Below are 57671 nucleotides of genomic sequence, written 5' to 3' on the forward strand. Positions count from 1 at the left end.
AGAGAGGTTACCGTGTAACCAGGACAGCCCGGTCTCGTTTTTTTTTAACGAGACACGCCCAAATAAAAAACCCACTCAATTGAGCGGGTTTAATGTTTGTATATTGTACTTCGACAAGCTCAGCATGACATACATTATCTGTTTTCAATCCATTCTCTGGCATTGACAAAAGCTTCAATCCATGGTGTAACTTCATCTTTTTTATCGCTGGGATAATGCGCCCAGTTCCAAGGGAAAGTAGAACGTTCAATGTGTGGCATCATTACTAAATGTCTTCCGGTTTTGTCACACATCATTGCGGTGTTGTAATCAGAACCGTTTGGATTGGCAGGATAGCCTTCGTAAGCGTATTTGGCTACGATATTATACTGACTTTCTTCATAAGGTAAATTAAACTTTCCTTCACCATGAGAAACCCAAACACCTAGTGTAGTTCCTGCTAAAGTTTTAAGCATTACTGAATGGTTTTCTTGTACTTTAACCGAAGTAAAGATACTCTCGTGTTTGTGCGAATCATTGTGTTTCATTTTACCGTGCACTTCGTGTTCCGGATTGATGACTTCCAATTCCATGAACAATTGACAACCGTTGCAGATTCCTACTGATAAAGTGTCTTCGCGTTTTAGGAAATTCTTTAAAGCAGTGTTGGCTTTTTCATTGTATAAAAAGGCTCCGGCCCAACCTTTAGCTGACCCCAAAACATCGGAATTAGAGAAACCACCCACGGCTCCAATGAACTGTATGTCTTCTAAGTTTTCTCTTCCCGAAATCAAATCGGTCATGTGAACATCTTTGACATCAAATCCGGCCAAGTACATAGCATTCGCCATTTCACGCTCGGAATTACTTCCTTTTTCGCGTATGATGGCTGCTTTTGGGCGTGGTTTGCTATGGTCTATTACCGGTTTTAAACCTGTAAAATGACTTGGAAATTGGTATTGTAATGCTTGATGGCTATAGTTGTTAAAGCGTTCTCTAGCCTTATTGTTTTTAGATTGTTTTTGATCTAACAAATAAGAAGTTTCAAACCAAACGTCTCTTAAAGTCGGAATGTCAAATGTCAAATGTCCAAAGTCTAATGTAGCTGATGATACAGCTTTTCCAATTTTGAAGAACTCGATTCCGGCTAAAGCTTTTTCGAATATGGCATCGTCTTTCGCTTGAAGTACTAAACCAATATTTTCAGCGAATAGGATTTTAACCAAATCATTTTCTTCGAATGAAGAGAAATCGATTTTGGCCCCTAAATGATTATCGGCAAAACACATTTCCAACAAAGTAGTAATCAAACCACCACTTCCGATGTCATGTCCGGCAAGGATATGTCGGTCTTTGATTAAATCTTGAATAGTATTGAAGGCTTTTTTGAAGAAAGCGGCATCTTTAATGGTTGGTGTTTCCGAACCAATTTTATTTTGGGTTTGGGCCAATGAACTTCCACCCAATTTAAACCCATCTTGCGACAAATTGATATAATAAATAGAACCACCGTTTCTTTGTAAAACAGGCTCAACGACTTTAGTAATATTAGAACAATTTCCGGCTGCCGAAATAATTACCGTTCCCGGTGCAATCACTTCGTCATTCGGGTATTTCTGTTTCATTGAAAGCGAATCTTTTCCGGTGGGAATGTTGATGCCTAATTCGATAGCAAAATCAGAACAAGCTTGAACCGCTTCGTACAAACGGGCATCTTCACCTTCATTTTTACAAGCCCACATCCAGTTGGCTGACAAGGAAACGCTTTTCAAATTCTCTTTTAACGGTGCAAAAACAATATTGGATAATGCTTCGGCAATGGCATTTCTGCTTCCGGCTTTCGGGTCGATTAAGGCTGAAATAGGAGCGTGACCTATGGATGTTGCGATGCCTTCTTTTCCGTTGAAATCCAAAGCCATAACCCCTACATTATTTAATGGCAATTGTAATGGTCCGGCACATTGCTGTTTGGCTACTTTTCCGCCTACACAACGGTCGACTTTATTGGTTAGCCAGTCTTTACAAGCCACAGCTTCTAATTTCAAAACATCTCTTAAATAATCTTGGATATAATCGCTGCTATACTCTAAATCGGAGTAATTAATGTGGATGGTTTTGTCCGCCATAATGGTTTTTGGTGAGCTACCGAACATGTCTTCCAAAGCAAAATCCATTGGTTTGGCACCGGTGGTTTTGCTTTCAAAGGTAAAACGTTGGTTGTTGGTTACATCACCGACCTGATACATCGGAGAACGTTCTCTTTCTGCTATGCGTTGTAAAGTCTCTATATCTTTTTGACCAATCACCAATCCCATTCTTTCTTGAGATTCGTTGCCAATAATTTCTTTAGCAGAAAGCGTTGGGTCACCAACAGGCAATTTGTCTAAATCAATCAAACCACCGGTTTCTTCTACCAATTCGGAAAGACAATTTAGATGTCCGCCCGCGCCGTGATCGTGAATAGAAACAATCGGATTGTTATCGCTTTCTACCAAACCGCGAATGGCATTGGCAGCACGTTTTTGCATTTCAGGGTTGGAACGTTGGATGGCATTTAATTCGATTCCCGAACCAAAAGCGCCGGTATCTGCAGAAGAAACTGCAGCGCCACCCATACCAATTCTATAATTTTCTCCGCCAAGGATAACAATTTTATCTCCGGCACTCGGTTTCTTTTTGATGGATTGGTCTAATTTTCCGTAGCCAATGCCACCGGCTTGCATGATTACTTTGTCGTAACCTAGCTTTCTGTTTGTATTTGGTTCATCCTCAAATTCCGATGCTTCTTGGTGTTCAAAAGTTAAGATTGAACCCGTGATTAACGGTTGCCCAAATTTATTTCCAAAATCAGAAGCACCGTTTGACGCTTTGATTAAAATATCCATAGGAGTTTGGTACAACCATTGTCTCTCGGTCATGCCATTTTCCCAAGTTCTGTTCTCCTTTAAACGAGAATATGCGGTCATATAAACCGCTGTTCCGGCTAACGGTAACGAACCTTGTCCACCGGCTAATCTATCGCGAATTTCTCCCCCCGAACCGGTTGCAGCGCCATTAAATGGTTCAACTGTGGTTGGGAAATTGTGGGTTTCTGCTTTTAATGAAATCACTGAATCAAATTCTTTGGTTTCGTAAAAATCAGGTTTGTCGGCACTTTTTGGCGCGAATTGGGTAACTCTTGGTCCTTTGACAAAAGCCACGTTATCTTTGTATGCAGAAATTATATCGTTTGGATTTTCGGCGGATGTTTTTTTGATGAGTTTGAATAAAGATGTTTCTTTTTCCTCGCCATCAATCACAAAAGTGCCGTTGAAGATTTTATGACGACAATGTTCTGAGTTGGCTTGAGAAAAACCGAATACTTCTGAATCGGTTAATTTGCGACCAATTTTTTGGGCAACACCATTTAAATAATCGACTTCTTCTGAACTTAACGCTAAACCTTCTTGTTGGTTATAAGCGGCAATATCATCAATTTCCAGAATAGGTTCCGGTTTGATATTGATGGTGAAAATATCTTGGGTTAACTCGCTGTACTTTTGAGAAAGCATTGGATCGAAATCATTGAAATCAACCGACACTTTTTCGAATTCCTCGATTCGGATGATGCCTTCGATGCCCATGTTTTGGGTGATTTCAACAGCATTGGTACTCCAAGGTGTTACCATAGCAGCACGTGGACCAACAAAAAAATCCGTCAGGACGGATTTTTCTATTTGATGTGCGTTGTCAAAAAGCCAGTTTAATTTTGAGATGGTTTCTGCCGAAAGTTCGTTTTGCGTTTGCACGGCAAAAACGGTAGTACTTTCGTTTCCGAAAAAATGAATCATTGTGTTTTTGTGTTGTTGTTGTAGGTGCAAATTTAGGCTAAAAAATGCGAATATGAAAAAAGGTTTTTCAACAAATTAATCTTCAAAAGTAGTCCAATTATAAGCACCGGCATCGTAAGGAGCATTTCTTGGATTTCCTAAAATATCATTAGCAACACCAACATTATCGCCAAAGTCTCTCGCTGCAGAGTCTTCGTCGATGTTTAATTGGTTGTTTTGAATGTTTAAGAATTTAGGGTCTTCGTTTCTTTTGATTAGGGGATTGTCATAAATCCAACTGTAAAGTGCGTCTGTAGTGGAGCCGAATTTTATCAAACATTTGGTAAACGAATAGTTGAAATCTTCAGTAGTATCCGGGTCTAATTTTAATTCATAGGTATTGCTTCCGTAAATGATACAGTTTTTAAAATCGGCTTGGGTTAAATCAAAAGCTACATTACTGCCATTTTCATCTTCATAATAATTATTCAACAAAACGGCTACTTGTCGCGAACTCGACCAATTATTGTTAAACGTACAGTGTTTGAAATCATAACTTCCGCCAAGGGTACAAGCTAAAGCAGCCACACCGCCATAATTCACCACGATATTTTCTCCTTGAATTTTAGCGGTTTTGGCATAGATACCGGCTAATGACGAGTTATAAATTTGTGTATTTTTAATGGTCATAAAGTTGCCGTCGTTACTGTCAATATTGAGTCCGACAATCGCGTTTTTAATAATGACATTTTCAATTTCATTTCCGGTGCTTCCGGCAGTCAACCATATGGTTTCCCATTGTCCGGGAACGTCTGAAAAATCAGGTTCTAATCGGTCACCTTCAAAAATAATATTGTTTTCTATAGTTCCAACCGCTTTAAACGAACCACCATTACCAACAATTAAACCTGACTCGGCATGGAAATGTATTTTCGCTCCGGGCTGAACTGTAAGTGTCTTACCATTAGGCACTGCCGCAAAACCATAGACGACGTATGGTTTATCATTATTCCAGTTGTACTCATTGCCATTCACAGGGTCATTTTCGTCAAGAAAAAAACCATAAACCGGTTCCTCAATTCCATCTATGTTGAGTGTTTCGGTTGTGCCGTCACTAAAGCGTTTTGGATATAAAAAGTAAGCATCTTGAATGAGAGTAACCAATTCTACTTTTTGGAAATTATCACCGCTGTCAAACTGAATTTGGTCGGTATATAAAAAATCAGTCGGATTGGCCGAAGCTACATCAGTTGTAACTTCAATAAAAATATACATACTGTCTTTGGCCAACAATTCCACATCGTGAAAGACACGATTGTTTTCGCCAACCATTCCGTCAACGGTCATGCGGTATTTTGAATCCTGTCCTTTACCCAATTGGATGGTTGGAATTTTGATGTCTTTATCGCTTTTATTGTAGACTTTCAAAGTATATGTACTCGATCCGATATTGGTGAAAACCGTATCTAAATAAACCGTGTCTTTGGAGAAAGTCAAATCGCCGGTACTGGCTTCAAATTGAAAGTCTTCCCGACAAGAACTTACGGAAATGGCTAAACCAACAATAAAAAGGATAATGATATTACGCATGTAGAATGAATTTTGGTAAATGTAAGTATTAAAGTTTAATTTGAAAATAAGACCATTTGAAAATTTAAAAATCGTCTTCACAAATAACGATAAAAAGACATTTTTAGTATTTTCATTTTAGCAGCTTTTTCCTTGTGGGAAATAAGTAGTAATTTTACAAAAAAAAGCTATGTCCTTTGATAAAGAAAAAATACTCCAATTATGCAATGAATGGTGTAACAACACTTTGATGCAAACTTTAGAGATAGAATATATTGACGCCGGTGAAGGTTTTTTAACGGCCAAAATGCCGGTCAATTCCAGAGTGCACCAACCGATGGGCTTGTTGCACGGCGGTGCTACTGTGGCTTTAGCTGAAAGTGTCGGAAGTGCGGCTTCGTTAATGTTTATTAATACGGAAAAGCAAGAAGTACGCGGGATTGAAATTTCTGCCAATCATTTGAAAAGCAAACGTGAAGGAACGGTATATTGCACTGCCAGAATCATTCACCAAGGCCGAAGCATTCACCTTTGGGAAATAAAAATCACCGATGAGAACGACAAACTCATTTCGCTTTGTAAGTTGACCAACATGATTTTACCTCGTAGATAATGACCGATTTATTCATCAAAGTCAGAACACATCAAGAGCAGCAATTGCCTTTTGTGTTGTATGCGAAACCCAATTCGGATAAAATGATAGGCTTGTTCCAAAAGAACGACCATTTGTATTTTCTGGAAGATTTTGCCATGAAAGGGTTTGTTTTTGCGCCTTTTGACGGCGATTTGATGCCTTATATTCCTCAAAAGCAATCCGATGTTTATGTGGAAACGATTGTAGAGACGGATTATTTTATAGCCAAAGAGGTTTTGCCTGAGATTGATGAAACTGCTAAAATTATCTTTGAAAATTTGGTTAAAAGAGGCGTTGAAGCTATTAATAAAGGCACTTTTAAAAAAGTAGTGTTATCCAGAAAGGAAGAGGTGCTTTTGAGACAATTTGACATAGAAACAGTTTTCAAAAAGTTAATTTCTTTTTACCCGACGGCTTTTAAGTATTGTTTCTTTCATCCGAAAATAGGCATGTGGATGGGCGCAACGCCGGAACAATTTCTAAAAATTAATCAAAGAGCCTTACAAACAGTTGCTTTGGCAGGAACTCAAATTGCAACTACTGCAGAAAATGTGAGTTGGTCGGAAAAAGAAATTGAAGAACAGCGTTTGGTTACCGAGTTTATTACTACGGGTTTGCAAAGTAAGGTCAGTGAAATGACGGTTTCCAGTCCGTATTCAATAAAAGCAGGCAATCTTTGGCACATAAAAACCGATATTACGGCAATTGTAAAATCTAAAAAGGCCAAAGGTGAAATCATTAAGACTTTGCATCCTACCTCGGCTGTTTGTGGTTTGCCAAAGGAATCGGCGAAAGCATTTATTTTAAAAAATGAAAACTATGACAGAGAATATTACTCTGGATTTTTAGGCGAATTGAATATCGACTTTGCTACGTTCCGAACTGAGCAAACCGATTTGTTTGTGAATTTGCGTTGTATGAAGATTGTAGGCGATATGGCACAACTTTTTATCGGATGTGGTATTACAAAAGACAGTGTTCCGGCAGATGAATTTACCGAAACAGGGAATAAATCGATTACGATGAAAAAGGTTTTGTAAATAGATAATTGATAATTTTGACAATTAATAAAAGGAATACTATGAAACTAGATATTTTAGCTTTCGGAGCGCATCCTGATGATGTGGAATTAGGTTGTAGCGGCACCATTGCCAAAGAAGTTTCTCTTGGGAAAAAAGTAGGCATTGTTGATTTGACTCGAGGTGAGCTTGGCACACGTGGTTCGGTGGAAATCAGAAATAGCGAATCCCAATTGGCAGCTGAAATTCTTGGAATTACCATTCGTGAAAACTTGGATATGCGCGATGGTTTTTTTGTCAATGACGAAGCCCATCAGATGGAAATCATCAAACGATTGAGAAAATACCGTCCGGAGATAGTGATTTGTAACGCTATTGAAGACCGACACATTGACCACGGTAAAGGCAGTAAATTGGTTTCGGATGCTTGCTTTTTGTCAGGTTTGAGAAAGATTGAAACCTCGCATGAAGGTATTTCACAAGAAGCGTGGCGACCAAAAGTAGTTTATCATTACATCCAATGGAAAAATATAGAACCTGATTTTGTGGTTGATATTTCGGATTTTATTGCTAAAAAAGAAGCTTCTATTTTGGCCTACAGCTCTCAGTTTTATTCGGAAAACTCCAACGAACCGGTAACGCCTATTGCGACCAAAAACTTTTTGGAAAGTATTCATTATCGTACACAAGATTTCGGTAGATTGGTAGGAGTAGACTATGCGGAAGGTTTCACTGTTGAAAGGTATGTGGCAGTCAATAGCTTATCCGATTTGAAATAAAAAAGTAAAAAGATTTTTTGTAAAAGTTAACTTTTGCAGTATATTTGCACTCGCATAAACAAATGGTGATTGTAGCTCAGTTGGTTAGAGCGTCGGATTGTGGTTCCGAAGGTCGCGGGTTCGAGACCCGTCTTTCACCCAGAAAGCAAAAGCCTCCAGTAATGGAGGCTTTTTTTGTTTCTATCATTTCCTAAATGGGTGATTGGTTTATTTTGTAGTAGGTTTTTTTCTCAACTCGGCACTGTCCGCGAAGCGTTTCATTTCAATTTTCAGTGGTTCACCATATAATTGTATTTCGCAATTTCCTGATGCATCTACTGTCGCAATATTACTAACGTTTATACTGCTTTTAGAATAACCAGCGGTTTCCAGAGAAGCGTTTTTGGCGGTTAGTTTTCTGCCAATAAAATCGGTGTTGTTTTCTAAGCGTAATTTTAGTTCGATGACATCGCCTTCTACTTCTGCAGATGATTTTTGGTATAAATCGAACCTCATTTCACTGGAAGAAATTAGTGCTTTTACATAAGCACTTTTACTCAAATCAATGGCTGTTTTTACCGATTTTAAATTCAATTCTACTTTTGATTTATCGTTGGCCATTAAAGTAAAACTCTTGGTGTTGGCATTTAGAAATAATTTGGAATAATCATAAGTTTTAAAGGTTACATTGTCTAAAACTACATCAGATAAAGCTGTTACATTGGTTTCATCTTTGGTGATAACCATATTGAATTTATCGGTATAAGTTACGCGAACGCTTAATTTTTTATAGCTTGAAATGTCTTTGGTAGTTGAAATTCGGAGGGTATTGCCAGTCAATTTATAGTCAACAAATTCAATTAAATTATCATCAGCTTCTATTTCGAGCGCGCATTCATTTCCTTTTACTAAAAAGACTTCCAGATTGTCTTCGACTTCCAAACTCTCAAAACTGCCAATTTCTTTTTGCTCTAATTTGACAATTTTAGATCCTTTTACTTTTTCTTTTTTTTGGGCAAAAGAAACGCTGGCGAGCAAAAGAAAACTAAATAGTATTACTTGTTTCATAAAGGTTGGTAGTTTGGTTTTTACTTTGTCCTGTTCGTCTTGTGTTTATAATTAGACTCGATTGTCAAAAGTAGAAAAAAAAACATCCCAATTTTCATTGAGATGTTTTATTAACTTAATCTTTAGAGACGCTTCCGCCGGAACTTTCTTCTTTTCGGACTTCTTTAGGACTATTTAAATAGGTTATGGAACTTCCGCTTGAAGCTTTTGCATCTAATAATAATGCTGCACTTACAGTTGTAGAACTCCCACTTGAAGATTGTGCTTTGACTTCATTGGCCAATAAGCCATTGGCATCAAGATGACTTCCGCTGGAAGAAGCTGTGAAAACTTTTAATGCTTTTCCGGTTATTTTTTGCTCACTTCCGCTTGAAGTTTCCAGTGTTACTTTATCGGCTTCTACTTCAACTTCTAAGGAGCTTCCGCTGCTTGATTTTAGGGTAATATCTTCACTATTTAAGATGTTTCCCGATTTTAAAGTTGAGCCGCTTGTACTTTCCAGACTGACAATTTTAGGCATGCGAACGATTATTTTTTTTGATTTTACGTTATTGTAGTTGTTGTATTCTGAGGTAATTTCCAAAGTACCGTTTTCTACATTGGTTTTAATTCCGTTGACTAAATTATCATCAGCTTCAACAATTACCTCTGATTGGTCTGAATAAATTACTTCACAATCCAAACCACTGCTTACAGTCACTTTATCAAAGTTGGCCAGATTTCGTTTTTCAGTTATTACCTTTCCGCTTCCGCTAATGGTTTTACCAAAATTAATGTTGTGATCACAAGATGTGATTGATAAGGCTACCAATGTAGCGGCTATCACTTTTGAAAAGAAAATTACAAGCTTTGTCATGATTACTCGGTTTTAATGATTACTCCATCGCTTCCTATTGTCAGCTTACTTTTTTTATCTGATTTTCCTGATTTGGTTTCGGTAACCACTTTGCCGTTAATTTTTACTGTAACGGTTTCAGTAGAGTCATTTTCGTCAATGATGTTGATTTCTTCACTTTGAACGTTGTTTTCAACATCATTATAGTCGTTTTCGTCAGCTGGACAATCCAAACATTTCACCTGAGTTTCTTCTACCTTATAAGTGTACTTGCCTGAACTGTAGTGTAAATTAAAGAAATCATTATCGGATTCGTCAAAATGTTGTACGGTTTCATCGGCTACAAATACAGTTCCTTTTGGAAGGTATAAATACAATTCAACACGTTGGTCTCTGTATTTACTTGCCATTTCGGTTAGTAAGTAGTTGTCTAAAAGCAATTGGTTACCTACGACTTTAAAACCGTATTTGATTTTTTCCGCTCTTTCATTGGCTTCTTTGAAAGATTTTCCGTCGGCTAATTTTTCAATTTGAAGATAAGGTTGCGTTTTATCAGTGCTTTTGATTTCAAAGCTGATTTGGTTGGAATAAATAACTTCATTTTTAGCAGAATCCTGTGTGAAAGTAAAATCTTCATGCTCGTATACATTTTTAGAGAAGAAATCATTACTCACAAATTTGATTTGCAAAGTATCAGTTGGTTGGATGTTTACCACTTCTTTTTGAACTGTTTTGCCTTCAAAAGCAGATTCAGTTGATTGTTTCACACCAATAATAACTAAAGCAACTACTGCGAAAATCCAAATAGCCAATAAACTGTATTTAGCGGCTGCGCCCAGAGATTTCATATTGGCCACCAATAATTTCAATCCTAACAATAAGAAGAAGAACAATGGAATTCCTATAGCTAAGAAAGCCAATAAGCCAAATGCCCATAACGGAACATCAGTATAGTTCACTGCGTCAACATAACGTTGCCAAGGAGCATCAATAAAAGAAGTTGAACCGAAAGTGAAAAGACCAATGAACAAACCTGCCAAACTCATTGCTGAGAATACTAAGATAATAGCCCCTAATACTTTGGCGAATGCTCCAAAAACTTTCATGATGACATCACCTAAACCGTTGGCTACTCTTTCAGCACCCGACTTTACTTGGTTTCCCATTTCGTCATAGTTGGCGTTTTTGAATTTGTTTGAAACACTATCAAACTCTTCTCTAACTTTTTTTTCAATATTAGAGATGGTAACCGGTTCTCCGGTCATTTCTAATTTTTCAGATGTGGTAACTGCTTTTGGTGTTGCAATCCAAAGGATGATATAAGCAATGACACCAAAACTAGTGAAAGCCAATAACAAGAAAATGATTTTAATCCAAACGGCATCAACCCCAAAGTAGTGGCCTAAACCGGTACAAACACCACCTATCAAACCTCTGTCTTTGTCTCTGTACAGTTTTTTTCTGTTAGGAATGTTATAGTATGGCTCAGATTTGGTTTCTGTAGAATCATCGTCAATTCTATAGTCTTCGGGTTGTCCCATAACTACGATTACTTCGTCAACATCTTTATTATTGATTACGTGTTTGTCGGTTTTTTGTTTTTCGGTTAAAAGCTCGGCCACACGCATTTCAATGTCTTTCATGATTTCGTCTTTACCGGAAGAATTAGAAAGCGAACGTTTTATAGCATCAAAATATCTTGATAATTTTTGGTATGCATCTTCATCGATATGAAAGAATAAACCGCCTATATTAATATTTACTGTTTTGTTCATGATTGTTATTTTTGATTGGTTATGATGTTAACGGCGTCTGATAATTCGGTCCAAGTGCCGTTCAATTCAGTTAAAAATGTTTTTCCTAATTCGGTCAAACCATAGTATTTTCTTGGTGGTCCCGATGTTGATTCTTCCCAACGATAGTTGAGTAATCCGTCGTTTTTAAGTCTTGTCAATAGCGGATAAACGGTTCCCTCTACTACAAGCAATTTGGCGTTTTTTAAAGTGTCTAATATTTCAGAGGTATACGCGTCTTTCTCTTTTAGGACAGACAAGATACAAAATTCTAAAACACCTTTACGCATCTGGGCTTTTGTGTTTTCAATGTTCATAATACATGATTTAATTTTTTGTGATTAACATTTGTTTTTTGATTTTTTCCGCTGCTTGATGAAGGCTTTGGATGATGATTGAAACTCTTTGATTGATTTAATGATTGATTTTGATTGATGATTTAATTCTGATTGATGATAATTCTTTAGTTGATTATTTAAAGAACGGTATGCTTAAAGGATATTTGTAGGCTTCACCATTTGAAGCTTTTACGGCTGCATAAATGATTAAAACAAATTCAATTACTTTTAAGAAAAAGAATAATAGCACAGCAATAATTCCTAGGATAGTAATTCCGGTTATATTTCCGGCACTTAAATTTTCAATAACATAGTGTCTATCGAAATTAATATCGTTTAAAGGCACATTTTTAAAAATCGAATAAATAAATATCGGAATAGCGATCAAGAACAATACAATAGTATATAAGAACATACTCAATTGAAAATTCAACACATTTTTACCGTTGGCATCTACAAATTCTGATTCATTTTTCTTGGCACTCCAAATGATTATGGGAAAGATATAATTCCCAAAAGGAATTATATATTGTGTTAAAGCACTTAAGTGCAAGAACGTAGCAATATTTTTTTCGTTGTTAGTTGTCATTTTATTTGATTTTAGTTGATGATTAAATTTGATTTTTTTATAATACTATAGATAGGCTATTAATTTCTTATACAAAGATAAGGCTAAAAAAAGGTATTATGCAATACAAAGTACTAAGATTTAACAAAATATTAACATTTAAATAATTAACTGTTACTCTGATATTTTTTGTATTTTTATAGCAAAATCAAGCACTTATGGAATTTTCACCTTCAAAATTGAATACTTTTTTATTTTTCAAATTACCTTCTGCTTTTTGGTCTGGTGTTAGGGTAAAAGCCATCTCGAAAGAGCAATGTGTAGTTACAGTTAAGCACCGTTGGTTTAATCAAAATCCGTTTAATTCGATGTATTTTGCAGTGCAAGCCATGGCAGCCGAACTGACTACAGGCGCTTTGGTCATGATGCAAATTAAAAACTCTGGAAAGAAAATATCTATGTTGGTGGCTAATAATAATGGCAATTTTACTAAAAAGGCAACCGGTAGAATTACTTTTACTTGCAACGAAGGACATCTAATAAGTGAAGCCATTGAAAGAACCATTACTACTGGTGAAGGACAAACCATTTGGATGAAATCTATTGGTGTAAATGAAAAAGGGGAACAAGTTTCAGAAATGAATTTTGAGTGGAGCATTAAATTGAAGTAATCAACAAAAGTTAAACCCTTTATAATTAGGGTTTTTTTATGATGTTTCGATTGTAACTTTGATAAAAATTATTAAAATGAAAATCCTGATTACAGGCGCAACGGGTTTAATTGGTAGCGAATTGGTGAAACTGTTAGTAGCAAAAGGCCATACCATTCACTATTTGACCACAAATAAATCAAAAATTGAGAACCAACCCAATACACAAGGTTTCTATTGGAATCCACAAGAAGGTAAAATTGACGAGAATTGTATTTTCGGCGTTGATGTTATTATTCATTTGGCCGGAGCCAATATCGCCAAGCGTTGGACCACGGCCTACAAACAAGAAGTAATAGAGAGCCGCACACTCTCAGCCGAATTACTTTTTAATTTGGTAAAAAAACATCCGAATCACCAGATTAAACAAATTATTTCAGCTTCAGGAACAGCTATATATCCTGATGGGATTGACAAAGTCTATGATGAAACAACCAAAGAAACTGAAGACAGTTTTCTTTCCAATGTGGTTAAAAAGTGGGAAGCCAGCGCCAATGTTTTTCAAGTGTTAGGTATAAAAGTTTGTAAATTAAGAACCGGCATTGTCTTATCTGATAAAGGCGGCGCTTTACCCGAAATGGTTAAACCTGTAAAATTAGGATTCGGAACTGTCATGGGTTCCGGAAAACAAATACAATCTTGGATTCATATTGATGACTTGGTTGCCTTATACAATTTCGTTTTGGAAAAACAGTTAGATGGCGTTTATAATGCCGTCTCACCAAATCCGATAAGCAATGAAGTACTTACTAAAACTATAGCAAAAACAGTAAAGAAATCACTTTGGTTACCTAATATCCCCGAATTTGTAATGAAATTGATTTTAGGCGAAATGTCATATTTATTGTTTTCAAGCAAAAACCTTAGCGCAAACAAGATTTTAGATTTAGGTTTTCAATTCCAGTTCCCCGATATTGAAAAAGCTATAGCTGATTTATACCTATAAAAAAGTGCTGTTTATAAACAGCACTTTTTTTTACTATAAAGATTGTTGAATTAATAATTATTACAGCTTTAAGCTAACCTAGAATAGTGTTTTTTTAATCATGAAAACAAATTTAATTAAAACGAAAACGTAATAGTCTTAAAATTATATTAAATTTTGGTTAAATAAATTCACCTAATTCACGTCAATATCCACAAAAAAAAGAATGACAATTTGACATTTTAAAAGAAATGGCAGTACTTTTGCATTCCGAGTGTTCGGAGTAAATCTCAAAAATGAAAATCAAGAATTTTTTTAAAAATACATCACAAATGAATACGGATAACACGGACAAAGAGCCAGTAGAAAATGCAGTAGAAAATGTAGCTAACGAAATTGAAACGGCAGAAGAACTGAGTGTTGAAGCACAATTAGAAGAGGAATTAGCCAAAGAAAAGGACAAATTTTTACGTCTTTTTGCCGAATTCGAAAACTTCAAAAAAAGGACTGCTAAAGAGCGCATCGATTTATTCAAAACTGCCAATCAAGAAGTATTGCAAGCCATGTTGCCGGTTTTAGACGATTTTGACAGAGCCATGGTGCAAATTGCCAAAAGCGATGACGAACTTTTGCTGAAAGGAGTGGAATTAATTCACGAAAAATTGAAAAGCACTCTGGTTTCAAAAGGATTAGAGCAAGTAGATATTAAAGCAGGAGATAATTTTGATGCAGATTTTGCAGAAGCCATTACTCAAATTCCGGCACCAACTGATGACTTGAAAGGTAAAATCGTAGACGTTGTTGAAAAAGGATATAAATTGGGCGACAAAATTATTCGTTTTCCAAAAGTGGTAATCGGACAATAATTAAGAGTATGAGCAAAAAAGATTTTTACGAAATATTAGGCGTTTCCAAAAGCGCATCTGCTGAAGAAATAAAAAAAGCGTACCGTAAGAAAGCCATCGAGTTTCACCCTGATAAAAATCCGGGTAATAAAGAAGCAGAAGAAAACTTTAAAACGGCAGCAGAAGCTTATGAAGTCTTGAGCGATCCTGACAAAAAAGCCAAATATGATCAATACGGTCACGCAGCCTTTGACGGCGCAGGTGGTTATGGTGGCGGACATCACATGAACATGGATGACATTTTTAGTCAGTTTGGCGATATTTTCGGTGGTGCTTTTGGCGGTGGCGGATTTGGCGGTTTCGGTGGCAATGGTGGCGGACAACGCCGTGCTAAAGGAAGCAATCTTCGTATTAAAGTCAAAATGACCTTGGAAGAAATTGCCAATGGTGTTGAGAAAAAAGTAAAAGTAAAACGCAAAGTGCAAGCACCGGGCGTAAAATATAAAACTTGTTTAACCTGTAACGGGCAAGGACAAGTATTGCGTGTGACCAATACGATTTTGGGTAGAATGCAATCGGCTACCACCTGTCACGTTTGTGGTGGTGTCGGACAAACTATCGAAAGCAAACCTAATAATGCCGATGCGCACGGAATGATATTAGAAGACGAAACCGTATCCATTAAAATTCCTGCCGGTGTGGTTGATGGGATGCAATTAAAAGTTTCCGGCAAAGGAAATGATGCACCGGGAAATGGAATTGCAGGTGATTTAATAGTGGCTGTAGAAGAATTAGAACACGAATTTTTGAAACGAGAAGGCGAAAACCTACATTATGATTTATATATCAGTTTTGCTGAAGCAGCTTTAGGAGTTTCTAAAGAAATTGAAGCTGTTAACGGAAAGGTAAGAATCAAATTAGAAGAAGGAATTCAATCCGGTAAAATTTTACGATTAAAAGGTAAAGGAATTCCAAGTCTGAATAGCTATGGTAGCGGAGATTTGCTGGTTCATGTAAATGTTTGGACACCAAAGAGTTTGAATAAAGAACAACGCCAGTTTTTTGAAAAATCATTAACCGATGAAAACTTTATTCCAAGACCTGAAAAGAGCGATAAATCTTTTTTTGAAAAAGTAAAAGATATGTTTTCATAATTAAAAAATATGTTTTATATTTGGTTATTACTTGGCAACAAGTAATTTCTTTTTCATAGCAATTTTTCCCATCCTTTTGTAAAAATTAGGGTGGGTTTTTTTTGTAACAAAGATTTCCGTTTGACTACTTATTGGTTACTTTTACCAAATGCAAAAATCAATAGCAATGACAATGACAAAAAATCAATAACAATAGCAATAAGCAATATCAAGTCGCTATTAAAATTACCATTGAATTTTGACATTGAATTTTGCCATTGACATTGAAATTTAAAACTATGAGCAATATACTTGAAGCAAACAAAGTCGTAAAGCAATATGGTGATTACACCGCGCTAAACGAAGTTTCTTTAACCGTTCCAAAAGGCAGTATATACGGACTTCTAGGTCCAAATGGCGCCGGAAAAACTTCCTTAATTCGCATCATCAACCAAATCACCATGCCCGACAGCGGCGAAATCATTCTTGATGGTGAAAAACTAAATCCGTCTCACGTGCATTCCATCGGTTATATGCCTGAAGAACGCGGTTTGTATAAAACGATGAAAGTAGGTGAGCAGTGTCTTTACTTGGCCCAATTAAAAGGATTGACCAAAGTCGAAGCCAAAAGGGAATTAGACTATTGGTTTGACCGATTAGAAATTCAAGGTTGGTGGAACAAGAAAGTACAGGAATTATCCAAAGGAATGGCGCAGAAAGTCCAATTTGTAGTCACCGTTTTGCACAAACCTAAGTTGCTCATCTTAGACGAACCTTTCTCAGGATTTGATCCGGTGAATGCCAATTTGATTAAAGATGAAATCATCGAACTCAACAAACAAGGAACATCCGTAATTTTTTCTACACACCGAATGGAAAGCGTGGAAGAAATGTGTGATTATATTGCTTTAATTCACAAATCGAATAAACTTATCGAAGGTAAATTGACGGATGTGAAGAAACAATTCAGAACCAATAATTACGAAGTCGGTATATTGTCTGATAACATAGAAGGTTTGATGTATGACTTGTCCCAAAAATTTACTTTGTCCCAAACCGATTTCAAATCATTGAATGACGAATTGAAGTTAGAGATTAACTTAGGAAATGCTACGCCAAATGAACTATTGCAGACTTTAGTCCAACGCGGACAAGTAACCCATTTTATGGAAAAAATCCCGAGTGTGAATGATATCTTTATTAAAACAGTAACAGAATAGATTATTAGAAAATTAGATTGTTAGATTTTTAGACAAAAAAATCTGCAATCCAAAAATCTAAGTAGTCTAATAATCCAAAAATCTAAGCAGTCTAAATATGAGTAAGCTTAATCTAATCATCAAAAGAGAATTTGTCGCCAAAGTGCGCAACAAATCATTCATTGTCATGACTTTTTTAAGTCCGTTATTATTTGTGGGAATTGCTGTTTTCGTAGGCTATTTGAGCACCATGAAAGCCGACCAAAAAACCATCGCTATTCACGATGAAAGCGGTTTGTTTATCAAAGAATTCAAAAGCGATGACGAATACAAATATGTCGATTTCTCTCTGGTAGATACCAAAATTTTAAAAGACAGCATCGTTAACGAAAGCTACGAAGGATTATTGGTTATTCCCAAAGTAACCAATAATGATTCTTTGCAGAAGAAAATCCAATACATTTCAAATAACAGCCCAAACGCTTCCTTTGTAGAAAAGATAGAAAATAAAATTGCTAAAGTAATTACGGCACAAAATTTCAAATCAGCTAATTTAGATACCATTGCTTATAAAAATGCGGAAGCCAAAGTTGAGATTGGTTTAGCCAAAGCATCAGGAGAAGAAGCACTGAAAGGTATTAATGAAGTTAAGATTGTAATTGGTGGTGCCTTCGGGTATTTAATCATGATGTTTATTGTAATCTATGGCAATATGGTGATGCGAAGCGTAATCGAAGAAAAAGTATCTCGTATTATAGAAGTCATCATTTCTTCGGTAAAACCATTTCAGTTGATGATGGGGAAAATAATAGGTACTTCGTTAGCCGGTGTTTTACAGTTTTTAATTTGGGCAATCATAGCTTTTGTACTTTACTTTGGTGCCACGATGATTTTTGGTGTGCCAATGAATAATAAGGTTCCAAATTTAACTGCTGAACAAGTTGCAATGGCCAACACCTTTAATTTGGAAACTCTTCAACTTTATTTAAATGAAATTCCTTTGGTATTAATGGGCGTTTGTTTTGTGTTTTATTTCATCGGAGGTTATTTCTTATACAGTTCGTTCTATGCTTCAATTGGCGCAGCAGTAGACAATGAAACCGATTCTCAGCAATTTTTATTGCCAATCATCATGCCTTTAATTCTAGGTGTTTACATAGGTTTCTTTACTGTAATCAATGATCCGCACGGAACGGTAGCAACGGTGTTTTCAATGATTCCTTTGACTTCGCCCATAGTGATGATGATGCGTATTCCGTTTGGCGTACCACTTTGGCAAATTGGAGTGTCGTTGGCGCTATTGTTTGCTACATTCTTATTGGTCGTTTGGTTTGCAGCCAAAATCTATCGCGTTGGAATTTTAATGTACGGCAAAAAACCAACCTGGAAAGAACTTTATAAATGGTCAAAATACTAAAGATGAAAAATACGATTTTGTTATTTTTATTGTTTTTTGGTTTTTCGGGTCAAGCCCAAAAGGCCGAAGTGCAAAAAACCATTGAAACGTTCTTCGAGGGTTTTCACGCCAAAGACACGGTGAAAATTAAATCGACTTGCAGCGAGAAATTGATTTTACAATCCATATCAGAAAGTCCGAAAGGCAATAAGTTTTCAGAAGAAAAGCCAAAAGAATTCCTTTTGTCAATGGCAAACATTCCGGCTGAAGTTCAATTTGAAGAAAAAATTTTAAGCTACAATATTCAAGTCGATGGTACTATGGCTCACGCGTGGACGCCTTATGAATTCTACATCAACGGCAAATTTAGCCACAAAGGGGTGAATGCGTTTACGCTTTATATAGACAATGGTCAATGGAAAATCATTCACCTCATTGACACACGCCGAAAGTAATGAAGAAGTTTGTAATAATTTTATTTATGGGATTTTCAGCTTTTGCCCAAGAAAGTAAAGCCTTGAAATTATCCTTTTCGGGTTATTTGGAAACCTATTATGCTTATGATTTCAATCAGTCTGAAGCACAAGCAAAGCTTCCGTTTATGTATAATTATAATCGACACAATGAGTTCAATCTTAATATTGGTTTGTTAAGGGCTAAAGTTGAATACGACAATACTTACGCTTCATTGGCAGTGCATTCCGGAACCTATGTAGACGATAATTATGCCAATGAAAATACTAAAATTTTAAGCGAAGCTTTTATAGGATTGTATCTTGATAAAGAAAGAAAATCAACCCTTGAAGTTGGTATTTTACCAAGCTATATCGGATTTGAAACCGCGACATCTGCTTCAAATTTAAATTTGACTCGCTCCTTGTTGGCTGAAAATTCGCCTTACTTTATGACAGGTGTCAAATATACTTTTAAACCCAATGACAAATGGCAGTTTTCCGGTTTGATGACCAATGGATGGCAACGCATCAACAAACCTGATAAAAACGTTTCACCGGCTTTGGGTTCGCAAATGGTTTACAAACCTTCGGACAAATCAACCTTTAACTGGAGTACTTTTTTGGGTAAAGAATTGTACAACGATGAATGGGGCATGCGCTATTTCAGTAATTTGTATTGGGACAAACAATGGACTTCCAAATGGAGAACGATACTAGGTTTTGATGCCGGAATGCAGACAGATGTTACGAATAATGATGATAGGCTTTTTTGGATGAGTCCGGTGATTATAGCACAATATACTTTGTCACCCAAATGGCAATCCGCTTTCAGAGTTGAATATTATCAAGATAAGGACAATGTCATAATTGCCGGAGATAACGAGTTTAAAACTTTAGGTTTATCCTTGAATGTAGATTATCTCCTAAACGATAAAGTCAAAATAAGAACAGAAGGCAGGTATTTGAATAGTGAGAAAAAAATATTTGTTAGCGATTCATTTCTGGTAAACGAAGACTTTTATATTTCATCGAGTTTGTGTTTTGAATTTTAAAACTTTCATTTAACTCCAAAGAATTAGGCAAAATCCATTTCCAACACTTTGTTAAAAGTAGCACTATAATTAGAAGGGTGTGTTTTTTTTATTATGTGTTTTACACCATTATCAATATAGAGACGCATCAATTTTTTGGGTAAGACTCTTGCAATAACAACTACGGGTATGTTATTTAGTTTTTTTGAATTTTTGAGAATCACCAGTAATTCTTTACCATTTAAAATAGGCATATTATTACCTAAAAATAAGAGGTCCGGATTAGTTTCCAATTTGCTCAAGTCTTCCATCATTTTATAACCATCTTTATAGATGAAAATCGTATGCCCTAAATTTTCAATGATGTGTTTTAAATAATGTAAATCTTGGTTGTTAATGTCAAGATAATAAATGGTTTGGCCTTCTTTCATAGTCACAAAGATATCGGCACCAATTTGAAAAAACATTATACAATTGTGGATGAGAATTGCATAATTCATTCATTTAACAATCCGCCATATTTACAGCAACAGCCAAACCGCCTTCAGAAGTTTCTTTGTATTTTGAGTTCATATCTTTAGCCGTTTGCCACATAGTATCGATGACTTTGTCTAAAGGCACTTTGGCGTTTTTAGCATCGGTTTCCATGGCCAATTCTGCAGCGTTGATGGCTTTAATGGCACCCATCGTATTTCTTTCTATACACGGAATTTGAACCAATCCGCCAATTGGGTCACAAGTTAAACCTAAATGATGTTCCATAGCGATTTCTGCGGCCATTAAAACCTGGTCAGGTGTTCCACCCATAACTTCACACAAAGCTCCGGCCGCCATGGCTGAAGAAACCCCGATTTCGGCTTGGCAACCGCCCATTGCCGCGGAGATTGTAGAACCTTTTTTAAAGATACTGCCAATTTCTCCGGCAACCATTAAGAATTGTTTGATTTGTTTTTCGTCGGCTTGGTGGTTTTCTATTACCATATAATACATTAATACGGCCGGAATAACGCCTGCGCTACCATTGGTTGGCGCTGTTACAACGCGGCCTAAAGCGGCATTAACCTCGTTTACGGCTAAAGCGAAACAACTAACCCATTTCAGGATTTGTCGAAATTTAACTTCTGTTTTTCGAATGCATTCGAGCCATTCTTGAGGGGAATTATAATTGGACAAACCTATCAAACCTTGATGCATGTCAAAAGCACGACGACGAACATTTAAACCTCCCGGCAATATACCTTCGGAATGACAACCAATGTACATGCATTCTAACATAGTATTCCAAATGCGCATCAATTCACTTTGGACTTCCGCTTCCGGACGCATGGAGATTTCATTGGCAAAAACAATTTCAGAAATTAATTTGTTTTCTGTAATGGTATATTGAAGCAACTCTTCCGCATTTTGAATCGGAAAAGGAAACGCACATTTAATTTGGTGTTTCTTTTTGGCATTGATTCTTTCTTCTTTAACCACAAATCCGCCACCGATAGAGTAGAAGGTTGAAATGATTTCCTGACCGTCATTAATGGTTGCTGTAAACGTCATTCCATTGGCATGAAATGGCAAGAAGTTCTTGTTGAAAACAATATCAGTTTCGGGATTGAAGTCAATTGCTATTTCGTTAGCCAAATTAATTTGGTGCGTTTTAGCAATGGCTTGAATAATACTATCAATATTTTGTACCGGAATATACTCAGGATCTTGACCGCTTAAGCCTAGCATTACGGCATAATCAGTGGCGTGACCTTTTCCGGTTAGCGATAATGAACCGTATAAATCTACTTTCACGTGCGTTACTTTTTCTAGCTGATTCTCGTCTTTTAATTCGTTTAAAAAACGTTCGGCAGCACGCCATGGACCAAGTGTATGAGAACTTGATGGCCCGACACCAATTTTAAGCATATCAAATACCGAAATGCATTCTTCCATTACTATATCGATTTAGTTGCGACAAAGATATTGATAAATCATATACTATAGTATTGCTTTTTTTACATTCCGTTTACTTTAACTACTGTGAATTATACCTATCTTTAAAGAATAATTCAATATCAAACAATTAACACTATAAACATGGCAACAACAAATGTAAAAGCTTATGGAACAGGTGCACCCGATGCCCCTTTAGCCGAAATGAATATCGAACGCAGAGACGTTTTAGCAAATGATATCGAAATTGAGATTATGTATTGTGGCGTTTGCCATTCCGACTTGCACTTTGCCAAAAATGATTGGGGCATGACCACTTATCCGGTAGTTCCGGGACACGAAATTGTGGGCAAAGTTACCAGAGTAGGTAGTGGCGTAACCAAATTAAAAGTAGGCGATTTTGCCGCGGTGGGTTGCTTAGTTGATTCTTGCCGCACTTGCAGTAGTTGCGAAAAAGAGTTAGAACAATATTGCTTAAACGGATGGGTCGGTACTTATGGCGGTTATGACAAACATTTGAACCAACCAACGCATGGTGGCTATTCCCAAAAAATAGTGGTAGATGAAAATTTCGTTTTGACAGTACCGTCAAATTTAAACTTGGCAGCGGTGGCGCCATTACTTTGTGCAGGCATCACAACTTGGTCTCCATTACGCCATTGGAATGTAGGCAAAGGAACTAAAGTTGGTGTTGTAGGTCTGGGAGGTTTAGGACACATGGCGATTAAATTGGCCAAAGGCTTGGGTGCAGAAGTAACACTATTCTCAAGAACTCCGGATAAAGAAAAGGACGCTAAAGACTTGGGCGCTGATGCTGTAATTATTTCCACAGATGAAGCTCATATGGCTTCAGTAGCCGGAAAATTTGACGTGATTATTGACACTGTTCCTTATGTACACGATGTTAATCCGTATGTTGGGACATTAGCCATAAGCGGCACTTTGGTGATAGTTGGTTACTTAGGAGGATTAGAGCCTATACTAAATACGGTTCCTTTGATTATGGGAAGAAGATCTGTAACGGCTTCTTTAATTGGCGGTATCGCTGAAACACAGGAAATGCTTGATTTTTGTGGTAAACACAATATCGTTTCTGAAATAGAACTTATCAAAATGCAAGACATTAATGATGCTTATGAACGAATGCTGAAAAGCGATGTGCGTTACCGATTCGTAATTGATATGGCTTCTCTAAAAGGATAGTTTAAAAAAGTTATTATATAAAAAAAAGCAGCTGTTAAGCTGCTTTTTTGTTTTAACTGGGAATTATTTCCTCAAGCATTTCATTACCGGTTTTGTCAAAATAAGTACAAGTCATTTTTTCCATACAAACTTTCCATTTTTCAACACCCGATTTTGCACAGTCACTACAGAAAGTCATATAGTCTGTTTTGCCTTGTTGGTGTGCTTTTAAGTCGCTTTTGAATTCCTCGATGTTGCTTTTTTCGGCAATGGTTAATGAATCATATTTGGCAGGTGAAGTGGTTTTATAATCCGCTTTGCCAAAATAATCAGTATGACCGTCTGCAACAAATGCTTCATAAGAGGTTACTCCAAGCTGAATAATTTCTTGGATATACTTAGGAAAATCTACACCCGATTTTACTTTTGAATGTGCTGTTTTGATTTGTTCTATTGTAAACATAGTTTTGATTTTAGACTCAAGCTAAAATACAAAAAATACAACCCCAAAATAGAAGAGAAGATTATCCGTCGTTTGAAATGGTTTATCTCAAATTGTTCAATTCGTCTTCCTCTTCTGTTAATTCAGAGGTGTCAGCATTGAAATATTTAACAACCTTATCCTGGTCTTTTTGGTTTTTATAAATCAAATAAGCAACTAAAATAATAGCAATGACGGCTACTACAGCGATTATTTTCCAATTGATTTCCATGATTTTGCGTTTTACCTAAAGATAAAACAAATTTGCATCAAAACCTTACTTTACGGATTATTAAATGGTTAACTATTAAATTGTTAGAAGTGAAAATATTTAATTTAAAGCAGCCCTGAACCTAATCCCAAAGAAATGAGTATTAGCACTATTGCTACGGTCACTTTCACAAAATGGAAAGTCACCTTTTTTAATATTTTGTTCCCAATGTAAGCACCTACAATAGCCGACAAGGTTGCACAGACCACCAAGGTCAAGTTGTCGGTCAATCCGGCTTTGTCAAAATTTGTGGTGTAAACACTCAAACGAGTGATATCAACAAAAGTAGAAACAACGACAGTTGTCGCAATAAAAGATTCTTTAGTCAATCCGGCTTTGATTAAGAAAGCACTTCTGAGTGCCCCTTGAACACCTGCCAATCCGCCAAAAAAACCACTTAAAATACCACCAAGCGGTAGCTTTTCTTGGCCAAACTCTAATTTACTGAAATAAGGGATAAGGTCAAGACAGGCGAAAATAATTAACAATAGCGCTACGATGAATTTTACAGGAAAGACTTCAAAGTTTTTATCGAATAGGGTATAGGTGAAAAGAGGTTTTATGTCTGAAATGTTTAAAAGCAACCAAGAACCCAAAGCTGCTGCAATGATTGCCGGAATTCCGAATCGCAAAACAACCCTACTGTCGGCTTTTTTGCCCACCAAAAGCAACTTAAATATATTGTTGAAAAAATGCACCACGCCGGTCAGACCGATAGCAATGTTGACCGGAAAGAAAATCATAAAGACAGGCGTTAGTATCGTTCCCAATCCAAATCCGGAAAAAAAAGTTAAAATGGCAACAACAAAAGCAACAACACAAATAATAAAGATTTCCATAGTTATTAAAGACTTTTATAAATGGCCATAAAATGAAGTACTGTGCCCAATAAAACAAAACCATGCCAAATGGTGTGAAAGTACGGCTTATAACTTTTGACATAAAAATACACTCCTATAGTATAACTCAATCCTCCGGACAATATCCACCAAAAAATTTCTAATGGAACGGTATCGATTAAGGGTTTAATTACAAAAACAATCATCCAACCCATGATCAAATAAAGCACTACTGATAACCATTCAAATTTATTGATAAAAAAGATTTTGAAAAACATTCCTAAGAAAACTATTGTCCACATAGTAGTTAGAAATACAAAAGCAGTTTCTGATGGCAAGTACTTAATCATTAATGGCGTATAAGTTCCGGCAATTAGAAAATAAATGCTAATGTGATCGGCTATTTTGAGGAGGTTCTTCGACTTTTCTTTTTGAACAAAATGATAAAGAGTAGAGCAACTGTACACCAAAAAAATACCTATGGCAAAGGCCGCAATCGAATAAAAGGTGGTTAAATCGTTGTTGTCATAAGTTATCGTCAAGACTATCGGCATCGCAATAATACAAAACAAGACTCCTAAACCATGCGAAATGGCGTTGGCCAGTTCTTCGTTGCGGGTTTGTTCACGGTGTTTCATCGGATTGCATTTTGGGTTGCGTAAAAATAGTCAAAATGCAAATCGATTTCGAATCTGTTGTAATAAATTAGGTGTTTTTGCGTCAAACGATTATCGTTTAAAATTCATCATCATGAAACAATATCTATTCTTCCTGTTGATAAGCACTTTCGTTTCGGCTCAGTCACAAAGAGAATTGTATAACAACAGTGTAAAAGCTTATGAGGCCAAAGACTATGCTACTTTCTTAAAGTTGACCCAAACACTCGACAGTATCAGACCTTTTCATCCTACGTTTACTTATAATTTGGCTTCGGCTTATGCATTGAATGATAAAGCTAAGGAGTCTTTAGCAGTCTTAAAAAAATTGGTTTTGATGAATAACACTACCGAGTTTGAAAAAGACGCCGATTTCAATTCGATACAAAACACCGAAGGTTTCAAAGCGATTTTAGCACTCAAAGCTGCTCAGCAGAATTTGGTAGCCCATTCCAAAAAAACAGTAACATTATCCGAAACGACTTTGCATCCGGAAGGTGTGACTTATTTGAAGAAAGCCAAAATTTGGTTGGCTTCCAGTATTCACCACAGAAAAATAGTGTCTTTTGATTTTAAAACCGGAGTTTGTACCGATTGGCTTAAAACCGATGAGATGTTAGCTGTTTTTGCACTAAAAACCGATGCCAAAGAGGAATATTTATGGGTTGCTACTTCGGCTATGCCTGAAATGGAAAACTTTTCTCCAGCACTTGACGGCAAAGCTGAAATTCTGAAAGTAAATACTAAAACCAAACAAATTGTAAAACGATATACTATGGAAGGGCATCATGTTTTTGGGGATATTTATGTGACCAAAAACAATACGGTTTATGTTTCCGACAGTGCTAAGCCAATGCTTTACAAAATTGAAAACGACGAGATGAAGCCTTTTGTATCGTTTGAAAACGAAGGTTTTAATCTGCAAGGCATAACGATGAATGAGAAAGAAGACCAACTTTTCGTAGCCGATTATTTAAAAGGAATTGCTGTAGTGGATATAAAAACCTTATCCAAAACTTGGTTACCACTTCCCGAGGGAACGATTGGTAAAGGCATTGATGGCTTAGTGTTTTACAAAAACAAGTTGATAGCCGTACAAAATGGCGTAACCCCTATAAGAATCACCCAATTTAATTTAAATAAAGGGCAAAACGCCATCGAAAGTTTCCGCATTATCGATAACAATCGCCCGGAATTTGACGAACCGGCTTTGGCGACTATAGTGGGCGAGAAACTGTATTTCTTTGCCAATTCACCTTGGAAAGCTTATGACAAAAATGCGGTTTTAGACGTGAGTAAAGTCAAGAATCCAAAGTTGTTTTGTTTGGAGTTTTAAATTTCAAAGATTTTCCAACACCTACAAGAACAAAAGCCAATACCAAAAAGGCAAAGACCAGAGCACCGCTATTGAGTAAGACTTTCTTTAAACCCAATTCGGTAACATTGACAAAAGGATAGGGATAATACCCCGAATAGTTTCCCCTAAAAAGAATGAAAGCCAAGTAAAACAAAGGATAAAGTAACCAAATAGGAATCAATTTCCAAGACACATTTCTCTTGTCTTCATAGTTAAACCAAAAAACAATCACATAAATCGGAATGATGGAGTGAAGCATTTCATCTACAATTCTATGCATACCTGTTGGTTCCCAAATACCTCGCAATACCAATTGATAAACAACACCAACAATGGCAATATAAAGTGTTACTGCTGTTAAAAATCCGGGTTTTTCAAATCGGGTGAGAAATGAAATTGGCTTTTTGTACCACAACACCGAAAAATACAAAGCCACCAAGCTATTGGTTAGTATAGTAAAATAGCTAAAAAAACGAAGGGTAGTTTCAGTTAACGATTCGACCCGATTTTGCATCATCAATACAAATTGCATGAGAATGGCAAACCAGCCAATAGCAGCACCAATGAAGATGATAGTATTTTTAGACATACGGTGGTTCTATTGTTGAGGTTTGGCCATCTTTTTAAAACGCATCATCGGAATATCATCAATAAGCAAGAGCAATTTCCCTTCGCTATCGATGGCAAACTTGTTGACCTTGCCCAACATTTTTAAGAACGCTTCTTCACCGCCACCTTCGCAATAGATCATAGTTTTTATGGCGTTTCCAAATTGGATACTATTCTCTTTCTTGGTGTATTTTCCGCTGTACACATTGCAACTGGTGTTGCCGTTGAATTCATTTGATAAATCCTTGAACATGATGTGTGGTTTTTTTTCAGGATACAAACCTTCAAAAGCAATGCGTGCACCCGAAAGGTATTCGAGTTCCCAAGCATAATCGTAAAAATCAGATTTGCCAATAGTTGCGCTTACCTCTTTAGTTTTTGTAGTGCAACAAGCCGAAAATAAAAGAGAAAATAACGAAAGGAATAAGACAGTTTTCTTGTTCATGATCTTGTATTTTTAAAATATACCTTTATAAAACACTCAAATTTAGCAAAAAAGCATTGTTCTTTTAACCGAAAATGAAAAAAGAAAGTAAAGAAATCTTCTTAGGTTCAGTATATAAACCTTTTTTCTACAATGGTTTAGGGCTAATTTCTTTAGTAGAAATTGCAGAAACCTTGTTTTCGCTATCAACTGTTACATACAGTTCCCGTTTAAACATTTTCTTTTCATAATCAATGTTGTAGCGAAAGGTATATTCGTCAGTGATTTTGTTATGGGTAATATCAAGAAGTGTAAGTCCTTGAAACCTGCCGTTTCTTAGGTTTATTTTTTTACAAATGATGGATATTTTTTCCTTAGTAGCATTTTGTCTTACCTTTTCAGTAGCTTCTGCACTACTAAAGGGTTTAAAACGTGAAGTGTTACAGGTTTCCAGTAGTCTTTTGCCTAAATCATAAGCGCGGTCTTTTTTTACCGCTGCCACTTCAGTCGGTTTTATAATTGTTGTCGTATTCTCTACTATGTTTTTTTTACTTTTACAAGACAATACCAACAATACACAGCAAAACAAAATTATTCTCCTCATAAAGCATTGATTTTTAATCGATTTAAATTTATTTTTCTCAAGGTTTTAATCTTTCAAATGTAGGGTAGAGAAGTAATTGCAGTGTTATAAGATTTTAGTCGATATTTATAAGATTTGCCAATAGTTCAATCAAAACAAATCATTTTGTCGTATATGATTTTCGTAATCGAATTAGTATTTTTGAACCACTATAAAGTATAAACCATGAAAATCGTCATATCGCCGGCCAAGTCGTTAAATTTTGATAAAGAAGTACCAACGCTTGTTTGTACCGAACCCCAATTTTTAAAACAAGCCACGACCATTCAAAACACTTTAAAAAAGAAAAAGCCCAAACAGCTTTCGACTTTGATGGATATATCGGAGAAATTGGCCGAACTTAATTGGCAACGCAACCAAGAATGGCATACACCATTTACGCCTGAAAATGCCAGACAAGCGGTTTATGCTTTTGATGGCGATGTGTACACCGGATTAGATGTTTACAGTTTACCGGAAGAAAAATTAGCCGTTTTACAGGACAAACTCCGCATTTTATCAGGATTGTACGGTTTGTTGAAACCATTGGATTTAATGCAGGCTTATCGATTGGAAATGGGCACTTCAATGCCTATCGGTAAAAGTAAAAACTTATACGAGTTCTGGAAAAAGACTATTACTAAAGAATTGAACAGCGAGTTACAAAAAGACGAGTTGTTTATCAACCTAGCGAGTAACGAATATTTCAGTGCGGTAGAGACCAAAACGTTGAAAGTGCCAATCATTACGCCGGAATTCAAAGACTACAAAGACGGCAAACTGAAAATGATTAGTTTTTTTGCCAAAAAGGCGAGAGGTTTGATGGTGCGTTATATTATAGATACCAATGCGGAAACGATTGAAGACTTAAAAGGATTCAACTACGAAGGATATGCCTTTGATGCCAATTTGAGTAAAGGGAATACGTTGGTGTTTACTAGGTAGTATAGTTATAGTATGAATTATGAATTATAAATTATAAATTATAAATTATAAATTATAAATTATAAATTATAAATTATAAATTATAAATTGGGTAAACACCACTCAACAGCTGTAATACAATCGAATGAACAGTGGTCATGCTGAGCCTGTCGAAGCACTTTCCAAAAACAATTAAACACTTACCCCAAAAAGATACCCCACTAAAGCAGAAAGAGCCATAGCAATGGTTCCCCATATCGTAATGCGCAAGATGGCTTTTTTAATGCTTGAGCCTCCTGTTTTGGCGGCCGTGGCTCCCAGTATGATTAGGAAAATAGTGGTGAAACCATACAGCCAATATTCCATTTGGAGTACGGGTGCAAAGAGGATTACTAAAAGCGGTAACACACCACCAACAGTAAACGCGGCACCCGAAGCTAAGGCAGCCTGAATAGGGTTGGCCTGACTAATTTCATTAATCCCCAATTCGTCTCTAATGTGCGTGCCTAACGCGTCTTTTTCGGTTAGTTCGATAGCCACTTGCCTAGCGGTTTCTTTTTTTAGGCCTCGCTTCTCATAGATTTGGGCCAAAATGTTGAGCTCTTCCTCGGGCATTTCCCGGAGTTCTTTAATTTCTCTTTCAATGTCGGCTTTTTCAGTATCGGTTTGGGAACTTACCGAGACATATTCTCCGGCTGCCATAGACAAAGCACCGGCAACAAGACCGGCCACGGTGGCTAAAACAATAGGTTCTCTGGTGGCACTGGCAGCGGCTACGCCAATGGCCAAACTGGAAATAGAAATGATGCCGTCGTTAGCCCCCAAAACAGCGGCTCTTAGCCAATTGCTTCGGTGAATGTAATGGCTATCCAGGTAGTTGTCAATGGTGATCATAAGCTTTGGATTTAGTCATAAAGTTACGATTTTTTTGACCACAGATACCAAAGATTAACAGATTTTCACGGATTTTTTAAACTGCGCTAAAGGGTTATTACAACTTTCGCTCAAAATACAAATGCGCATACTCCAGTTTAAGAATCACGGCGTTTTCGGAAGTGAACTCTATAGTGGCGTCTTCGTCAACGGTGTATTCTTCTTGAACGTCTCTTTGTTGGGTGATGGTTTTGCCATCCTCAGAGACTTGGTATTGCCCGGTGATGGGAACGGTGTTATTGGCCATGGTCGAAGTATATTTACCGTTAGCCTCAAAGCACACCGTAATACTATCCGCCGGTGGCATGGATTCCTGAGGAATGTTAGCCGAGGCAGGAGCCACCATTTTTTTAAACACCCAACAACCTTGTATTTTTTGGGCGTTTTCTTTTTGGGCGAAGGCAGTCGTGGTAGTGAAAATGATTAATAGGATGAGGAGGGATTTGAGTTGGTTCATTGTGGTGGTTTTTGGTTTTAAGTGAAAAATGGGTTAGATGTCTAAGAGATTTATTTGTTGTAAACTGCTGTTATGAATGGAAATTTTTAATTAAAAGCTTTTCCATTAATTACTAAGTTTAGAAATATTATTGGCAAAACTACATTTAATAATAATACTATTAATGTTAGTAATGCATCAACAATATTTGCATTTGCTGGTATTAACCCTTTTCCATAACAAGGGCGAAAATGACGATTTCTTATTAAAATTGATAATGTATCGAATATTCTTATGTGAAAAATTAGAAACAATGGAAAAAGAAAACTACTACTTTCGACGGTATAGTTGGTTATTAAGCCAAATGATGCCCAACAAATTGATATTAAAATATTTATAAGTAAACGATTTTTCTCAAAGAAGTTTTTATAATTATACTTCCACCACAATACGTAAAAAACATAGCCAAGTGAAATAAAAAAACCAAGGAATTGTAATTTATTCATGTTTTGTATTATTGTGCATAACTTTTCGCGCTTTCGTGTCTGATGCGAATCCAGTGTACTGAGTACTTTCAGCTAAGATAAAATTTTTTCGTAAAGAAATGAGTTGTATTCAAGAAAAACCAGCAATAGCGCAAAACCGCTGTTATATGCAGGTTTTATCGAATGTTATACTTCAATTTTAATCTGTCATCAATCCGCTTCATAAGTTCAAAAACGAACTTAAAATATTCAAATGCATTTTGTTTGGCAAATTCATCCATCTGCATTGCTTGAAAAATAGGTATTGTTTTATAATTTACTTTAATTTCTTTAATAGCTGTAGGATTTGAAAGATTGGCTTGATAAACAGGTGTTTCATCAGGAAAGTCTTTTAAAATCTTACTTGGGTCAGAGTGTGAGAATCCATTTCTCATAAGTTCTCTTATTGTATCAAACAAAACTTTTTTTTCCTCTTCGGTAATCAAGTTCTCTTTTTTACATAATTCTATTGTGTTCCCTAATTGTTTAGAACCATACTTTTCATTTGGCGCCGAGAATATTTCACTCCAATTTTCTACTGGTTTTGGTCCAATTCCAGCTTCGTTATAAATTAAAGCAAGTTTCAAAACTCTTTCTAAAACATTATTAGTCAACGTTATTGAAGCTCGATAAAATTCTAGAATAAGACATTTGTTGATTTCAAAAATAGAACTTCCTAATTCAGGATAAGTATAAAATTTGAAATCAAAATACTTCTTATGAACTTCAAAGTTTTTATTTAAGTTTTCTACAAATGCTTTTTCAAAGATTTCTTTTTCCATAGTCGTGGTTAAAACTTGCACATAACGTCTTGCAGCTTGTGACAGTTGCGACGATTTATTACTGATGATTCTAAAGTTAAAACTCCTTTTTGAATTTTCGAAGAAAATTCTGGGCAAACCCAAGCGAGTATTAGTTACAAACGGCTGTTAGGAGCAGTTTATTCTTTTGCACCCATGTTTAAATTTAAATTTAACCCTTCAGCTAGAATTGTCGGCCAATGAATTTTTCCTAAAATAATATTATCTAAAGCATACATCATACTCATCAAACCTGTCCCAAATGCTTTTCCATCAGATTCAAAAGATTCCAATCTCGATGTTCCATTAATGAAAAATGGAGATTCTATTTGTGTACCGACTGCTGGTAAAATTAAAGCGTCTGAACCAGCTATTATTAAATCCGGAGAATTCTTCATTATACTTATCGTCGCACAACGTAATTGTAAATGAGGAAAAAAATCCTTAACAGGAACTGGCTTTTGTGTTTCATTAATTCTCAAGTACCTTGAAATTATAACCCCATAAATAGGATTGAAATATTGTGGCCAATATTCTTGTCGATTGGTTTTAAAATTACCTATGTTAATTTGTGGTGTTATTTGCGTCAAAGGAACTTTTTCTCTATTCATTTCTTTGATAGCTTTAATTTGACTTATTGCTTTTGATAAACTTTGCCCACCACTTCCTTCAATACACAATGTATGTTTAGCCTCGATATAAGCATAAACTGCTTCAATCGGAATCTTTTGTTTTTGAGCAAATGTTTTATCTTCAAGAAGCCTCAACGTAGGAAATCTATCATGATCAAAAATGATTATGTCGTCTCCATTAATCTCACCATCTTGCGATACTGCAAAACCTCTACATATACCATATTTTTGAGGTAAAATAACTCTTAAAACTTTGCATATCGCAATTTCAAATTCATGTCCATTGTCAAAATTATACTCAGCGGATATCTCATTCAGTAAAGAATGAAATTTAACACTAATGTTTTCTAAAAAATCTGAATATGCCATAGTTGTCTTAAATTGCTCCTAACTAATCGAAAAGTATAACCTAAATCAAACCCATTCTACTAGCTAGTTCCTTATCTCCCAAACTTACAAAATCTTTCCTCGTCTTACAATCCCCATCAATAGGGGTTTTACCTCAAGTTATCAACATAAATTACTTACAAAAGAGGTTTTTGAGGGATAAGGGATAAGGGAAAAGGGAGAAGTGAAGAAGCTTTTTCATAACCCCGCTATAGGTCTTGTGGCAAAACAATAAATAAATTTTAAAGTTGCCACAAAATTGTGGCAAACTATTTGCTGGTTTCAAAAAATGCCACAAAAACGATAAAGATGAAAGAAGGTTTCAATCCCAGAGAAATATTGGGTCTTACCCAAAGCCAAATAGCGTTGTTGTTAAAAGTAAGTCGCAGCCATTGGTCAATGTATGAGCTAGGGAAGCGCCATTTGCCGGACTCGGCTTCTTCGGTTTTACACGATATGATGGCTAATGTGCATTCGGTCGAAGTCAAGACTACTCCTAAAACCGAACGTCAGGTAAAGCAAGACGAAGCCATGCATGAGGCATTGCAAAAGATGTTTAAGGAAAACAAGTACCAACTAGAGCATGTGGCTAGGAAGTTAGCTCCATTGGAGCGAAAACACCAAGCCCATCTCAAAGCCCAGCAAACGGTAGCCTACTTAAAGGCCAAAAACCCGGAGGCCAGTGAACGGGAATCCAAATTATTAGATTTGATCCATACAATGGCGACCAGAGGGATTACCCACAAATTGTTGCTTCAAATCACCAAGTGGCAAATCAAACTCGAGTTGTTGCAAGAGGAAAAAAAGTTGTTGGAAGAACGAATAGCGAAGGGGAATAGTTATGATAGTAAGAGCACGGATTGAAAATCTACGCTGTTAGATTACGCCTTTGACTCTAATCTGAGCAAAGGAAACACACTGGTTTTCACAAGGTAGTTTAAGCGTAAAGATATTCCTGGTATTCTCGGATAGTTTCGCTGGTGGCTTTCTTTTGGTCGCGAGCTAATTCTCGCATGGCTTCAACACCTTTTTTGGCACAACGCTTTACTTTGTATAGGCGAGAAGAGAAGGAATGTAGTTTTTCCAAATCTTGTGGAGAAAGTTTGGTTTCGAGTTCGCTTACAAAATCAGTAAACTCTTTTAAGACTACTTTGTTTTCTTCATAATCCGTTTTTAATTCATCAAGAAGTTCATGAATCTCTTTGCTGATGTCATTGCTGATGTCTTCACTTTTTTTGCAAAGCTCTGCAATTACTTTTTTCTCGTGATTGTTGAAAAGTCCCATGATAATCTGATTTTAAGTTAGTTGTTTTTGACAGTAGTAAACCAAATTTAGCAAATTGTTTTCAGAAACGATGCAAATTGTTAATAACTAAGTGTTTAGAGATGAAAAATTACCAAAAACACTTTGAAATAAGGTAGTATAAGTAAAATCTATATTGACTATTTAAAAAATTGTTTTTCAGAAGTATAGGATTATTTATCTAAAGTATATTTCGGATAAAATTTTGAATACGATCTGTTCCGTTTTTTGAAATAAATTGTATAAAACTACTGCCGATAATAGCGCCTTTTTGATGCTTTACTGCTTGCTCAAACGTGGTTTTATTGCTAATTCCGAACCCGATTATTTGTGGATTTTTCAAATTCATAGCCGCAATTCTCTCAAAATACGCCAGCTGATTTTCGTCAAAACTATCCCGGCTTCCGGTTACGCTGGCACTACTGACCATGTAGATAAACGCATCTGAATTAGCGTCTATCAAGCGAATTCGTTCCTCGGAAGTCTGCGGCGTAATCAGGAAAATCATCGCAATACCGTGGCTTTCAAACAGTTCTTTGTATTCTGACAGGTAGATTTCAAGCGGTAAATCCGGGATAATTAAGCCGTCGATACCAGTTTCTTGGCATTGCTGCAAAAAGTTTTCTATGCCAAATTGCAGCATCGGATTAAAGTACCCCATAATAATTAACGGGATGTCAACCGTTGTTCTAATGTTCTTTAATTGTTCAAAAAGAATAGTGGTGGTCATGCCGTTTTTCAAAGCTTGAGTTGAGCTTGCTTGTATGGTCGGACCATCGGCTAAAGGATCGCTAAACGGCAATCCGATTTCGATCATATCGACCGAGTTTAGTACTAAATTTTCTATTAAACTTTTGGTGTCATTTAAGTTAGGGAAACCTGCTGTAAAATAAATAGATAGTATTTTTTTATTCTCTGATAATTTGTTTTGAATTCGGTTCATTTCTACAGTTTAAAATAGTTAGTGTAAGTGTTCAAATCTTTATCGCCACGACCGGATAAATTGATGACAACAACATCGTTCGGCTCGAACTTTTTATGCTTTAAAACGGCAAAAGCGTGTGCAGTTTCTATCGCCGGAATGATGCCTTCGGTTTGGGCCAATTCGATTCCGGCACGCATGGCATCATCATCGGTAATCGCAATGAATTCCGCTCTTTGGGTTTGATACAAATTAGCATGCATCGGACCAACACCGGGATAATCCAATCCCGCGGAAATAGAATAAGGTTCGGTGATTTGACCGTCGTTGGTTTGCATCAAAAGGGTTTTGCTTCCGTGAATAATACCAATTTTTCCCAAAACAGAAGTTGCTGCGCTTTCACCCGAATCGATTCCTTTTCCGGCCGCTTCAACCGCAATGAGTTTTACGTTTTCTTCGTCTAAAAAATGATAGAAAGCACCGGCAGCATTGCTTCCGCCACCAACACAAGCAATAACATAATCGGGATTTTCACGGTTTTCTTTTTGGAGTAACTGACTTTTAATTTCCTCAGAAATCACACTTTGAAACCGCGCCACCATATCGGGATAAGGATGCGGCCCAACCACAGAGCCGATGATGTAAAACGTGTCTTCGGGATTGCTAATCCAATCGCGAATAGCTTCATTAGTAGCGTCTTTCAAGGTTTTAGAGCCTGAACTTGCCGGACGAACTTCGGCACCGAGCATTTTCATACGAGCGACATTCGGCGCCTGGCGTTCGATATCCACTTCGCCCATATACACTATGCACTGCAAACCCATTAACGCGCAAACGGTTGCGGTAGCTACGCCGTGTTGGCCTGCGCCGGTTTCGGCTATGATTCTGGTTTTGCCCAATCGCTTGGCTAAAAGGATTTGCCCGATGGTGTTGTTGATTTTGTGTGCGCCGGTATGACACAAGTCTTCGCGTTTAAGGTAGATTTTAGCATTGAATTGCTCCGAAAGACGCTTGGCATAGTATAACGGCGTCGGTCGCCCGACATAATCCTTTAAAAGCGCTTTAAATTCGTCTTGAAAGCTTTGTTCCGCTGTGATAGATAAATACTGTTCACGCAATTTCTCTACGTTTGGATAAAGCATTTCGGGGATGAAAGCACCTCCGAAGTCGCCGTAGAAGCCTTTTTCATTAACGTTGTATGTTGAGTTCATAGCTGTTGTTTTAAGTTTTGGATAAATGTTTTTAAAGTGTCCGGGTTTTTATGTCCGGGTTCGATTTCGAATTGGCTGTTGAGGTCGATGGCGAGGCATTTTTTCGCATAGTCTTTTTGGAAAAATATTTTTAAATCTTTTAGACTTTCTTGACCAATGCCACCACTCAGAAAATAGGGCTTGTTTAAATAATACCGTTCTAAAATGCGCCAATCGAAAGAGGTACCGTTGCCACCATAATTTGCTCCTTTAGTATCAAACAGGAAATAGTTACAACAATTAAAATAATTATTTAAACTATTAAAATTAAAAGTGTTATCTATATTAAACGATTTGATTACTTTAAGTTTATTTTGCTGGAGTAAAAGACATAATTCGGGCGATTCTTCTCCGTGTAATTGCACCGAATCCAACTTGTGTGTAGTTATTTTTTCCTGAATCTCTTCAAAAGTTGCATTGACAAAAACGCCGACTTTCTGAATCGACTTGTCCAATTCGGGAATGGCATTTTCAAAATTTCTAGGCGATTTATCATAAAAAATAAAACCCAAATAATCGGGTTGTAAAGCCGCTATTTCCGAAATGTTTTCCGGAAACTTCATGCCGCATATTTTGATTTTCGTTTCCATTAGGCTTTCAATTGATTGATAAATTGTTCCAATGCTGCTCCGGGATTATCCGTTTTCATAAAGTTTTCTCCGATTAGAAAGCCTTGAAAACCGAGACTTTTTAGCAATTCTATCCCTTCGGGTTTATTTAAGCCACTTTCGGATATTTTGACAAAGTCGGTTGGGATTTGGGTAACCAAATCGATACTATTCTGCAAACTCACTTCAAATGTCTTTAGGTTTCTATTGTTCACACCAATAATGTCAAGACTTGGCATGATGCTTTGCTCTAATTCTTCGAGATTATGTACTTCCAATAGCACTTCTAAAGCAATAGAATGAGCAAACTCTGAAAGCGATTTGATTTCTTCTTTGCTCAAAACCGCGGCAATCAGCAAGATAGCATCGGCACCATTGGCTTTCGCTTCCAAAATTTGATACTCATCGATGATGAATTCTTTGCGCAATAATGGCGTGTTTAGGGAAGCTTTCGCTATAATCAAATCTTCTAACGAACCACCGAAATACTGACTATCCGTCAATATTGAAATTCCACTTGCACCGGCGTTTTGATACCCATTTGCAACTTCTTCTACAGACAAACTGTGATTAATAGTGGCTTTAGAAGGCGAACGACGCTTGTGTTCGGCAATAATTCCGAAAGGCGAATTGATAATGGATTTGCTTAACGAATGGGTTTTAGCATTGAATAAATCGCTGTTTTCCAATTGGTTTATGGAAATCACACGCTTTTTCAACGCTACTTCTCTTTTTTTACTTGCTATGATTTGATCTAGTAGGTTCATGACGCTTGGCTGATTTGTTGGAGTTTTTGTAATTTTTCTAACGCTTTTCCGGATTGTAAACTTTCTTTGGCTTTCGCGAAAGCGTCTAAGAGACTACTGTTTTCAACCGTTGCGATTGCCATAGCAGCATTGGCACAAACCACATGCTGCTGTGCTTCGGTACCCTTTCCGGAAATGATTTTCATAAAGATATTAGCTGATTCTTCGATAGTTGTACCGCCTTTGATGTCTTCGAAAGCCAATTTGGATAGATTAAAATCATTCGCATTGACGATGCTTTCTGAAGATTTGGTAATGATTTTTGCCTCAGCGGTTAAGGAAATCTCATCATAACCGTCTAAAGCGTGAAGAATCGAATAGTTAACGGTGGTGTTTTGGTACAAATACGCATACATACGCGCCAATTCTAAACTAAAAACACCTACCAATTGGTTCTTGGGAAACGATGGATTCACCATAGGTCCGAGCATGTTGAAGAAGGTTTTTACGCCCAATTCTTTCCGAATCGGTCCAACGTTTTTCATCGCCGGATGGAATAACGGTGCGTGAAGGATGGCGATATTGGCTTCTTCCAAGCATTTGGTTAAAAAACCTTTGTAGTTGCTGAATTTAACGCCCAAGGTTTCCATGACATTACTTGATCCCGAAATAGACGAAACGCCGTAGTTACCGTGTTTGGCGACCTGAATTCCGGCACCGGCAGTGACAAACGAAGCTAAGGTTGAAATGTTGAAAGTGTCTTTGCCATCGCCACCAGTTCCGCATAAATCGATGGTGTTGTAGGCAGAAAAGTCAATGGCGATGCAAAGTTCTAATAGGGCTTCGCGAAAGCCGGAAAGCTCTTCGATAGTGATGTTTCGCATCATATAAACCGTTAGGAATGACGCAATTTGACTCGGATTGTATTGCCCTGTTGAGATGTTGACCAAAACAGTTTTGGCTTCTTCTTTGGTTAGGGATTCGTGATTGATTAATCGGTTTAAAATAGTTTTCATGATACTTAGTTTTAGTGAACTGCCGAGATTCGACAGCGTAAAAGTTTACCGTCGACGTGGAGCAGACAGCAAACTAAGCGTTAAGCCAGTTTTTTAAAATGGTTTTTCCGTGAGGCGTGAGCACGCTTTCGGGATGGAATTGGACGCCTTTGACGTCGAAGGTTTTGTGTCGGAGTGACATGATTTCACCGTTTTCGTCCGTAGAAGTTACTTCTAAAGTTTCGGGAAAATCATTGGCATTGACTACCCAAGAATGGTAGCGCCCGACTTCAAATTCGGCAGGCAAATCATAGAAAAGGGATTCGTCGGTTACGGTTTGGGTTACTTTGGTGGCTACGCCGTGGTAGACTTTGTCTAAGTTAGTCAGGCTTCCGCCAAAAACTTCTCCGATGGCTTGTTGGCCTAAACAAACACCCAAAATGCTTTTGGTTGCGGCATATTTGGCAATAATCAATTTCAATAAACCGGCTTCGTCGGGAATTCCGGGACCAGGCGACAGAAGAATTTTATCGAAAGATTCAAGTTCTTCTAATTCCAATTCGTCATTGCGAAAAACAGTTACCTTTCCGTTCAAATCTTCAAGATAATGAACGAGATTATAAGTAAAACTGTCGTAGTTGTCGATAATGGCTATCTTCATGATGGTGTAAAGTTAAATGGTTTCTGCTAATTCCAAAGCATTATTCAAGGCTCTTAATTTATTGTATACTTCTTGCATTTCGTTTTCTTCGGTTGAACTTTCAACGATTCCGGCGCCGGCTTGGTAATGCAATTGGTGGTTTTTAGATAAAAATGTCCGAATCATAATGGCGTGATTGAAGTTGCCTTCAAAGTCCATAAAACCTATCGCGCCGCCATAAAACGTACGGTTCGTATTCTCAATACTTTCTATTAACTGCATCGCTTTGTGTTTTGGAGCACCGCTTAAAGTACCGGCCGGAAACGTATTCGCTACCAATTTCATGGAACTTCCTGTAAGTTTTCCGGTGACTTTGGAAACTAGGTGAATTACGTGGGAAAAGAACTGGACTTCTTTGTATTTCTCGACTTTGACTTCGGTACAATTCCGACTTAAATCATTTCGAGCTAAATCGACCAACATCACGTGCTCGCTGTTTTCTTTGGCGTCTTCGGATAGTTTTTTGGCCAAATCGGCATCTTGCTCGTCGTTTCCGGTTCGTTTGAAAGTTCCTGCAATCGGATGGATTTCGGCGTGGTTGTTTTTGATAACGAGTTGCGCTTCGGGCGAAGACCCAAAAATTTTGAAATTCCCGTAGTCAAAAAAGAACAAATAGGGTGAAGGATTGATGTTTCTTAATGCCCTATAAACATTGAATTCATCGCCTTTAAACGCTTGAGAAAATCTTCGGGACAACACCAATTGGAAGACATCGCCGCGGTGACAGTGTTTTTTGGCTAAAGCCACATTGGTTTTGAATTCGGCATCGGTTAAGTTTGAGGTTGGACTTCCTTCTTTGGTGAAACTATAACTCGCGAAAGTTTTGGTTTGCAATAACTGCTCGATTTCCTTGATGTTGTTGGTATTGTCAATGCTGTGACAAAAGATATAGGCTTCGTTTTTGAAATGATTGATGGCAATGATATTTTGGTAAACGGCATAGAACAATTCGGGAATCGCTAAATCATTTGTTTTTTTGGCAATCTCAATTTTTTCGAAATATTGTACCGCATCGTAACTGATATAGCCAAACAAACCGTTGTTGATGAATTTGAAATTGTTCTTTTCGGGTTGGAATTGCGCCGCAAATGCTTCGATTTCTTTAGGAACATTAGTATTAATGTCAATAATGATTGTTTCTAAAGTCCCGTCAGGAAATGATTTTACAATGCTATTGTTTTCCAACTTGATGGAAGCGATAGGATTGCAACAGATATACGAAAAACTGTTATCGGCCGTGTGGTAATCACTACTTTCGAGTAAAATACTGTTGGGGAATTTGTCTCTAATTTTCAAATAAATACTCACCGGCGTAATGGTGTCGGCTAGGATTTGTTTGTAGTTCGTATGGAGTTGATAGATTTTCATGGTTCAATTTTTAGCATAAAAAAAAAGGCTTGTCGTGAATGACAAGCCTTTTCGGATATTTAGATTTTAAAATATACTCATAGCAGACTATTTCACGACGTTCGACGTAAACTATTCCACCACCAAGTATTGTTTAAAATGTTGTTCATTTTCTTTTTGTATGAAACAAATGTAGGTAAGTGTTTTTAATTTTCAAACATAAAAATAAAAAAACCTCAAAAAAAATTTTGAGGTTTTGATTTCATAACAATGATTCCCTTATTAGAATTGTAAGCTGATAGCCAAATCGAAATCGTCATAGATGGCTTTGTCACCTACATCAAAAAAGCTTTTTGAACCATATTTGATGTCGTATTTTGTTCTGTCTACTTTGAAAGCTGTTGTAGCAGTGTTTCCTTTTACAGTCAAGTCAAAAGTTACCGGTTTTGTAATGCCTTTGATAGTTAAATCGGCTGTTACAGTGTAAAGACCATTTCCTTTATCGGCAATTGTGGTGAATTTAAGCGTAGCCGTTTTGAATTTGTCAGTACCAAAGAAATCATCGGCTTTTAAGTGGCCGTCTAATTTTTGCTTCCATTCTCCGGTTAAATCAGTTGCTGTTAAAGAAGTCATGTCAACTGTAAAATTACCACCAACTACTTTTTTTCCTTTGAAAATTAGCATTCCTTCTTGGAAGTTAACCGTTCCGCTGTGTTCACCGGTTACTTTTTTACCAACCCAGTTGATAGTACTTTTAGCGGCGTCAATTTTCTTGTTTTGTGCTGTAGCAACGGTTGTTCCGAAAGCTACCAATACTGCAATGGCAATTGTTTTTAAATTTTTCATTTGTAAATTAATTTTAGTTATAGATTATAAATTGATAAATAATTCTTCGTTTGATTTACGCACTTTTGCGTAGTTTTGAGTATCATCTTCTGCATGACGGTAACCAATAGTGGCCACTAAAGTTGCGTTTAAACCTAGTTCAGTTAAACCTAAAATTTCATTGAACTTTTCAGGCTCAAAACCTTCCATAGGCGTAACATCGATGCCTAATTCTGCTGCTGCATTTAATAAATTACTCAAGGCGATGTAGGTTTGTTTTGAGGTCCAAACATTTCTATTGTCTTCTGAAAGGGAAGTGATTTTAGATTTCATAAAATCGCCGTAACCTTTCAAAGCATCTGTTGGTAAACCTCTCGTTACAGCAATATTGTTGATGTGTGCGTCAATTTGGGTTTCGCCAAAATTAGTGATGTTGGCAAAAACTAATAAATGGGAAGCGTCAACAATTTGAGTTTGTCCCCAAGCTACCGGTTGTAATTGCGCTCTTAATTCAGGATTTTCAACAAAAATAACTTTGTAAGGTTGCAATCCGTAGGATGAAGCGCTCAAACGAACGGCTTCTTTTAGAAACTCTATATCTTCATTTGACACTTTTTTGGTTGGGTCAAATTTTTTGGTGGCATAACGCCAATTGGCATTTTTTATAAAATTACTCATAGCTATTTATTTAATTTATTTTTCTGTATTTTTCTAACAAGACATTCAATTGTTCTAATTCAGTTTTACTCAAATTAGCCGCAAATAGTTGTTCGTGTTCGCTTACTTTCGGATCCAATTCGGTCAAAATGGCCAGTCCTTTTTCTGTGATCAGTACTTCAATTTTTCTTCGGTTGTCCGGGCAAACTTCTCTTGTGACAAAATCTTTTAACAATAACTTGTCAATTAATCGGGTAGTGTTACTGTTTTTGGCAATCATGCGTTCTTGGATGACACACATATTGGCCGGATTTCCTTTTTGACCTCTTAAAATTCTCAAAACATTGTATTGTTCACTCGATAAATCATAAGGTTTTAAAATCTCATTAAACTTATCACTGATTACATTTTGAGTAAACATAATGTTAAGGATGACTTTTTTAGCATCCTCTAAAGCAACGGTTGATTTTATAACTTCTTCAATCCTCATAATTACAATAGTAATATTTGTAGGTACAAATATAGAGTATTTTATATTTGTATATACAAGTGTTTAGTTATTTTTTTGTTAAAATTGTCAAAAGTCTCTCAGATTTGGGGTTTTGCATTGAATTTTAACGCTTTAAATAAAGTATATTTGTTATTCAAAACGGAATCACATGAATTTATCACAACAAGATTGGAAAGCACAATTAGAGAGAGATCAGAATGCTGTAATTTTAGATGTAAGAACACCGGAAGAGTGTAGCGAAGGTTTTATTCCCAAAGCGATGAATATCGATATATATAAAGGTCAGGGTTTTATTTATGCAGTAGATGAATTGGATAAGTCTAAAAATTATTATGTGTACTGCAAAGCAGGAGCCAGAAGTGCTCAAGCTTGTCAAATTATGAATCAAATGGGATTTGAGAACACCTTTAATTTAGAAGGTGGTTTTATGAATTGGAAAGGCGATGTTGCCTTTTCTACAGAAGGTTAATTATGAATATTCCAGCGTCAACTAAACCACGAATAGTCATTATAGGTGGTGGTTTTGCCGGTATAGCCTTGGCAAAAAAACTCAGAAACAAAAATGTCCAAGTCGTTTTATTGGACAAACACAATTACCATACTTTTCAACCTTTATTATACCAAGTGGCGACCGGCGGATTGGAAGCGGGTTCTATTGCTTATCCGATTCGGAAAGTGATTCAGGAATACAAAGATTTTTATTTTCGGTTAACATCAGTTAAAGAGATTGATACCAAAGAGCAAAAAGTCATATCTGAAATTGGCGATTTGCACTATGATTATTTGGTAATTGCCACCGGTTCTAAAACCAATTATTTTGGCAACAAAGAAATCGAACGCAATGCAATGTCAATGAAAACCATTCCGCAATCTTTGAATATTCGCAGTTTAATTTTGGAGAATTTCGAGCAGGCAGTTTTGTTAAAAGAAGAAGCGGAGAGAAACTTGTTAATCAATTTTGTTTTAGTTGGTGCCGGACCGACAGGCGTGGAGCTTGCGGGCGCTTTAGCCGAAATGAAAAAAGCCATTCTCCAAAAAGACTACCCCGATTTAGACATTTCTAAAATGGAAATCAACCTAATTCAAAGCGGTGATAGGGTTTTAAATACGATGAGTGAAAAATCTTCTTTAGAAGCTGAAAAATTCTTGTTAAACTTAGGGGTAAAAGTTTGGAAAAATGTTCGGGTTACCAATTACGACGGAAGAACCATTACCACCAATACCGATTTAACTTTTGAAACGGCCACGTTGATTTGGACTGCCGGAGTACAAGGTGCACCCATAAGAGGTTTGGATGCTAAATCTTTAGTTGAAAAAGTAGAGCGCATTCGAGTAAACGAATTCAATCAGGTGAAAGGATACGACACTATATTTGCCATAGGCGATATCGCTTTGATGGAAACCAAGGAATATCCACAAGGTCATCCTATGATGGCGCAACCGGCAATGCAACAAGGAAAATTGTTGGGGGACAATTTGGTCCAATTAATCAGTGGCAGAATCATGAAACCTTTTGAATACAACGATAAAGGTTCCATGGCGACGATTGGTAGAAATTTGGCCGTAGTTGATTTACCCAATTATCATTTCAGCGGCTTGTTTGCATGGTTTGTATGGATGTTTGTGCATTTGTTCTCCTTAATCGGATTCAAAAACAAAGCTGTAGTTTTTACCAATTGGGTTTACAATTATATTAAGTTTGATAGAGAAGGCCGATTAATTGTCCGTCCGTATAAAAAAAGAAGTTTTACCACGTTTACCAGTGATGAGCTATAGCCGATGAAAAATTTTTCCTTTTTATTAATGGTAATTGTATTGGTTTCTTGCAAGTCAACTTATCTCGATGCCAAAAAATCACCGGTTTTATTAGACATCAACAAAGAAACCGACGATTATGCTTTTGTAAACCTAAAAAATTACAGCAACGATTTTGTCTTTGATATGAAATACGCTACGCCGGATAATTTTCTAAAAGAAAAGGTTTATCCGTGTGGCGAATGTTTTTTGCGAGTGAAAACCATAAAATCGTTGTTAGAAGCCAACAAGGCATTTTTAGACAAAGGCTATAAAATCAAATTATACGATTGTTATCGACCGATAGCGATTCAGAAACAAATGTGGAAAATTGTTCCCAATCCGACTTATGTAGCCAACCCGAAAAAAGGGTCGATTCACAACAAAGGTGGCGCAGTTGATATTACTTTAGTAGATTCGCTAGGAATTGAATTGAATATGGGAACGAAGTTTGATTTCTTTGGCGAAGAAGCAAGTCACAATTACTCTAATCTCTCCAAAGATATTTTGGAAAACCGAAAGTTTTTAAAGGAAATCATGCTCCAACACAACTTCAAATCTTTCGATTCAGAATGGTGGCATTACAATTTAACCAACAGTTCGGCCGATAAAGTATCTAATCAGAAATGGCGTTGCGAAGACTAATTTTCAACACACTTTAAGAAATCAATAAAATAACCTTCCGGTTCGTATACCTTCTTATCCAATTCTGAAACAAAAGCGGTTCTGAAAGGATAATCAATAGTTTCTCCGGCATATTTTACCCTCATAAACGTTACCGGTGATTTTTTTAGCTCTTCAAAATTTTCTTTAGAAAACACGAACGTACCACTCGTAATTCGGTTATTACTATTGCTTTCATCGCGCAACAAGTTCCCGCATGTATCAGCACCGGCATAAAGTAAGGTGACAATTTTGTTGTTGTTTAACTGTAAATATATTTTAGAACTGGCATCGAAACAAATGGCTTTGATAAAATCCTGACTGCGTTGTAAAATTTGGGTTTCAAGCCCTAGAATCCCATTGTTATTATTCAAAGAAAAGAAAATGGTTGTCGAGTTACCGGCAAAATTTCTTTCAAAAATGATGTGTTGTTTGGTTGATTTATAAGTACCCAAACTATCTTTAATGTCATTGTCAATCTCACAAGGTTTTTGGGCAAATGCCGTAAAATTTAAAAGTAAAAATAAAGCTAAAAATAGGTTCTTCATGGAATTATGATAATTTGCTGCAAAGTAAAACTATTTTATTGTTATTCATATCAGTTGTGAAAAAACAATACAAATTTCCACCGTCTTTGATTTTCCATTTTTTGCGAATAGCATCCACTGAATCGGGAAAATTTCTAGTGGTGATATTGGCTTTTTGATTTTCGAGCAAGGGTTTCATTTCATTTTTGGCATAGCCAATGCGTTGCTGAATTTCAAAACGACGTCCCGGAAAATCAATTAAGGTTTCCGAAGTATACAAATGCGAATGTTGGTGCAGTTTGTCAATCTTAAATTGACCGGAAATCATGTCAAATACGCCTGATTTCATGATGGCAGCGTTAGGTTCGTATAAATATTTTTTAGGTAAACCGAAATGGGCTTGGTTTTCGGCATTGAGTTCAAAACTAAAGGCTTCAGTTTCGTTTTTCAGGAGATTAACCGTAAATATTGTAATTGATTCATGGTACTCTTTCTCCAAAACCCAGAGCAATTCTTTGACTTCATTTTCCAGCGCCACAATGTGAATGGCTTTTACATTTTTTAATTCAGACAATCCGGCGGTTATGTCTAGTAACGGAGCCGTTTTTATCATGATGTTTGGCGCAAAACCATAATAGAAATCGAGATTTTCAGGCACATTAGGCAAACAATCTTTAAGCATAAACACTTTGCCTTTTGCCTCATTCCTTCGCGATGGGTCGATATAAATCCAATCCGCCTTTTTGTTGTTTTTCTTCAGAATTTCATAACTATCACCGGAAAAGCATTGAATATTGGACGCTTTGAGCTGATCAAAATTGTGTTGAACAAGCTGAGAAAGTTCACGGTTGATTTCACAATGCGCAACTTCCATAACTTTTTGGGCAAAATAAAAATCATCCACACCAAAACCACCGCTTAAATCAATGAGACTTTTACCCGAAACCAATTGTGATTTGTAAGCAGCAGTTCTTTCAGAAGAGGTTTGCTCTACAGAAATTTTTGAAGGATAAATGATGTTCTCTGTATTAAACCAAGTAGGTAATTTGGTTTTTGCTTTTTGTTTGGCCGCTATTTGATTGAGAATGGCAGTATAGTCTACTTTTGAAAACTTGTTCTTTTGTAAAGCCAATTGATTAACATCAGTGTCAATATGATGGGCAATAAAACGCTGAACTTCTTCGGCCAATATGGAATAATCCATACTAAATGTTTTTGGTTAACAACTTAATGATTTTATTATCCGGAAAGAATTCTTTGCCAAAAACTTTGAGAATAGTATAAAAGGGTATGGCAATAATCATCCCAACTATACCAAACAAGAAACCGGTTATCAAGACCACCAAGAAAATTTCCAAAGGATGGGAACTTACACTTTTAGAGAAAATCATTGGGGAAGAAATATTATTGTCGATTAACTGAACAATCCAAAAACCAATCATTACATATATGGTTAGGGGTAATATTTCTGTTTGAAAATCTCCACCTAAGTTGCTGAGCATGGTTAAAATCGCCGCAACCACAGAAGCTACCAACGGTCCGATATAAGGTACAATATTTAATACGGCACATAAAAAAGCAATGAGTAAGGCATTTTCTACTCCGAAAATCAGTAATACAATCAGATATAAAATGAATACAATTAGCAATTGCAGTAACAATCCGATAAAATAGCGTGACAATAAATGATTGATTTTGTGCAAGGAATGTAAGATTTTGTCTTCTTGCGATTCGGGGATTAAATCTTTAGCGCTTATGATAAATACCAAACGGTCTTTTAGAAAGAAAAAGGTAATGAATAAGACAGAGGCTAATCCAATTCCGAAGCTGCTAACTGTACCTATAATGGAATTAAACAAATCGGGTATAAAACTAAAACTCAATCTGGAACTGATGTTGGCTTCTTTAAAAAGTCTTGATGAATCTATGCCATGGTTATCAAGGTATAAAGCTATTTTATTGAATAATTCGAGAGAGCTTTTTTCAATAGCCGTTGTATTTAAAAGGGATAAATTTTCACCTTGTGCTAGTACTAGCGGAATAAACATGGATATCAAACCAAAAATGAGCAAGACAAAAATGATCAATGTGGCTATGGTAGCAAAAATATGGTTGAACTTAAGTTTTCTTTTAAAAAAGTCCAAAATCGGATTCCCTATTAAGGTTAAAATAAAAGCAACAACTAAATAGATAATTACCGATTGAATTTGATATAAAAAGTATAAGGCTAAGGCGGCCAATACTATTATTCCAACCCCTTTAACTATTCCTAATGCAATCGTTTTTGAAGTTACCTTTGAAGTGATCATGTTTTTTTATTTGGACTAAAAGTAAAAAAAAACTCGTCTAGTTAATCATAACTAAACGAGTTTTTCTAAAATTATATAAACAATTATTATGGCTGAGCAAAAGAGAATCTTGCACCACCTGAAAGGAATAGTGCATCCATTCTGGTTTTTTGACCTGTGGTAAACATATACATACCTCTGTCGTCAGTGTAGTCCATGTAATTCATAGTCATTTCTATCGGAGTTCCTGAACAAGTACTGTAATGAGGATAAGCCGGAACACCATAGTTAGCCGTGTTGTGCGTTGGAGTATCCGCTACTAAATCGCTTCCGCAAGTAGTATCACCCCAAATGTGACGTAAGTTTAACCAGTGACCTACTTCGTGAGTAGCTGTTCTACCTAAGTTGTATGGATAAGATGGTCCGGTATTGCTGGTAACGCCTACATATTTTGAATCAACCACAACTCCGTCAGTAGCAGATGAACCTCCAGGGAATTGAGCATAACCTAAGATTCCACCACCAATAGTACAAACCCAAAGGTTTAATTTAGTAGTTGGAGAAGTTGGGTTAAGACCACCACTCTTGGTTTTTTTCATGGCATCTCTGGTTCCCCATGATGTTTTGGTAGTCGATTTTCTGATTACTTGGTCTAAAACGAAAGTGATTCCAACATTTGCTTTTACTCCCGAAAAAATGGAAGGCACTAAGTTGTAATCAGAATTTGAAGCATTAAAATCGGCATTTAAAACATCAATCTGAGATTGAATTTGAGCCAAAGAAATGTTTTCAGCAGCCGTTCTGTACAATACATTAACGACAACCGGAATTTCAATACTTCCGTTAACCAAACGACTTTGGTTAAGTATTGCATTTTCGGTAAAAGCTTCAATCTGATTCATTTTAGCTGCCAATTCAGGATTTTCTTGTAATTGTCTTTCAAAAACTTCTTGAGTGTGACAAGATCTTTTAGATACTCGAGCTTCTGAGTTGGTAGATTTTTCATCCACTTGACAAGAGAACAACATTAGCAAAGCTGCTAATGATAAACAGGTTTTTTTCATTTTTATATAATTATTTGGTTAAATAGTTACTGCAATTTTATAGAATAACTAGTTAATATGAAAAAAAAGCAAAATAAGTTTTGAACAAATCGATGAACAGCAACAATTTTGCAGATTCTTCATTTCAAATCGAATTTAATATAAGAAATGAATTACAAAAATTAATTATTGAAAATGTAATTTAAAATGTTTGAACCCATTTTTAAGGCTTTCTCACGCACTTCTTTTGGATTGTTGTGTACTTCAGGATCTTCCCAACCATCACCTAAGTCACATTCGTAAGTGTAGAGTAATACCAATCGGTTCTCTATGAAAATCCCAAAGGCTTGCGGTCGTTTGTTGTCGTGTTCGTGAATTTTAGGCAAGCCTGTAGCAAACACATTTGGTTTTTGAAAAATAGTATGACTGGCCGGAATTTCAACCAAATCATTGTTTGGAAATATTCTTTTGATTTCTCGGCGAATATATTGGTCCATGCCGTAATTATCATCAGCATGTAAAAATCCACCGGAAAGAAGATAGTTTCTTAAGTTTACAATTTCAGCATCGCTAAAAACTACATTACCATGACCGGTCATGTGCACAAAAGGATAACCAAAAATATCAGGACTACCGGGTTCAACAGTCGCCGGTTTGGCCTTAATGTTTGTATTGATGTTTTGATTGGCGTATTTTATCAAATTGGGCAAAGAAGTAGGATTAGCATACCAATCGCCACCACCATTGTATTTTAGCAAAGCAATTTCTTGGGAAAAACCAATTGAAGTTATCAATAGAAAAAGGAAAAAAAGTTTTTTCATAAACTAAAAATCATTAGTTGTCAATTATCTTCATTTTTAAACACCACCGAATGACAGGCCACTATCGCAGCAGTCTCAGTTCTCAAACGGGTTTGTCCCAAAGATACAGGAATATAGTTATGCTCAAGTGCCAATTGGATTTCTTTAACAGAAAAATCGCCTTCCGGACCAATTAAAATAGTGACATCTTCATTGGTTTTTAATTCGTTTTTCAAGGATTTTTTGTCGGTTTCCTCGCAATGGGCTATGAATTTTTGACCTTTATTTTCCTTTTTTAAAAAGTCTTTGAACGAGATTGGTTCGTTAAGTTTAGGCAAATAATAATGCAAAGATTGCTTCATGGCGCTTTCCAATATTTTCTGAAACCTATCGGTTTTAATTACTTTTCGCTCCGAGTGTTCGCAAATAACTGGTGTGATTTCTTGAAGGCCGATTTCGGTGGCTTTTTCCAAAAACCATTCATAACGTTCGTTCATTTTGGTTGGAGCCACGGCCAAATGCAAATGAAATTTCGGTTTTTCTTGTTGTTCCAATGCATTGATTTTGACCGTACATTTAGTATCGGATGCAATAGTAATTTCAGTAGTGAATAAAAATCCTAATCCATTCGTGACATACAAGACATCACCTTCTTTTTTGCGCAATACTTTTATGATGTGCTTGCTTTCTTCTTTGTCAAAAACAAAAGAAGTAGCGGTTTCATTAATCGATGGATTGTAGAATAATTGCATGGTTTAAAATTCAATACGTGCTTTAGAAACGACAGTCGAATCGGTGAATTTGTCGTGTAAATATTTTTGGTAACCCACGATGCCAATCATCGCCGCATTGTCGGTAGTATATTCAAATTTTGGGATAAAGGTTTTCCAGCCGTATTTTCCTTCGGCTGCTTTCAAAGTAGTTCTAATGCCCGAATTCGCCGAAACACCACCGCCAATAGCAATTTGCTTGATTCCGGTTTCGGCTACAGCCAATTTCAATTTGTTCATCAAAATTTCGATAATAACATTTTGAACAGAAGCACAAATATCATGTTTGTTTTCTTCAATAAAATGGGGATTGATCAACACATTTTTCTGAATAAAATAAAGAATTTGTGTTTTCAAACCGGAGAAGCTAAAGTCCAATCCTTCAACTTTTGGTTTGGTAAACGGAAATTTTTTCGGGTTGCCTTCTTTGGCAAATTGGTCAATTAATGGTCCGCCCGGATAGGGTAAACCTAATATTTTAGCGGTTTTGTCAAAAGCTTCGCCAACAGCATCATCAGTGGTTTCGCCAATGATTTCCATGTTAAAAAAGTCATTTACTTTTACAATTTGGGTATGTCCACCTGAAATAGTAAGCGCTAAAAACGGAAAGGTTGGTTTGTCAAAACCTTCCTCGTCTATAAAATGAGCCAAAATGTGTGCATGCATGTGATTCACAGCAATCAGTGGAATATTCAAGGCCATCGATAAAGATTTGGCAAAAGAAGCACCTACTAAAAGCGAACCCATCAAGCCCGGACCTTGAGTAAAAGCAATGGCTGAGAGCTGTTCTTTTGCAACATTGGCTTTCTTTAAGGCGACATCAATTACCGGTACAATATTTTGCTGGTGTGCCCGTGAAGCCAATTCCGGAACAACACCGCCATATTCTTCATGGATGTTTTGTCGGGCAACCACATTGGAAAGTACTTTGTCACCACACAAAACAGCCGCCGCTGTATCGTCACAAGAACTTTCAATCGCCAGAATAAAAACTTTTTCAGTATGCATAAAGGGCACAAATTTTGATTTATATTTGACAAGCCTACAAAAAATCAAAAATAAAGATTTTTTGCAAAGGTAATTTTCTTTCCTAAGTCAAACACCATTTGGAAAAAAATAAAAAAGATAGCAAGTTAAAGAAAGTCAGAAAGATTGTTTTACGCACCATTGCTGTGCTGCTATTACTTTTGTTATTGACGGTTATTGCCTTGTCACTGCCTTATGTACAAACCAAAATTGCCCGTTACGCCACCAATACAATCAATGAAGATTATGGAACTAACATCAATATAGAGCAAGTAGCTATTACTTTTTTTGGTGGAGTTAAGTTAAAAACCGTACTTGTTTTAGACCATCACAACGATACTTTGATTTATTCTAAACGAATTAAGACCAGTATTCTGGATATGAATAAGTTGATTAATGGTAAATTACTTTTCGGAGATTTAGAGTTTGATCAATTTTATCTTCAGATTAAAACTTATAAAAAAGAACGAGATACTAATCTGGATTTGTTTGTGGCTGCTTTCGATGACGGAAAAAAGAGCAGTGGAAAATTTTTAATGACTTCCAAAAACATTTACTTGAAGGACAGTCGGTTTATGATGATTGACGAAAATCGCGCCAATCCTAAGGATGTTGATTTTACCAAGTTAAATGCTCATTTAAAGGATTTTAAAATTAAAGGACCTGATGTGACTGCCAATATCACCAAGATGAACTTTCATGACCATCGCGGGGCAACCATAGATAATTTATTGGCTAATTTTACTTACACCAAGAAAAATATCCGGTTGGAGAAACTCCAAGTAAGAACCCCTGAATCGTATTTAAACGGACAAATTATACTCAAGTACAATAGAGACAATAAAGATTTTAGTGATTTTAATAATAAAGTTAAGTTTGAAGTTGCCATCGATAGTGCTACTTTGTCAACCAATGATATCCGATATTTTTACAAAGAATTAGACAAGAATCAAAAGTTCTATTTGAATGCCAAAATCAAAGGTACTCTGAATAATTTTTATGCTACTGATTTGTATTTGCAAGACCGTAAAAATAGTATTATCAAAGGCGATGTTAATTTTAAAAACCTGTTTCCTCGTGCGCCCGGCGCATTTTACATGAAAGGTGATTTTGATAAAATTTCTTCCAATTACAACGATTTGACAAAACTTTTACCGAACATTCTAGGCAAAAAATTACCCACTTCTTTGCAAAAATTAGGACAATTTCAATTTGTCGGAACGGCTGAAGTAACACAAAAATATATCAACGCCGATTTTGTAATGAATACCGCTTTGGGATTAGTAGAATCTGAATTGCATATGTCTGCTCTCAACAATATTGACAATGCAAAGTATAATGGCTATGTGATTTTAGATAATTTTGATGTTGGTAATTTGATTAACGATAAAAGTATCGGAAAAGTTAGTCTTGACTTAGCCATCGACGGAAAAGGATTTACACAAAAATACTTAAATACCTCTTTTGTTGGAGATGTTTTCCAAGTAAATTACAATGGTTACAATTACACAAAAATTATAGTAGACGGCTCGTTTAAACAACCTATTTTTAAAGGAAAAGTTAATGTAAATGATCCCAATTTATTCATGGATTTTGAGGGCACAGTTGATTTGACAGAAAGGGAAAGTATTTATGATTTTCATTCTGAAATAGACTATGCAAATCTTGACAAACTCAACTTTATCAAAGACTCTATTGCGGTGTTCAAAGGAGATGTAGTGGTCAATGCCAAAGGAAGTTCATTAGACAATCTGAAAGGAAATTTGGTGCTGACCAATGCCTCTTATCAAAATAAAAAAGACATTTATTTTTTAGATTATTTGGAAGTCAATTCAAGTTTTGGGCTCAATGGAGAAAGAGACATTACCATCAATTCACCTGATGCTATACAAGGCTCAGTGGTTGGAAAATACAAGTTCAATGAAGTACAGAAAATGGTAGAAAATTCTCTAGGCAGTTTCTATTCCAATTACAAGTCTAATAAAGTCTTGCCCAATCAATATTTAAAATTCAATTTTGCTATTAACAGTAAAATTATCGAGATTTTTAATCCCGACATTACTTTAGCGCCAAATACAGTTTTGAAAGGCAATATAGGTTCTGACACTAAGAATTTCCATTTAGATTTCAATTCTCCGAAAATAACGGCTTACGAAAATACGTTTGATAATATATTGGTTCAGGTTGACAATAAAAACCCACTTTACAATGCCTATGTTCAATTGGATTCCATTAAAACCAAGCATTATAAGGTTAGGGATTTTAGTATGATTAATACTTTTTCTAAAGATACTTTACGTTTTAGGACAGAATTCAAAGGTGGTAACAAAGGACTTGATTTTTACAACTTGAATTTTTACCATACCATCAATAATGAAAATAAAAATGTAGTTGGCTTTGATAAATCGGAATTACAGTTTAAAGATTATTTGTGGTTTTTAAATGAGGAAGAAAATGAGCAGAGTAATAAAGTAGTCTTCGATAAAAAATTAACTAATTTTTCTTTTCAAGATTTTGTCGTTTCTCATGAGAATCAGAAAATTAATTTCATGGGAATGATCAATGGCAAGCAAAACAAAGATTTAGAACTCACCTTTAATAATGTCAATTTAAACAAAGTCACACCCGACGTTGAAAAATTTAAGTTTGAAGGCAATTTGAACGGAAAAGTAAATTTCAAGCAAACCAATACCGTTTTTCAACCTACGTCTAAATTGGAAATAGACAGTTTATCGGTCAATGGCATTGCCTTAGGAAATTTGAATTTAGACATTGAAGGCGATGAAACCCTGCGTAAATTTTACTTGAATTCTAATCTTGAGAACGAAAATGTAGATTCTTTCAGCGCTGATGGTAATATAGAAATTGTAGACGGACAAACATTATTGGATGTAGATTTGAGTTTTGACAAATTTAATTTGGGTGTTTTAAGTAAAATTGGAGGAGAAGTGATTACTAATATTCGTGGGTTTGCAACCGGTAATGCACGAATTGACGGCAATGTAAACGCCTTAGATTACAATGGACGCCTTTACATTAATGAAGCGGGCATGAAAATTCCGTATTTAAATACCGATTACCAATTTGTCAATAATTCAATAGTTGATATCACCGAAAACAAGTTTATTGTTAGAGAAACTACGATTACCGATACCGAGTATAATACCAGAGGAACAATAAATGGATTTATCAAGCACAAACAGTTTGCTGATTGGCAGTTGGATCTGGCCATAAGTACAGACCGCCTTTTAGCATTAAACACAGAAGATTCAGAAGATGCTGCATATTATGGAAGAGCGTTTATGAATGGCTCGGCATCGATTAAAGGCCCAACAGATGGTCTTATGATAAGTGTAAACGCAGAATCAGCGCAAGGAACAGATATTAAAATCCCAATTAATGAAGCAGAATCTGTTGAAGAAAATAGTTTTATTCATTTTATAACACCAGCTGAAAAAGCCAATAAAGGAAATGATAGGATTACCCAAAATAAAAAATACAATGGTTTAGAATTAGACTTCAATTTTGAAATCAACAAAAATGCTGACATAGAGGTGATTTTAGACCGGAATTCGGGGCATGGAATGAAAGGGAAAGGGTATGGAACTTTGCTTTTCAGAATCAATACTACCGGAAAATTTCAAATGTTTGGAGATTTTATCGCTTTAGAAGGGGAATATAATTTTAAGTACGGTGGAATCATAGACAAAAAATTTGCGGTTAAAAAAGGAAGTTCAATTATTTGGCAAGGAGATCCGATGGCTGCAACACTCAACTTGGAAGCAATTTATGAAACTTCTGCTAATCCGGCAGTTTTAATTGACAATCCTTCTTTCAATAAAAAAGTAGACGTTGAGGTGGTTATTGGAGTAAAGGGAAGTCTCGCTAATCCGGAACCCGATTTCAATATCAATTTTCCTACCGTTGGGAGTTCCTTAAAATCTGAAATTCAATACCAATTAGATGATAAAGACAAGCGGCAAACACAAGCATTGTACTTACTTTCTACCGGTGGTTTTTTGAGTCAAGAAGGTGTCAACCAAAACCAATTGTCTAACAATTTATTCGAAAAAGCGAGTAGTCTTTTTAAAGATATTTTTTCCGGAGACGATGACAAAATTTCTATAGCTCCCGAATATGTAGTTTCTGATCGAAATGGTACCGGTCAAGAAACGGATGCCCGGTTTGGTGTTACTGTTTCTTCCCGAATTAATGACCGAATTACTGTAAACGGAAAAGTAGGTGTACCGGTTGGCGGTATTTCTGAAACGGCCATCGTGGGTGATGTTGAGGTTCAATATAGGGTAAATGATGATGGAACTTTGAATTTAAGAGTGTTCAATAAAGAAAACGATATTACATACATTGGTCAAGGAATTGGCTACACTCAAGGGATAGGAATGTCTTATGAAGTCGATTTTGATACGATGAAAGAATTGATTAATAAGATTTTTAAAAACGCCAAAATTGATCGCGTTAAAACCCAAAATCACGCCGATCAAGACTCTGAAATGTTTCCGGAAGGAATCAAAATGAAAACCAAAAATGAGTCGGAAAACGACAAGAAAAAAGCAGATATAAAGGCCAATCAAGAAGCTGTTTCTCCCGAAGATTAAGACCTGACTCCATTTCCGGATTTACCACAACCAAAAACTTATCAACGAAAACGATTGAATTTCACCTATTTTATTAATATATTAATAATATGGGTAAAAAACTACTTCATCTTTGCTAATTTTACATTTTAATCAGATAAAAATGTCTAAAAGCATAAAAAAAATTGGGGTGCTAACCTCCGGAGGTGATTCACCGGGTATGAATGCAGCCATTCGATCTGTAGTCAGAACTTGTGCCTATCACCAAATTGAGTGTATCGGTATTTACCGAGGCTATCAAGGTATGATTGAAGGTGATTTTAAAGAAATGGGACCGCGTAGTGTAAACAATATTGTAAACAAAGGCGGAACAATTTTGAAATCCGCTCGATCAAAAGAATTCATGACCGTTGAAGGCCGACAAAAAGCCCACCAAAACTTAGTCAACTCAGGTGTTGATGCTCTAGTGGTGATTGGCGGAGACGGCTCTTTTACCGGTGCTGAAGTGTTTAACGCTGAGTTTGATTTTCCGGTTATGGGAATTCCAGGGACTATTGATAATGATATTTTCGGAACCAGTCACACTTTGGGTTATGATACCGCTTTGAATACAGTAGTAGATGTAATCGATAAGATTCGTGATACGGCCAGTTCGCACAACCGACTTTTCTTTGTAGAGGTTATGGGAAGAGATGCAGGTCACATCGCATTAAACGCCGGAATAGGAGCAGGAGCAGAAGAAATCCTAATTCCTGAAGAAGATTTAGGCTTAGAACGTTTGTTAGATTCTTTAAAGAAAAGTAAAGCTTCGGGCAAATCATCCAGTATAGTGGTTATAGCCGAAGGCGATAAAATTGGGAAGAATGTATTCGAATTAAAAGATTACGTTGAAGCCAATTTACCGGAATACGATGTTAGAGTTTCAGTTTTGGGTCATATGCAACGCGGTGGCGCACCCTCTTGTTTTGACCGAGTTTTAGCTTCAAGATATGGCGTAAAAGCGGTGGAATCTTTATTGGAAGGAAAAAGCAATTTTATGGTAGGTTTACTAGCCGATAAAGTAGCGTTAACTCCGTTAGAACAAGCCATCAAAGGTCGTTCTGAAATCGACAGAGAATTATTAAGAGTTTCGGATATTATGACCACATAAAAAAAATACTGCCTTCAGCGGTAATTTATTGGGCCAACAAATGCAACAATAGTATAAATAGAAAATTAAATAAAATAA

Annotated in this window: 59 protein-coding genes and 1 tRNA gene; 21 read left to right on the plus strand and 39 right to left on the minus strand. The window is 36.3% G+C overall.

The genetic code is table 11. The annotated features are described in order from the left end of the window. Positions 1–134: 134 nt before the first annotated feature. Both purL and ICG50_RS09875 read right to left on the minus strand, forming a co-directional pair. Positions 135–3809, minus strand: a complete 3675-nt coding sequence (gene purL, locus ICG50_RS09870; protein ID WP_187660751.1) for a phosphoribosylformylglycinamidine synthase — start codon at positions 3807–3809, stop codon at positions 135–137. Positions 3810–3884: 75 nt separating this feature from the next. Continuing rightward, positions 3885–5378 carry a hypothetical protein gene (locus tag ICG50_RS09875; RefSeq protein ID WP_187660752.1) on the minus strand — a complete coding sequence of 498 codons (1494 nt, stop codon included), beginning with the start codon at positions 5376–5378 and terminating at the stop codon, positions 3885–3887. A 169-nt stretch (positions 5379–5547) separates the two neighbouring features. Between ICG50_RS09875 and ICG50_RS09880 the strand changes: the two genes are divergently transcribed. The 4 genes from ICG50_RS09880 to ICG50_RS09895 all read left to right on the plus strand — a co-directional run bounded on the left by ICG50_RS09880 (position 5548) and on the right by ICG50_RS09895 (position 7929). Beyond that, positions 5548–5970: a PaaI family thioesterase gene (locus ICG50_RS09880; protein WP_187660753.1), complete on the plus strand. Its 423-nt coding sequence runs from the start codon at positions 5548–5550 to the stop codon at positions 5968–5970. After that, entirely contained in the window at positions 5970–7031 is a 1062-nt protein-coding gene (locus ICG50_RS09885; RefSeq protein ID WP_187660754.1) for a chorismate-binding protein, read from the plus strand. Before ICG50_RS09880 ends, ICG50_RS09885 begins: the two co-directional genes overlap by 1 nt. Before the next feature lie 41 nt (positions 7032–7072). Next, on the plus strand, positions 7073–7789 hold the full coding sequence (bshB1, locus tag ICG50_RS09890) for a bacillithiol biosynthesis deacetylase BshB1 (protein ID WP_187660755.1): 717 nt from the start codon (positions 7073–7075) through the stop codon (positions 7787–7789). 64 nt (positions 7790–7853) lie between these two features. Next, positions 7854–7929, plus strand: a tRNA-His gene (locus tag ICG50_RS09895). 67 nt (positions 7930–7996) lie between these two features. On the opposite strand, the gene ICG50_RS09900 is transcribed toward ICG50_RS09895, so the two are convergent. The 5 genes from ICG50_RS09900 to ICG50_RS09920 all read right to left on the minus strand — a co-directional run bounded on the left by ICG50_RS09900 (position 7997) and on the right by ICG50_RS09920 (position 12391). Then, positions 7997–8836, minus strand: a complete 840-nt coding sequence (locus ICG50_RS09900; protein ID WP_187660756.1) for a GIN domain-containing protein — start codon at positions 8834–8836, stop codon at positions 7997–7999. A 115-nt stretch (positions 8837–8951) separates the two neighbouring features. Further along, a complete protein-coding gene (locus ICG50_RS09905; RefSeq protein WP_187660757.1) occupies positions 8952–9692 on the minus strand; it encodes a head GIN domain-containing protein in 741 nt (246 codons plus the stop codon). Between the two features lie 2 nt (positions 9693–9694). Next, positions 9695–11446: a PspC domain-containing protein gene (locus ICG50_RS09910; protein ID WP_187660758.1), complete on the minus strand. Its 1752-nt coding sequence runs from the start codon at positions 11444–11446 to the stop codon at positions 9695–9697. A gap of 5 nt (positions 11447–11451) precedes the next feature. After that, the gene (locus tag ICG50_RS09915) at positions 11452–11781 is read right to left on the minus strand and encodes a PadR family transcriptional regulator (RefSeq protein WP_121314380.1); all 330 of its coding nucleotides are present in this window, start codon (positions 11779–11781) and stop codon (positions 11452–11454) included. A 154-nt stretch (positions 11782–11935) separates the two neighbouring features. Next, positions 11936–12391 (minus strand): DUF4870 domain-containing protein, encoded by a 456-nt coding sequence (locus tag ICG50_RS09920; protein ID WP_187660759.1) that lies wholly within the window; start codon positions 12389–12391, stop codon positions 11936–11938. 197 nt (positions 12392–12588) lie between these two features. On the opposite strand from ICG50_RS09920, the gene ICG50_RS09925 reads away from it, so the two are divergent. From ICG50_RS09925 to ICG50_RS09960, 8 genes are all read left to right on the plus strand, one after another. Then, positions 12589–13041, plus strand: a complete 453-nt coding sequence (locus ICG50_RS09925) for a DUF4442 domain-containing protein (protein ID WP_187660760.1) — start codon at positions 12589–12591, stop codon at positions 13039–13041. Positions 13042–13117: 76 nt separating this feature from the next. Then, positions 13118–14026 carry a TIGR01777 family oxidoreductase gene (locus tag ICG50_RS09930; RefSeq protein ID WP_187660761.1) on the plus strand — a complete coding sequence of 303 codons (909 nt, stop codon included), beginning with the start codon at positions 13118–13120 and terminating at the stop codon, positions 14024–14026. A gap of 275 nt (positions 14027–14301) precedes the next feature. After that, positions 14302–14871 (plus strand): nucleotide exchange factor GrpE, encoded by a 570-nt coding sequence (locus tag ICG50_RS09935; RefSeq protein ID WP_187660762.1) that lies wholly within the window; start codon positions 14302–14304, stop codon positions 14869–14871. An 8-nt stretch (positions 14872–14879) separates the two neighbouring features. Beyond that, complete coding sequence (gene dnaJ / locus ICG50_RS09940) at positions 14880–16004, plus strand: molecular chaperone DnaJ (RefSeq protein WP_187660763.1); 1125 nt, start codon at positions 14880–14882, stop codon at positions 16002–16004. A 278-nt stretch (positions 16005–16282) separates the two neighbouring features. After that, positions 16283–17203, plus strand: coding sequence for an ABC transporter ATP-binding protein (locus ICG50_RS09945; RefSeq protein ID WP_187660764.1), 921 nt, complete (start codon positions 16283–16285; stop codon positions 17201–17203). A 97-nt stretch (positions 17204–17300) separates the two neighbouring features. Next, on the plus strand, positions 17301–18599 hold the full coding sequence (locus tag ICG50_RS09950; protein WP_187660765.1) for an ABC transporter permease: 1299 nt from the start codon (positions 17301–17303) through the stop codon (positions 18597–18599). 2 nt (positions 18600–18601) lie between these two features. Then, complete coding sequence (locus ICG50_RS09955; protein WP_187660766.1) at positions 18602–19033, plus strand: nuclear transport factor 2 family protein; 432 nt, start codon at positions 18602–18604, stop codon at positions 19031–19033. Then, complete coding sequence (locus tag ICG50_RS09960; protein ID WP_187660767.1) at positions 19033–20085, plus strand: outer membrane beta-barrel protein; 1053 nt, start codon at positions 19033–19035, stop codon at positions 20083–20085. Before ICG50_RS09955 ends, ICG50_RS09960 begins: the two co-directional genes overlap by 1 nt. Positions 20086–20108: 23 nt before the next feature. Here the strand turns inward: ICG50_RS09960 and ICG50_RS09965 are convergent, their stop codons facing one another. Continuing rightward, positions 20109–20531, minus strand: coding sequence for a PleD family two-component system response regulator (locus ICG50_RS09965; protein WP_187660768.1), 423 nt, complete (start codon positions 20529–20531; stop codon positions 20109–20111). Between the two features lie 37 nt (positions 20532–20568). Then, on the minus strand, positions 20569–21996 hold the full coding sequence (locus tag ICG50_RS09970; RefSeq protein ID WP_187660769.1) for an L-serine ammonia-lyase: 1428 nt from the start codon (positions 21994–21996) through the stop codon (positions 20569–20571). A 144-nt stretch (positions 21997–22140) separates the two neighbouring features. Here ICG50_RS09970 and ICG50_RS09975 point away from each other — a divergent pair, with 144 nt between their 5' ends. Beyond that, on the plus strand, positions 22141–23199 hold the full coding sequence (locus tag ICG50_RS09975; protein WP_187660770.1) for an NAD(P)-dependent alcohol dehydrogenase: 1059 nt from the start codon (positions 22141–22143) through the stop codon (positions 23197–23199). A 52-nt stretch (positions 23200–23251) separates the two neighbouring features. Here the strand turns inward: ICG50_RS09975 and ICG50_RS09980 are convergent, their stop codons facing one another. From ICG50_RS09980 to trhA, 4 genes are all read right to left on the minus strand, one after another. Beyond that, positions 23252–23641 carry a DUF1398 domain-containing protein gene (locus ICG50_RS09980; RefSeq protein ID WP_187660771.1) on the minus strand — a complete coding sequence of 130 codons (390 nt, stop codon included), beginning with the start codon at positions 23639–23641 and terminating at the stop codon, positions 23252–23254. Between the two features lie 82 nt (positions 23642–23723). After that, positions 23724–23891: a hypothetical protein gene (locus ICG50_RS09985; protein ID WP_187660772.1), complete on the minus strand. Its 168-nt coding sequence runs from the start codon at positions 23889–23891 to the stop codon at positions 23724–23726. Positions 23892–23995: 104 nt separating this feature from the next. After that, on the minus strand, positions 23996–24769 hold the full coding sequence (locus ICG50_RS09990; protein WP_187660773.1) for a sulfite exporter TauE/SafE family protein: 774 nt from the start codon (positions 24767–24769) through the stop codon (positions 23996–23998). Positions 24770–24774: 5 nt separating this feature from the next. Continuing rightward, the gene (gene trhA / locus ICG50_RS09995) at positions 24775–25407 is read right to left on the minus strand and encodes a PAQR family membrane homeostasis protein TrhA (RefSeq protein WP_187660774.1); all 633 of its coding nucleotides are present in this window, start codon (positions 25405–25407) and stop codon (positions 24775–24777) included. A 112-nt stretch (positions 25408–25519) separates the two neighbouring features. Here trhA and ICG50_RS10000 point away from each other — a divergent pair, with 112 nt between their 5' ends. Further along, positions 25520–26761: a TPR end-of-group domain-containing protein gene (locus ICG50_RS10000; protein ID WP_187660775.1), complete on the plus strand. Its 1242-nt coding sequence runs from the start codon at positions 25520–25522 to the stop codon at positions 26759–26761. Here ICG50_RS10000 and ICG50_RS10005 read toward each other — a convergent pair. The 3 genes from ICG50_RS10005 to ICG50_RS10015 all read right to left on the minus strand — a co-directional run bounded on the left by ICG50_RS10005 (position 26727) and on the right by ICG50_RS10015 (position 28419). After that, the gene (locus ICG50_RS10005) at positions 26727–27371 is read right to left on the minus strand and encodes a Pr6Pr family membrane protein (RefSeq protein ID WP_187660776.1); all 645 of its coding nucleotides are present in this window, start codon (positions 27369–27371) and stop codon (positions 26727–26729) included. The genes ICG50_RS10000 and ICG50_RS10005 overlap by 35 nt on opposite strands. Before the next feature lie 9 nt (positions 27372–27380). Next, positions 27381–27836, minus strand: a complete 456-nt coding sequence (locus tag ICG50_RS10010) for an META domain-containing protein (RefSeq protein WP_187660777.1) — start codon at positions 27834–27836, stop codon at positions 27381–27383. Positions 27837–27963: 127 nt separating this feature from the next. After that, positions 27964–28419: a hypothetical protein gene (locus tag ICG50_RS10015; protein ID WP_187660778.1), complete on the minus strand. Its 456-nt coding sequence runs from the start codon at positions 28417–28419 to the stop codon at positions 27964–27966. Positions 28420–28623: 204 nt separating this feature from the next. Between ICG50_RS10015 and yaaA the strand changes: the two genes are divergently transcribed. After that, positions 28624–29382: a peroxide stress protein YaaA gene (gene yaaA / locus ICG50_RS10020; protein ID WP_187660779.1), complete on the plus strand. Its 759-nt coding sequence runs from the start codon at positions 28624–28626 to the stop codon at positions 29380–29382. 171 nt (positions 29383–29553) lie between these two features. On the opposite strand, the gene ICG50_RS10025 is transcribed toward yaaA, so the two are convergent. The 5 genes from ICG50_RS10025 to ICG50_RS10045 all read right to left on the minus strand — a co-directional run bounded on the left by ICG50_RS10025 (position 29554) and on the right by ICG50_RS10045 (position 33055). Beyond that, a complete protein-coding gene (locus ICG50_RS10025) occupies positions 29554–30255 on the minus strand; it encodes a VIT1/CCC1 transporter family protein (RefSeq protein ID WP_187660780.1) in 702 nt (233 codons plus the stop codon). Positions 30256–30352: 97 nt separating this feature from the next. After that, a complete protein-coding gene (locus tag ICG50_RS10030) occupies positions 30353–30751 on the minus strand; it encodes a hypothetical protein (RefSeq protein WP_187660781.1) in 399 nt (132 codons plus the stop codon). An 86-nt stretch (positions 30752–30837) separates the two neighbouring features. After that, the gene (locus ICG50_RS10035; RefSeq protein WP_187660782.1) at positions 30838–31236 is read right to left on the minus strand and encodes a hypothetical protein; all 399 of its coding nucleotides are present in this window, start codon (positions 31234–31236) and stop codon (positions 30838–30840) included. 155 nt (positions 31237–31391) lie between these two features. Beyond that, entirely contained in the window at positions 31392–32036 is a 645-nt protein-coding gene (locus ICG50_RS10040; protein WP_187660783.1) for a hypothetical protein, read from the minus strand. A 158-nt stretch (positions 32037–32194) separates the two neighbouring features. Continuing rightward, a complete protein-coding gene (locus ICG50_RS10045) occupies positions 32195–33055 on the minus strand; it encodes a DUF6602 domain-containing protein (protein ID WP_187660784.1) in 861 nt (286 codons plus the stop codon). A gap of 279 nt (positions 33056–33334) precedes the next feature. Here ICG50_RS10045 and ICG50_RS10050 point away from each other — a divergent pair, with 279 nt between their 5' ends. Next, a complete protein-coding gene (locus ICG50_RS10050; RefSeq protein WP_187660785.1) occupies positions 33335–33937 on the plus strand; it encodes a helix-turn-helix domain-containing protein in 603 nt (200 codons plus the stop codon). 73 nt (positions 33938–34010) lie between these two features. Here the strand turns inward: ICG50_RS10050 and ICG50_RS10055 are convergent, their stop codons facing one another. The 11 genes from ICG50_RS10055 to ICG50_RS10105 all read right to left on the minus strand — a co-directional run bounded on the left by ICG50_RS10055 (position 34011) and on the right by ICG50_RS10105 (position 42916). Further along, positions 34011–34358, minus strand: a complete 348-nt coding sequence (locus tag ICG50_RS10055; protein ID WP_187660786.1) for a hypothetical protein — start codon at positions 34356–34358, stop codon at positions 34011–34013. A 199-nt stretch (positions 34359–34557) separates the two neighbouring features. Further along, positions 34558–35319, minus strand: a complete 762-nt coding sequence (trpA, locus tag ICG50_RS10060) for a tryptophan synthase subunit alpha (RefSeq protein ID WP_187660787.1) — start codon at positions 35317–35319, stop codon at positions 34558–34560. A gap of 2 nt (positions 35320–35321) precedes the next feature. Continuing rightward, positions 35322–36509: a tryptophan synthase subunit beta gene (gene trpB / locus ICG50_RS10065; protein ID WP_187660788.1), complete on the minus strand. Its 1188-nt coding sequence runs from the start codon at positions 36507–36509 to the stop codon at positions 35322–35324. After that, positions 36506–37138, minus strand: coding sequence for a phosphoribosylanthranilate isomerase (locus ICG50_RS10070; protein ID WP_246448736.1), 633 nt, complete (start codon positions 37136–37138; stop codon positions 36506–36508). Before ICG50_RS10070 ends, trpB begins: the two co-directional genes overlap by 4 nt. Continuing rightward, the gene (gene trpC / locus ICG50_RS10075; RefSeq protein ID WP_187660789.1) at positions 37138–37923 is read right to left on the minus strand and encodes an indole-3-glycerol phosphate synthase TrpC; all 786 of its coding nucleotides are present in this window, start codon (positions 37921–37923) and stop codon (positions 37138–37140) included. The genes ICG50_RS10070 and trpC overlap by 1 nt, the downstream gene beginning before the upstream one ends. Next, on the minus strand, positions 37920–38918 hold the full coding sequence (gene trpD / locus ICG50_RS10080) for an anthranilate phosphoribosyltransferase (RefSeq protein WP_187660790.1): 999 nt from the start codon (positions 38916–38918) through the stop codon (positions 37920–37922). Before trpD ends, trpC begins: the two co-directional genes overlap by 4 nt. A 73-nt stretch (positions 38919–38991) precedes the next feature. After that, positions 38992–39561: a glutamine amidotransferase-related protein gene (locus ICG50_RS10085; protein ID WP_187660889.1), complete on the minus strand. Its 570-nt coding sequence runs from the start codon at positions 39559–39561 to the stop codon at positions 38992–38994. A 9-nt stretch (positions 39562–39570) separates the two neighbouring features. After that, positions 39571–40965: an anthranilate synthase component I family protein gene (locus ICG50_RS10090; protein ID WP_187660791.1), complete on the minus strand. Its 1395-nt coding sequence runs from the start codon at positions 40963–40965 to the stop codon at positions 39571–39573. 261 nt (positions 40966–41226) lie between these two features. After that, positions 41227–41790 carry a YceI family protein gene (locus ICG50_RS10095; protein WP_187660792.1) on the minus strand — a complete coding sequence of 188 codons (564 nt, stop codon included), beginning with the start codon at positions 41788–41790 and terminating at the stop codon, positions 41227–41229. 24 nt (positions 41791–41814) lie between these two features. After that, a complete protein-coding gene (locus tag ICG50_RS10100) occupies positions 41815–42447 on the minus strand; it encodes an NAD(P)H-dependent oxidoreductase (RefSeq protein ID WP_187660793.1) in 633 nt (210 codons plus the stop codon). 10 nt (positions 42448–42457) lie between these two features. Continuing rightward, positions 42458–42916, minus strand: a complete 459-nt coding sequence (locus tag ICG50_RS10105) for a MarR family winged helix-turn-helix transcriptional regulator (protein WP_187660794.1) — start codon at positions 42914–42916, stop codon at positions 42458–42460. Between the two features lie 169 nt (positions 42917–43085). Here ICG50_RS10105 and ICG50_RS10110 point away from each other — a divergent pair, with 169 nt between their 5' ends. Genes ICG50_RS10110 through ICG50_RS10120 form a run of 3 tightly spaced genes read left to right on the plus strand, consistent with a single transcriptional unit; the run spans position 43086 to position 45376 of the window. Continuing rightward, the gene (locus ICG50_RS10110) at positions 43086–43406 is read left to right on the plus strand and encodes a rhodanese-like domain-containing protein (RefSeq protein WP_187660795.1); all 321 of its coding nucleotides are present in this window, start codon (positions 43086–43088) and stop codon (positions 43404–43406) included. Between the two features lie 2 nt (positions 43407–43408). Further along, positions 43409–44713, plus strand: a complete 1305-nt coding sequence (locus ICG50_RS10115; protein ID WP_187660796.1) for an NAD(P)/FAD-dependent oxidoreductase — start codon at positions 43409–43411, stop codon at positions 44711–44713. A 3-nt stretch (positions 44714–44716) separates the two neighbouring features. Further along, on the plus strand, positions 44717–45376 hold the full coding sequence (locus tag ICG50_RS10120; RefSeq protein ID WP_187660797.1) for a M15 family metallopeptidase: 660 nt from the start codon (positions 44717–44719) through the stop codon (positions 45374–45376). On the opposite strand, the gene ICG50_RS10125 is transcribed toward ICG50_RS10120, so the two are convergent. From ICG50_RS10125 to tsaD, 7 genes are all read right to left on the minus strand, one after another. Beyond that, on the minus strand, positions 45373–45942 hold the full coding sequence (locus ICG50_RS10125) for a hypothetical protein (RefSeq protein ID WP_187660798.1): 570 nt from the start codon (positions 45940–45942) through the stop codon (positions 45373–45375). The genes ICG50_RS10120 and ICG50_RS10125 overlap by 4 nt on opposite strands. Positions 45943–45946: 4 nt before the next feature. Beyond that, a complete protein-coding gene (locus tag ICG50_RS10130; protein ID WP_187660799.1) occupies positions 45947–47125 on the minus strand; it encodes a THUMP-like domain-containing protein in 1179 nt (392 codons plus the stop codon). Position 47126: 1 nt separating this feature from the next. Next, entirely contained in the window at positions 47127–48230 is a 1104-nt protein-coding gene (locus ICG50_RS10135; protein ID WP_187660800.1) for an AI-2E family transporter, read from the minus strand. Between the two features lie 86 nt (positions 48231–48316). Beyond that, positions 48317–49273, minus strand: coding sequence for a zinc metalloprotease (locus tag ICG50_RS10140; RefSeq protein WP_187660801.1), 957 nt, complete (start codon positions 49271–49273; stop codon positions 48317–48319). A 161-nt stretch (positions 49274–49434) separates the two neighbouring features. Continuing rightward, a complete protein-coding gene (locus ICG50_RS10145; RefSeq protein WP_187660802.1) occupies positions 49435–50073 on the minus strand; it encodes a DUF4159 domain-containing protein in 639 nt (212 codons plus the stop codon). A 20-nt stretch (positions 50074–50093) separates the two neighbouring features. Beyond that, positions 50094–50804 carry a 16S rRNA (uracil(1498)-N(3))-methyltransferase gene (locus ICG50_RS10150; protein ID WP_187660803.1) on the minus strand — a complete coding sequence of 237 codons (711 nt, stop codon included), beginning with the start codon at positions 50802–50804 and terminating at the stop codon, positions 50094–50096. 3 nt (positions 50805–50807) lie between these two features. After that, on the minus strand, positions 50808–51830 hold the full coding sequence (gene tsaD, locus ICG50_RS10155) for a tRNA (adenosine(37)-N6)-threonylcarbamoyltransferase complex transferase subunit TsaD (RefSeq protein WP_187660804.1): 1023 nt from the start codon (positions 51828–51830) through the stop codon (positions 50808–50810). A 98-nt stretch (positions 51831–51928) separates the two neighbouring features. Between tsaD and ICG50_RS10160 the strand changes: the two genes are divergently transcribed. Together ICG50_RS10160 and pfkA are read left to right on the plus strand one after the other, a co-directional pair. Then, positions 51929–56464, plus strand: a complete 4536-nt coding sequence (locus ICG50_RS10160; RefSeq protein WP_246448737.1) for a translocation/assembly module TamB domain-containing protein — start codon at positions 51929–51931, stop codon at positions 56462–56464. Between the two features lie 142 nt (positions 56465–56606). After that, complete coding sequence (pfkA, locus tag ICG50_RS10165) at positions 56607–57593, plus strand: 6-phosphofructokinase (RefSeq protein WP_187660805.1); 987 nt, start codon at positions 56607–56609, stop codon at positions 57591–57593. The last annotated feature ends 78 nt before the right edge of the window (positions 57594–57671 follow it).

Source organism: Flavobacterium buctense (assembly GCF_014486695.1).
In the GTDB taxonomy this organism is placed as follows: Bacteria; Bacteroidota; Bacteroidia; order Flavobacteriales; family Flavobacteriaceae; genus Flavobacterium; species Flavobacterium buctense.

Coding starts and splice junctions, on each gene's coding strand:
- trhA (WP_187660774.1), bottom strand. CDS start 25,407: ATGAAACACCGTGAACAAACCCGCAACGAAGAACTGGCCAACGCCATT.
- ICG50_RS10135 (WP_187660800.1), bottom strand. CDS start 48,230: ATGATCACTTCAAAGGTAACTTCAAAAACGATTGCATTAGGAATAGTT.
- ICG50_RS10055 (WP_187660786.1), bottom strand. CDS start 34,358: ATGGGACTTTTCAACAATCACGAGAAAAAAGTAATTGCAGAGCTTTGC.
- ICG50_RS09955 (WP_187660766.1), top strand. CDS start 18,602: ATGAAAAATACGATTTTGTTATTTTTATTGTTTTTTGGTTTTTCGGGT.
- ICG50_RS09905 (WP_187660757.1), bottom strand. CDS start 9,692: ATGACAAAGCTTGTAATTTTCTTTTCAAAAGTGATAGCCGCTACATTG.
- ICG50_RS10090 (WP_187660791.1), bottom strand. CDS start 40,965: ATGAAAATCTATCAACTCCATACGAACTACAAACAAATCCTAGCCGAC.
- ICG50_RS10015 (WP_187660778.1), bottom strand. CDS start 28,419: ATGAGGAGAATAATTTTGTTTTGCTGTGTATTGTTGGTATTGTCTTGT.
- ICG50_RS09885 (WP_187660754.1), top strand. CDS start 5,970: ATGACCGATTTATTCATCAAAGTCAGAACACATCAAGAGCAGCAATTG.
- ICG50_RS10025 (WP_187660780.1), bottom strand. CDS start 30,255: ATGATCACCATTGACAACTACCTGGATAGCCATTACATTCACCGAAGC.
- trpD (WP_187660790.1), bottom strand. CDS start 38,918: ATGAAAACTATTTTAAACCGATTAATCAATCACGAATCCCTAACCAAA.
- bshB1 (WP_187660755.1), top strand. CDS start 7,073: ATGAAACTAGATATTTTAGCTTTCGGAGCGCATCCTGATGATGTGGAA.
- ICG50_RS09990 (WP_187660773.1), bottom strand. CDS start 24,769: ATGGAAATCTTTATTATTTGTGTTGTTGCTTTTGTTGTTGCCATTTTA.
- ICG50_RS10150 (WP_187660803.1), bottom strand. CDS start 50,804: ATGCAATTATTCTACAATCCATCGATTAATGAAACCGCTACTTCTTTT.
- ICG50_RS10095 (WP_187660792.1), bottom strand. CDS start 41,790: ATGAAAAATTTAAAAACAATTGCCATTGCAGTATTGGTAGCTTTCGGA.
- ICG50_RS10110 (WP_187660795.1), top strand. CDS start 43,086: ATGAATTTATCACAACAAGATTGGAAAGCACAATTAGAGAGAGATCAG.
- ICG50_RS10130 (WP_187660799.1), bottom strand. CDS start 47,125: ATGGATTATTCCATATTGGCCGAAGAAGTTCAGCGTTTTATTGCCCAT.
- ICG50_RS10045 (WP_187660784.1), bottom strand. CDS start 33,055: ATGGCATATTCAGATTTTTTAGAAAACATTAGTGTTAAATTTCATTCT.
- ICG50_RS09875 (WP_187660752.1), bottom strand. CDS start 5,378: ATGCGTAATATCATTATCCTTTTTATTGTTGGTTTAGCCATTTCCGTA.
- ICG50_RS09935 (WP_187660762.1), top strand. CDS start 14,302: ATGAAAATCAAGAATTTTTTTAAAAATACATCACAAATGAATACGGAT.
- ICG50_RS10035 (WP_187660782.1), bottom strand. CDS start 31,236: ATGAATAAATTACAATTCCTTGGTTTTTTTATTTCACTTGGCTATGTT.
- ICG50_RS09960 (WP_187660767.1), top strand. CDS start 19,033: ATGAAGAAGTTTGTAATAATTTTATTTATGGGATTTTCAGCTTTTGCC.
- ICG50_RS10005 (WP_187660776.1), bottom strand. CDS start 27,371: ATGTCTAAAAATACTATCATCTTCATTGGTGCTGCTATTGGCTGGTTT.
- ICG50_RS10140 (WP_187660801.1), bottom strand. CDS start 49,273: ATGAAAAAAACCTGTTTATCATTAGCAGCTTTGCTAATGTTGTTCTCT.
- ICG50_RS09970 (WP_187660769.1), bottom strand. CDS start 21,996: ATGGAAGAATGCATTTCGGTATTTGATATGCTTAAAATTGGTGTCGGG.
- ICG50_RS09920 (WP_187660759.1), bottom strand. CDS start 12,391: ATGACAACTAACAACGAAAAAAATATTGCTACGTTCTTGCACTTAAGT.
- ICG50_RS09985 (WP_187660772.1), bottom strand. CDS start 23,891: ATGGAAATCAATTGGAAAATAATCGCTGTAGTAGCCGTCATTGCTATT.
- ICG50_RS10120 (WP_187660797.1), top strand. CDS start 44,717: ATGAAAAATTTTTCCTTTTTATTAATGGTAATTGTATTGGTTTCTTGC.
- trpB (WP_187660788.1), bottom strand. CDS start 36,509: ATGAACTCAACATACAACGTTAATGAAAAAGGCTTCTACGGCGACTTC.
- ICG50_RS09910 (WP_187660758.1), bottom strand. CDS start 11,446: ATGAACAAAACAGTAAATATTAATATAGGCGGTTTATTCTTTCATATC.
- trpC (WP_187660789.1), bottom strand. CDS start 37,923: ATGAACCTACTAGATCAAATCATAGCAAGTAAAAAAAGAGAAGTAGCG.
- pfkA (WP_187660805.1), top strand. CDS start 56,607: ATGTCTAAAAGCATAAAAAAAATTGGGGTGCTAACCTCCGGAGGTGAT.
- ICG50_RS10115 (WP_187660796.1), top strand. CDS start 43,409: ATGAATATTCCAGCGTCAACTAAACCACGAATAGTCATTATAGGTGGT.
- ICG50_RS10000 (WP_187660775.1), top strand. CDS start 25,520: ATGAAACAATATCTATTCTTCCTGTTGATAAGCACTTTCGTTTCGGCT.
- ICG50_RS09965 (WP_187660768.1), bottom strand. CDS start 20,531: ATGTTTTTTCAAATTGGTGCCGATATCTTTGTGACTATGAAAGAAGGC.
- ICG50_RS09945 (WP_187660764.1), top strand. CDS start 16,283: ATGAGCAATATACTTGAAGCAAACAAAGTCGTAAAGCAATATGGTGAT.
- ICG50_RS09950 (WP_187660765.1), top strand. CDS start 17,301: ATGAGTAAGCTTAATCTAATCATCAAAAGAGAATTTGTCGCCAAAGTG.
- ICG50_RS09915 (WP_121314380.1), bottom strand. CDS start 11,781: ATGAACATTGAAAACACAAAAGCCCAGATGCGTAAAGGTGTTTTAGAA.
- ICG50_RS10145 (WP_187660802.1), bottom strand. CDS start 50,073: ATGAAAAAACTTTTTTTCCTTTTTCTATTGATAACTTCAATTGGTTTT.
- ICG50_RS09975 (WP_187660770.1), top strand. CDS start 22,141: ATGGCAACAACAAATGTAAAAGCTTATGGAACAGGTGCACCCGATGCC.
- ICG50_RS09925 (WP_187660760.1), top strand. CDS start 12,589: ATGGAATTTTCACCTTCAAAATTGAATACTTTTTTATTTTTCAAATTA.
- ICG50_RS10040 (WP_187660783.1), bottom strand. CDS start 32,036: ATGGAAAAAGAAATCTTTGAAAAAGCATTTGTAGAAAACTTAAATAAA.
- tsaD (WP_187660804.1), bottom strand. CDS start 51,830: ATGCATACTGAAAAAGTTTTTATTCTGGCGATTGAAAGTTCTTGTGAC.
- trpA (WP_187660787.1), bottom strand. CDS start 35,319: ATGAACCGAATTCAAAACAAATTATCAGAGAATAAAAAAATACTATCT.
- dnaJ (WP_187660763.1), top strand. CDS start 14,880: ATGAGCAAAAAAGATTTTTACGAAATATTAGGCGTTTCCAAAAGCGCA.
- ICG50_RS09900 (WP_187660756.1), bottom strand. CDS start 8,836: ATGAAACAAGTAATACTATTTAGTTTTCTTTTGCTCGCCAGCGTTTCT.
- ICG50_RS10125 (WP_187660798.1), bottom strand. CDS start 45,942: ATGAAGAACCTATTTTTAGCTTTATTTTTACTTTTAAATTTTACGGCA.
- ICG50_RS09880 (WP_187660753.1), top strand. CDS start 5,548: ATGTCCTTTGATAAAGAAAAAATACTCCAATTATGCAATGAATGGTGT.
- ICG50_RS10105 (WP_187660794.1), bottom strand. CDS start 42,916: ATGAGGATTGAAGAAGTTATAAAATCAACCGTTGCTTTAGAGGATGCT.
- ICG50_RS09980 (WP_187660771.1), bottom strand. CDS start 23,641: ATGTTTACAATAGAACAAATCAAAACAGCACATTCAAAAGTAAAATCG.
- yaaA (WP_187660779.1), top strand. CDS start 28,624: ATGAAAATCGTCATATCGCCGGCCAAGTCGTTAAATTTTGATAAAGAA.
- ICG50_RS10030 (WP_187660781.1), bottom strand. CDS start 30,751: ATGAACCAACTCAAATCCCTCCTCATCCTATTAATCATTTTCACTACC.
- ICG50_RS10010 (WP_187660777.1), bottom strand. CDS start 27,836: ATGAACAAGAAAACTGTCTTATTCCTTTCGTTATTTTCTCTTTTATTT.
- purL (WP_187660751.1), bottom strand. CDS start 3,809: ATGATTCATTTTTTCGGAAACGAAAGTACTACCGTTTTTGCCGTGCAA.
- ICG50_RS09930 (WP_187660761.1), top strand. CDS start 13,118: ATGAAAATCCTGATTACAGGCGCAACGGGTTTAATTGGTAGCGAATTG.
- ICG50_RS10070 (WP_246448736.1), bottom strand. CDS start 37,138: ATGGAAACGAAAATCAAAATATGCGGCATGAAGTTTCCGGAAAACATT.
- ICG50_RS10100 (WP_187660793.1), bottom strand. CDS start 42,447: ATGAGTAATTTTATAAAAAATGCCAATTGGCGTTATGCCACCAAAAAA.